The sequence below is a fragment of the Streptomyces sp. B21-105 genome (assembly GCF_036898465.1).
Taxonomy (GTDB): Bacteria; Actinomycetota; Actinomycetes; order Streptomycetales; family Streptomycetaceae; genus Streptomyces.
Window position 1 is genome coordinate 3,209,810 of sequence record NZ_JARUMJ010000001.1, and the last position, 55,764, is coordinate 3,265,573.

At 70.6% G+C, this 55,764-nt stretch carries 50 protein-coding genes and 3 pseudogenes (1 of these 53 running past the window's edge); 24 read left to right on the top strand and 29 right to left on the bottom strand.

Annotated elements, in window-relative coordinates:
* Positions 1-20: 20 nt before the first annotated feature.
* The 6 genes and pseudogenes from QA802_RS14470 to QA802_RS14495 form a co-directional block, all read right to left on the bottom strand.
* Complete coding sequence (locus tag QA802_RS14470; RefSeq protein WP_334535209.1) at positions 21-1,052, bottom strand: ABC transporter permease family protein; 1,032 nt, start codon at positions 1,050-1,052, stop codon at positions 21-23.
* Positions 1,053-1,397: 345 nt separating this feature from the next.
* Positions 1,398-2,315: pseudogene (locus tag QA802_RS14475) on the bottom strand (FtsX-like permease family protein); the annotation flags it as partial.
* The gene (locus tag QA802_RS14480) at positions 2,312-2,980 is read right to left on the bottom strand and encodes an ABC transporter ATP-binding protein (RefSeq protein WP_334522112.1); all 669 of its coding nucleotides are present in this window, start codon (positions 2,978-2,980) and stop codon (positions 2,312-2,314) included. The gene QA802_RS14480 and the pseudogene QA802_RS14475, both read right to left, overlap by 4 nt.
* An 83-nt stretch (positions 2,981-3,063) precedes the next feature.
* Positions 3,064-3,396, bottom strand: coding sequence for a hypothetical protein (locus tag QA802_RS14485; protein ID WP_334522114.1), 333 nt, complete (start codon positions 3,394-3,396; stop codon positions 3,064-3,066).
* Positions 3,397-3,847: 451 nt separating this feature from the next.
* Positions 3,848-6,595, bottom strand: a complete 2,748-nt coding sequence (gene ppdK / locus QA802_RS14490; RefSeq protein WP_443042109.1) for a pyruvate, phosphate dikinase — start codon at positions 6,593-6,595, stop codon at positions 3,848-3,850.
* Positions 6,596-7,027: 432 nt separating this feature from the next.
* Positions 7,028-8,227 (bottom strand): ROK family protein, encoded by a 1,200-nt coding sequence (locus QA802_RS14495; protein ID WP_334534630.1) that lies wholly within the window; start codon positions 8,225-8,227, stop codon positions 7,028-7,030.
* A gap of 150 nt (positions 8,228-8,377) precedes the next feature.
* On the opposite strand from QA802_RS14495, the gene QA802_RS14500 reads away from it, so the two are divergent.
* The 3 genes from QA802_RS14500 (at position 8,378) to QA802_RS14510 (ending at position 14,159) form a co-directional block, all read left to right on the top strand.
* A complete protein-coding gene (locus QA802_RS14500) occupies positions 8,378-9,937 on the top strand; it encodes an MGH1-like glycoside hydrolase domain-containing protein (RefSeq protein WP_334522116.1) in 1,560 nt (519 codons plus the stop codon).
* A 22-nt stretch (positions 9,938-9,959) separates the two neighbouring features.
* On the top strand, positions 9,960-11,912 hold the full coding sequence (locus tag QA802_RS14505; protein WP_334522117.1) for an amylo-alpha-1,6-glucosidase: 1,953 nt from the start codon (positions 9,960-9,962) through the stop codon (positions 11,910-11,912).
* A gap of 558 nt (positions 11,913-12,470) precedes the next feature.
* Positions 12,471-14,159, top strand: a complete 1,689-nt coding sequence (locus QA802_RS14510) for an alkaline phosphatase family protein (RefSeq protein ID WP_334534632.1) — start codon at positions 12,471-12,473, stop codon at positions 14,157-14,159.
* Between the two features lie 66 nt (positions 14,160-14,225).
* On the opposite strand, the gene dusB is transcribed toward QA802_RS14510, so the two are convergent.
* On the bottom strand, positions 14,226-15,368 hold the full coding sequence (gene dusB / locus QA802_RS14515; RefSeq protein WP_334522118.1) for a tRNA dihydrouridine synthase DusB: 1,143 nt from the start codon (positions 15,366-15,368) through the stop codon (positions 14,226-14,228).
* Between the two features lie 109 nt (positions 15,369-15,477).
* On the opposite strand from dusB, the gene QA802_RS14520 reads away from it, so the two are divergent.
* Positions 15,478-16,923 carry an MFS transporter gene (locus QA802_RS14520; RefSeq protein ID WP_334522120.1) on the top strand — a complete coding sequence of 482 codons (1,446 nt, stop codon included), beginning with the start codon at positions 15,478-15,480 and terminating at the stop codon, positions 16,921-16,923.
* On the opposite strand, the gene QA802_RS14525 is transcribed toward QA802_RS14520, so the two are convergent.
* Positions 16,913-17,836, bottom strand: a complete 924-nt coding sequence (locus tag QA802_RS14525) for a helix-turn-helix transcriptional regulator (protein ID WP_334534634.1) — start codon at positions 17,834-17,836, stop codon at positions 16,913-16,915. The two genes, QA802_RS14520 and QA802_RS14525, sit on opposite strands and share 11 nt — an antisense overlap.
* Before the next feature lie 213 nt (positions 17,837-18,049).
* Here QA802_RS14525 and QA802_RS14530 point away from each other — a divergent pair, with 213 nt between their 5' ends.
* From QA802_RS14530 to QA802_RS14545, 4 genes are all read left to right on the top strand, one after another.
* Positions 18,050-19,540, top strand: coding sequence for an MFS transporter (locus QA802_RS14530; protein ID WP_443042110.1), 1,491 nt, complete (start codon positions 18,050-18,052; stop codon positions 19,538-19,540).
* A gap of 147 nt (positions 19,541-19,687) precedes the next feature.
* Positions 19,688-19,909, top strand: a complete 222-nt coding sequence (locus QA802_RS14535) for a hypothetical protein (RefSeq protein WP_306952399.1) — start codon at positions 19,688-19,690, stop codon at positions 19,907-19,909.
* Positions 19,910-20,064: 155 nt separating this feature from the next.
* Positions 20,065-21,078: an AraC-like ligand-binding domain-containing protein gene (locus QA802_RS14540; RefSeq protein ID WP_334522124.1), complete on the top strand. Its 1,014-nt coding sequence runs from the start codon at positions 20,065-20,067 to the stop codon at positions 21,076-21,078.
* A gap of 388 nt (positions 21,079-21,466) precedes the next feature.
* On the top strand, positions 21,467-21,979 hold the full coding sequence (locus QA802_RS14545) for a hypothetical protein (RefSeq protein WP_334522127.1): 513 nt from the start codon (positions 21,467-21,469) through the stop codon (positions 21,977-21,979).
* Between the two features lie 48 nt (positions 21,980-22,027).
* Here the strand turns inward: QA802_RS14545 and QA802_RS14550 are convergent, their stop codons facing one another.
* Both QA802_RS14550 and QA802_RS14555 read right to left on the bottom strand, forming a co-directional pair.
* Positions 22,028-22,624, bottom strand: coding sequence for a TetR/AcrR family transcriptional regulator (locus QA802_RS14550; RefSeq protein WP_334522130.1), 597 nt, complete (start codon positions 22,622-22,624; stop codon positions 22,028-22,030).
* Positions 22,625-22,649: 25 nt separating this feature from the next.
* Complete coding sequence (locus QA802_RS14555) at positions 22,650-23,660, bottom strand: aldo/keto reductase (RefSeq protein WP_334522133.1); 1,011 nt, start codon at positions 23,658-23,660, stop codon at positions 22,650-22,652.
* Between the two features lie 217 nt (positions 23,661-23,877).
* On the opposite strand from QA802_RS14555, the gene QA802_RS14560 reads away from it, so the two are divergent.
* On the top strand, positions 23,878-24,990 hold the full coding sequence (locus tag QA802_RS14560; RefSeq protein WP_334522136.1) for an endonuclease/exonuclease/phosphatase family protein: 1,113 nt from the start codon (positions 23,878-23,880) through the stop codon (positions 24,988-24,990).
* Here QA802_RS14560 and QA802_RS14565 read toward each other — a convergent pair.
* Positions 24,969-25,142 (bottom strand): DUF397 domain-containing protein, encoded by a 174-nt coding sequence (locus tag QA802_RS14565; RefSeq protein WP_334534638.1) that lies wholly within the window; start codon positions 25,140-25,142, stop codon positions 24,969-24,971. The genes QA802_RS14560 and QA802_RS14565 overlap by 22 nt on opposite strands.
* Positions 25,120-25,912, bottom strand: a pseudogene (locus QA802_RS14570) (helix-turn-helix domain-containing protein); the annotation flags it as partial. The gene QA802_RS14565 and the pseudogene QA802_RS14570, both read right to left, overlap by 23 nt.
* 175 nt (positions 25,913-26,087) lie before the next feature.
* Between QA802_RS14570 and QA802_RS14575 the strand changes: the two are divergent.
* Positions 26,088-26,468 carry a hypothetical protein gene (locus QA802_RS14575; protein ID WP_334522139.1) on the top strand — a complete coding sequence of 127 codons (381 nt, stop codon included), beginning with the start codon at positions 26,088-26,090 and terminating at the stop codon, positions 26,466-26,468.
* 70 nt (positions 26,469-26,538) lie between these two features.
* Here the strand turns inward: QA802_RS14575 and QA802_RS14580 are convergent, their stop codons facing one another.
* On the bottom strand, positions 26,539-27,921 hold the full coding sequence (locus QA802_RS14580; RefSeq protein WP_334522142.1) for a glycine--tRNA ligase: 1,383 nt from the start codon (positions 27,919-27,921) through the stop codon (positions 26,539-26,541).
* Positions 27,922-28,140: 219 nt separating this feature from the next.
* Here QA802_RS14580 and QA802_RS14585 point away from each other — a divergent pair, with 219 nt between their 5' ends.
* From QA802_RS14585 to QA802_RS14600, 4 genes are read left to right on the top strand one after another with little or no spacing between them, the layout of a single operon-like run.
* The gene (locus tag QA802_RS14585; protein WP_334522145.1) at positions 28,141-29,097 is read left to right on the top strand and encodes a metal ABC transporter substrate-binding protein; all 957 of its coding nucleotides are present in this window, start codon (positions 28,141-28,143) and stop codon (positions 29,095-29,097) included.
* Positions 29,098-29,114: 17 nt separating this feature from the next.
* Complete coding sequence (locus QA802_RS14590) at positions 29,115-29,891, top strand: metal ABC transporter ATP-binding protein (RefSeq protein ID WP_319168495.1); 777 nt, start codon at positions 29,115-29,117, stop codon at positions 29,889-29,891.
* Positions 29,891-30,793, top strand: coding sequence for a metal ABC transporter permease (locus QA802_RS14595; protein ID WP_334522148.1), 903 nt, complete (start codon positions 29,891-29,893; stop codon positions 30,791-30,793). The genes QA802_RS14590 and QA802_RS14595 overlap by 1 nt, the downstream gene beginning before the upstream one ends.
* A 59-nt stretch (positions 30,794-30,852) precedes the next feature.
* A complete protein-coding gene (locus QA802_RS14600) occupies positions 30,853-31,272 on the top strand; it encodes a Fur family transcriptional regulator (RefSeq protein ID WP_306952387.1) in 420 nt (139 codons plus the stop codon).
* 124 nt (positions 31,273-31,396) lie between these two features.
* On the opposite strand, the gene QA802_RS14605 is transcribed toward QA802_RS14600, so the two are convergent.
* The 3 genes from QA802_RS14605 to recO all read right to left on the bottom strand — a co-directional run bounded on the left by QA802_RS14605 (position 31,397) and on the right by recO (position 33,689).
* Positions 31,397-31,939: a hypothetical protein gene (locus QA802_RS14605; protein ID WP_334522153.1), complete on the bottom strand. Its 543-nt coding sequence runs from the start codon at positions 31,937-31,939 to the stop codon at positions 31,397-31,399.
* A gap of 89 nt (positions 31,940-32,028) precedes the next feature.
* Positions 32,029-32,880: an isoprenyl transferase gene (locus QA802_RS14610; RefSeq protein WP_334522156.1), complete on the bottom strand. Its 852-nt coding sequence runs from the start codon at positions 32,878-32,880 to the stop codon at positions 32,029-32,031.
* Positions 32,881-32,939: 59 nt separating this feature from the next.
* Positions 32,940-33,689: a DNA repair protein RecO gene (gene recO / locus QA802_RS14615; RefSeq protein WP_057574747.1), complete on the bottom strand. Its 750-nt coding sequence runs from the start codon at positions 33,687-33,689 to the stop codon at positions 32,940-32,942.
* 231 nt (positions 33,690-33,920) lie between these two features.
* Here recO and QA802_RS14620 point away from each other — a divergent pair, with 231 nt between their 5' ends.
* Positions 33,921-35,138, top strand: a complete 1,218-nt coding sequence (locus QA802_RS14620) for a GNAT family N-acetyltransferase (RefSeq protein ID WP_334522159.1) — start codon at positions 33,921-33,923, stop codon at positions 35,136-35,138.
* 13 nt (positions 35,139-35,151) lie between these two features.
* On the opposite strand, the gene QA802_RS14625 is transcribed toward QA802_RS14620, so the two are convergent.
* Together QA802_RS14625 and QA802_RS14630 are read right to left on the bottom strand one after the other, a co-directional pair.
* Positions 35,152-36,102, bottom strand: coding sequence for an FAD-dependent oxidoreductase (locus QA802_RS14625; RefSeq protein ID WP_334522162.1), 951 nt, complete (start codon positions 36,100-36,102; stop codon positions 35,152-35,154).
* Between the two features lie 60 nt (positions 36,103-36,162).
* Entirely contained in the window at positions 36,163-36,630 is a 468-nt protein-coding gene (locus QA802_RS14630; RefSeq protein ID WP_334522165.1) for a protein-tyrosine phosphatase family protein, read from the bottom strand.
* 80 nt (positions 36,631-36,710) lie between these two features.
* Here QA802_RS14630 and QA802_RS14635 point away from each other — a divergent pair, with 80 nt between their 5' ends.
* Both QA802_RS14635 and QA802_RS14640 read left to right on the top strand, forming a co-directional pair.
* Entirely contained in the window at positions 36,711-37,313 is a 603-nt protein-coding gene (locus tag QA802_RS14635; protein ID WP_334522168.1) for a SigE family RNA polymerase sigma factor, read from the top strand.
* A complete protein-coding gene (locus QA802_RS14640) occupies positions 37,261-38,202 on the top strand; it encodes a hypothetical protein (protein WP_334522171.1) in 942 nt (313 codons plus the stop codon). The genes QA802_RS14635 and QA802_RS14640 overlap by 53 nt, the downstream gene beginning before the upstream one ends.
* On the opposite strand, the pseudogene QA802_RS14645 reads toward QA802_RS14640, so the two are convergent.
* From QA802_RS14645 to leuA, 3 genes and pseudogenes are all read right to left on the bottom strand, one after another.
* Positions 38,198-38,421 (bottom strand): annotated as a pseudogene (locus QA802_RS14645) (MMPL family transporter); the annotation flags it as partial. The gene QA802_RS14640 and the pseudogene QA802_RS14645 sit on opposite strands and share 5 nt — an antisense overlap.
* Before the next feature lie 46 nt (positions 38,422-38,467).
* A complete protein-coding gene (locus QA802_RS14650; protein WP_319168484.1) occupies positions 38,468-39,163 on the bottom strand; it encodes a TerB family tellurite resistance protein in 696 nt (231 codons plus the stop codon).
* A 184-nt stretch (positions 39,164-39,347) separates the two neighbouring features.
* Complete coding sequence (leuA, locus tag QA802_RS14655; RefSeq protein ID WP_319168483.1) at positions 39,348-41,069, bottom strand: 2-isopropylmalate synthase; 1,722 nt, start codon at positions 41,067-41,069, stop codon at positions 39,348-39,350.
* 345 nt (positions 41,070-41,414) lie between these two features.
* On the opposite strand from leuA, the gene QA802_RS14660 reads away from it, so the two are divergent.
* The 4 genes from QA802_RS14660 to QA802_RS14675 all read left to right on the top strand — a co-directional run bounded on the left by QA802_RS14660 (position 41,415) and on the right by QA802_RS14675 (position 45,464).
* Entirely contained in the window at positions 41,415-42,485 is a 1,071-nt protein-coding gene (locus QA802_RS14660) for a M4 family metallopeptidase (protein WP_334522176.1), read from the top strand.
* A gap of 21 nt (positions 42,486-42,506) precedes the next feature.
* Positions 42,507-42,773, top strand: a complete 267-nt coding sequence (locus tag QA802_RS14665; protein WP_334522179.1) for a protealysin inhibitor emfourin — start codon at positions 42,507-42,509, stop codon at positions 42,771-42,773.
* Positions 42,774-42,876: 103 nt separating this feature from the next.
* A complete protein-coding gene (locus QA802_RS14670; protein WP_334522182.1) occupies positions 42,877-44,199 on the top strand; it encodes a GH1 family beta-glucosidase in 1,323 nt (440 codons plus the stop codon).
* Positions 44,196-45,464: an MFS transporter gene (locus QA802_RS14675; protein ID WP_334522185.1), complete on the top strand. Its 1,269-nt coding sequence runs from the start codon at positions 44,196-44,198 to the stop codon at positions 45,462-45,464. Before QA802_RS14670 ends, QA802_RS14675 begins: the two co-directional genes overlap by 4 nt.
* A gap of 24 nt (positions 45,465-45,488) precedes the next feature.
* Here QA802_RS14675 and QA802_RS14680 read toward each other — a convergent pair whose 3' ends face one another.
* Complete coding sequence (locus tag QA802_RS14680; protein ID WP_334522187.1) at positions 45,489-46,346, bottom strand: NAD-dependent epimerase/dehydratase family protein; 858 nt, start codon at positions 46,344-46,346, stop codon at positions 45,489-45,491.
* A 156-nt stretch (positions 46,347-46,502) separates the two neighbouring features.
* Here QA802_RS14680 and QA802_RS14685 point away from each other — a divergent pair, with 156 nt between their 5' ends.
* A complete protein-coding gene (locus QA802_RS14685; RefSeq protein WP_334522189.1) occupies positions 46,503-47,369 on the top strand; it encodes a helix-turn-helix transcriptional regulator in 867 nt (288 codons plus the stop codon).
* Here QA802_RS14685 and era read toward each other — a convergent pair.
* Entirely contained in the window at positions 47,366-48,319 is a 954-nt protein-coding gene (era, locus tag QA802_RS14690) for a GTPase Era (protein ID WP_334522192.1), read from the bottom strand. The genes QA802_RS14685 and era overlap by 4 nt on opposite strands.
* Before the next feature lie 173 nt (positions 48,320-48,492).
* Between era and QA802_RS14695 the strand changes: the two genes are divergently transcribed.
* A complete protein-coding gene (locus tag QA802_RS14695) occupies positions 48,493-49,803 on the top strand; it encodes an ammonium transporter (protein WP_334522195.1) in 1,311 nt (436 codons plus the stop codon).
* Here QA802_RS14695 and QA802_RS14700 read toward each other — a convergent pair.
* Entirely contained in the window at positions 49,787-51,028 is a 1,242-nt protein-coding gene (locus QA802_RS14700; protein WP_334522198.1) for an RNA-guided endonuclease InsQ/TnpB family protein, read from the bottom strand. The genes QA802_RS14695 and QA802_RS14700 overlap by 17 nt on opposite strands.
* A gap of 187 nt (positions 51,029-51,215) precedes the next feature.
* Between QA802_RS14700 and QA802_RS14705 the strand changes: the two genes are divergently transcribed.
* Positions 51,216-51,554: a P-II family nitrogen regulator gene (locus QA802_RS14705; protein ID WP_057574732.1), complete on the top strand. Its 339-nt coding sequence runs from the start codon at positions 51,216-51,218 to the stop codon at positions 51,552-51,554.
* Here the strand turns inward: QA802_RS14705 and QA802_RS14710 are convergent.
* The 5 genes from QA802_RS14710 to QA802_RS14730 form a co-directional block, all read right to left on the bottom strand.
* Complete coding sequence (locus tag QA802_RS14710; protein WP_334522201.1) at positions 51,551-52,588, bottom strand: WxL protein peptidoglycan domain-containing protein; 1,038 nt, start codon at positions 52,586-52,588, stop codon at positions 51,551-51,553. The two genes, QA802_RS14705 and QA802_RS14710, sit on opposite strands and share 4 nt — an antisense overlap.
* Before the next feature lie 101 nt (positions 52,589-52,689).
* Positions 52,690-54,015: a beta-xylosidase gene (locus tag QA802_RS14715; protein WP_334522204.1), complete on the bottom strand. Its 1,326-nt coding sequence runs from the start codon at positions 54,013-54,015 to the stop codon at positions 52,690-52,692.
* Between the two features lie 172 nt (positions 54,016-54,187).
* A complete protein-coding gene (locus QA802_RS14720; RefSeq protein WP_334522207.1) occupies positions 54,188-54,664 on the bottom strand; it encodes a hypothetical protein in 477 nt (158 codons plus the stop codon).
* Between the two features lie 339 nt (positions 54,665-55,003).
* Positions 55,004-55,357, bottom strand: coding sequence for a cytidine deaminase-like protein (locus QA802_RS14725; RefSeq protein ID WP_334522210.1), 354 nt, complete (start codon positions 55,355-55,357; stop codon positions 55,004-55,006).
* A gap of 100 nt (positions 55,358-55,457) precedes the next feature.
* A protein-coding gene (locus tag QA802_RS14730) for an MmcQ/YjbR family DNA-binding protein (RefSeq protein WP_334522213.1) crosses the window boundary here: on the bottom strand, positions 55,458-55,764 show its 3' portion. The gene runs 53 nt beyond the window's last position; 307 of the gene's 360 nt are visible here — the last part of the coding sequence; its start codon lies beyond the right edge, outside the window; its stop codon occupies positions 55,458-55,460.

Below are 55,764 nucleotides of genomic sequence, written 5' to 3' on the forward strand. Positions count from 1 at the left end.
TACCGCCCCTTTCGCCAGCATCAATCCCGCCGAATCAACTCCGGATCAATCCGCCTCCCCACCAACGGCAAGGACCCGAGAGCAGCCACGACAACGACGCCAAGGGCAGAGACAAGAAGCAACGGCAACCCGTCCCCGTCCCAGAAGGTCTCGCCCCCGCCGGTGACCAGATAGCTGGACTCAGCTGCTTTTCCTGTCACAACCGCCAACATCAGCCCAACTGACAGGGGTAGGACAACCTGGGCGACCTGCACAGTCCGCAATGTATGAGGGCGTGCACCCAACAAGGACAGCGCGGTCACCTGTGGCCGGCGTTCGACCGCGCGATCGGTGGCAGCCACGAGGTAAGCAGCTACGCCGATGATGAGGCCGAGCACCATACCCATGGCGAGGATCGTCTTGACCACAGTGATCTGCTGGAGAGCCGTGACGACCACGCCGGGTGTCATTACATCGGCCGTTGGATCAACCCCACCGATGCCGTCCAGGACTGTCCTGACCGTCTGCGGCGCGGAGCTACTAACCAGTGTGAGGGTGGCTTCGTCAGGTCGGAATCCGTCGGGAACACGTGAGGGCGGGACAACAACGTCGCCGCTGTGCAATGCCGACAGCCCCGGTACATCCCGGAAGATCACCTGCTCCTCGGGCACCTGAATCGTCATTACGCGCCGCTCGCCCCGTTCATTTTTGAGGTGAAAAGGGAAGGTGGCGCCAGGTTTACTATCCTCGTCGTATGTCGCCTCAGGGTTCACAACTCGAAAAGGACGCCCGTCCGCGCACGGTTCGATTTCAGGCACCATTCCTCGAACCTGACCACATGTGGCGATCACTGCATTGATCACGGGTGGAAACTCGGCCATCCGATCCTTCCACGAACTCGCCATTACACCATACCCGCGAACACCTGGAACCGCCTCAAATGCTCGCTTCTGCTGTTCGGACACGCCGTTCAGAGACATCGAATACGACTGCACAGGAGAGGTGTTTTTGGAAACTTGGTCCAGCTCGATGAGGACTCCTTGCGCAAGGGAGGCACCATAGACCAACAGCATTAGGCCCGTCGCTACTCGCAGGGCCCCGCCAGGTTCCATCTCGTTGCGCCTCATGGCCATGCCGAGAGGAAGAGAATGACTGATGCGGGCTAGCGCGCTGGACATGACCCGAGAAAGAATGGGAAGCGAAAGTACAAGCCCGACGCCAACCATAATTACCGCGAGCGGCATGAGGATCGACGAGAGGGAGGTGTCCCGGGGGGCGTGCCCCGTCAACCCTGCCACACAATAGCCCGCGACGATGGCGAGTCCCGGCAGAAGCGATACGAGACCCCATTTTGTGGGCGGCTTCTCGACTGCACTTCGCCTCACAGCCAATGGGTTAGTAGCAGCCTTTTTCGCCCCAAATACTCCCGCGAACCAGGCGAGTGCGGGACAACCCACCAAGCATGCAAGAGTAGTGAACGAGGACAGTGCGCCGTCAGATGGATACCATCGAAAGCCGGGAAGACCGATGTGCGAAATGAGTTGATTAGCTACCTCATAAATCCCCAATCCGAGCGCGGCTCCAAGCACCGCCGCAGTGACAGTCTCAGTCGCATTAACGCGCTGAACTCCTTTTTTGCTCAAACCGACTAGCCGCAGGGCGGCCAGTCGGCGGGCACGCGCGGCAGCCGACAATCTCGCACAGACGGACAAATAGACTGCCAGTGGGAGAAGTACGATCCCGGAGAGCGTGAACCGCACGATGTCCAACGTCGAGGGCTCCACAGTTTCGTCGGATGGATACGGCCACCCGTACGACGTTACGGGATCGCCACCTCTGAGCTGGCCTCGGCTGACGCCGATGTAGGCGTACAGCTCATCTGGGTGGGCTAGGCCTTGGGATCCGATGATCCCCCGCTCCCGCCCTGGCACCAGCTGCGCGAGACCCGGCTCCCTCTGCAACTCCTTGTGCAGTTGGGGCGACACGAATACCTCCCCGGGAGCGGGCAGTTCCGTCAATCCCGGTGGAGGATCAATGCTCGTCGAACCCGGCGCATGAAAAACTCGGAGCATGGGTCGAGAGCCATACGGGTCAGTCAGGCGCAGTTCACGAGGAGCCGCGTCCGCACCCAGACAGAGCTGCCGTTTACCTTCGGAGCAGTCTCCTTCCCGTGCCGCTTTTCGGCCGTCCTGTGCAGCAAGGATGCCGGGAATTGCGAGCACCATGGCCAGACAGCAAACTCCCACAGCGCTACCACCAGCCATGAGGAGGAAGCGGACACGGTTCCCCCGTCCGCTTCCCAATAGCAGACGCAAACCAAGTGAAACCTCCCTCATGTCGCCTCCCGCGCAAGAGCCGAGAGCACGCCGTCGCGCATAGCGAACTGAGTGTCAGCCTGGGACGCCACTTGAGCATCGTGCGTGACAAGAATGACAGTCGTGCCCTGAGAGCGCGCGAGCGACAGGAACTCCTCCAGCACCGCCGTGGCGTTGCCGCTGTCGAGTGACCCCGTCGGCTCGTCGGCGAAAACCACCGTTGGCCGATGAACCAAGGCCCGCGCCACCGCAACGCGCTGGCTCTGACCTCCTGATACCTGCGACGGCCGCCGCTGCCGAAGGTCGGCAAGTCCCAATCGGCCCAAAACCTCCCCAGCGGTGGCCAGCGCCTCTGCCTTACGCTGCCCGGCCAGACGTAGCGGCAGAGCTGTGTTCTCTTCCACGGTCAACTCTGGCAACAGTTCGCCGTACTGAAATACGAATCCGAAGCGCTCACGGCGTAGCGCGCTGAGTTCCTCGTCGTCGAGTTCGCTGAGGGCGCGCCCCTCAAAACAAACTTCACCGCGCGTTACGGGCAGAACCCCGGCAAGGCAGTACAGCAACGACGACTTGCCGGAACCACTCTGTCCTGTGATGGCGGCTACTTCGCCACGCCGAAGGCAGATGTCGGCGTTCCTGACAGCGGGTGTCTCACCGTAGAAGAGGTCGACTCCACGGGCGGACAATACTTCTGACGTCTTGATGATCGCTCCCCATGGCGAGAGGGAGCCCAGATGCAGGCATCTGGGCTCTGACTTACAGAAGGCGCTCAGTGGCCGTTCGAGTACTTCTTGGTGTACGAGCAGTTGTCCGGGTGCAGGCTGCCGCGGTTTCGGCAAGCTCTGATCTCTGCGTTCTCGGTGTAACGCTGAGCCCCGTCCCAGTTGAAGTGATGCATAGAGACGGTTGTCCCCTGCTTGCCGTTGTAGCGCACCCAGCCATGACCCTCGACGCGTACCAGCATGTAGACGTTGTGACCGTCCCCCGGGTCAGCATCCTCCAAGTTGCCTTTCCACTCGAAGGCACCATGGTTCTCGCCGGCCAAATTGAATCGATACTCGCCGTCGCGGAAGCTGACGCCTCCTGAATTCAGCACCGGCATTTTGCGCATCCCGGATGCCCCTACAGCCACCCCCGTACTCACGAGCAGCGCCCCTGCGGCCAACACTCCGGCCAAGACCCTCCGCATACCTCACCTTTCTGGGAACCGGACAGCCCGTACAGCCGTCGACTACAGAAAGTAGCGTGTTGATCACCTGCTGAAACCTTTAGTCGCCAAACTGCCATCACATCAGGCGATCGAAATCTAGACATCTCACTAGAAATCGCAGGCGGCTCGGGCCCAGCACGGTGGGGCACACGGGTGCCCAGCACAGAACCGTCTACCGAAGCCTCGACGGCAGATCGCGCGCATCTCACATCTGCAAGCCAGCCACCAAGCACAAGAAGACGGCACCCCCGCACAGGGTGCCGTCTTTCTTGGGGCCGGGGCCGTCGGCGATCGGTGAGGGTCGGGGACCGGCGGCGGTCCCGGGGGTCGTTGCCCGGCGGGGTCAGCGGTGGTCGCTGCCTGTTGATTGGGTCGCCGCGCGGCCTGCCTCCAGGCGGGCGACCGGGATGCGGAACGGGGAGCAGGAGACGTAGTCCAGGCCGACCTCGTGGAAGAAGTGCACGGATTCCGGGTCGCCGCCGTGTTCGCCGCAGACGCCGAGCTTCAGGTCGGGGCGGGTGGCGCGGCCGGCTTCCGCCGCGGACTTGACGAGTGAGCCGACGCCGTCCCTGTCGATGGTCTCGAAGGGGCTGACGCCGAAGATGCCCTTCTCCAGGTAGGCCGTGAAGAAGGAGGCCTCGACGTCGTCGCGGCTGAAGCCCCACACCGTCTGGGTGAGGTCGTTCGTGCCGAAGGAGAAGAACTCGGCGGCCTCGGCGATCTGGCCGGCGGTGAGGGCCGCCCGCGGGAGTTCGATCATCGTGCCGATCGCCAGTTTCAGTTCGACGCCCGTCGCCGCCTCGACCTCGGCGATGACCTGGTCGGCCTCCTCGCGGACGATCTCCAGCTCCTGGACCGTGCCGACCAGCGGGATCATGATCTCGGCGCGCGGGTCGCCCTTGGCGTTGCGGCGCTCGGCGGCCGCCTCGGCGATGGCGCGGACCTGCATCGTGAACAAGCCGGGGATGACGAGGCCCAGGCGCACGCCGCGCAGGCCCAGCATCGGGTTCTGCTCGTGCAGCCGGTGCACGGCCTGGAGCAGCCGTAGGTCGTTCTCGTGGGATTCCTGGCGGGACTCGGCCAGCGCCACGCGTACGGACAGCTCGGTGATGTCGGGCAGGAACTCGTGCAGCGGCGGGTCCAGGAGACGCACCGTCACGGGGAGGCCGTCCATGGCCTCGAAGAGCTCGACGAAGTCCTTCTTCTGGAGCGGGAGCAGCTGCTTCAGCGACTCCTCGCGCTCCTCCTGCGTGTCCGCAAGGATGAGGCGCTCCACCAGTTCACGGCGGTCGCCGAGGAACATGTGCTCGGTGCGGCACAGGCCGATGCCCTGGGCGCCGAAGCGGCGGGCGCGCAGCGCGTCCTCGGCGTTGTCGGCGTTGGCGCGGACGCGCAGCCGGCGCTTGCGGTCGGCGAAGGCCATGATGCGGTGGACGGCTTCGACGAGCTCGTCGGCGTCGTCGGCGCCCGCGTGCATGCGGCCCTCGAAGTACTCGACGACCGGGGACGGGACGACGGGTACCTCGCCGAGGTAGACCTTGCCGGAGGAGCCGTCGATGGAGATGACGTCGCCCTCCTCCACCACGTGGCCGCCCGGCACGGTCATCCGGCGGCGCTTGGTGTCGACCTCGAGTTCCTCCGCGCCGCAGACGCAGGTCTTGCCCATGCCGCGGGCCACGACCGCCGCGTGGGAGGTCTTGCCGCCGCGGCTGGTCAGGATGCCCTCGGCGGCGATCATGCCGTCGAGGTCGTCGGGGTTGGTCTCGCGGCGGACGAGAATGACCTTCTCGCCGGAGCGCGACCACTTGACGGCCGTGTAGGAGTCGAAGACCGCCTTGCCGACGGCCGCGCCCGGGGAGGCTGCGATGCCCCGGCCGACCTTCTCGACCTTGGCGTCCTCGTCGAAGCGGGGGAACATCAGCTGGGCGAGCTGGGCGCCGGTGACGCGCTGGAGCGCCTCGGTCTCGTCGATGAGGCCCTGGTCGACGAGCTGGGTGGCGATGCGGAACGCGGCGCCGGCGGTGCGCTTGCCCACGCGGGTCTGGAGCATCCACAGGTGGCCGCGCTCGATGGTGAACTCGATGTCGCAGAGGTCCTTGTAGTGGTTCTCCAGCGTTTCCATGATGCCGAGCAGCTGGTCGTAGGACTTCTTGTCGATCTGTTCGAGTTCCGCGAGGGGGACGGTGTTGCGGATGCCGGCGACGACGTCCTCGCCCTGGGCGTTCTGGAGGTAGTCGCCGTAGACGCCCTGGTGGCCGGAGGCGGGGTCGCGGGTGAAGGCGACGCCGGTGCCCGAGTCGGGGCCGAGGTTGCCGAAGACCATGGAGCAGATGTTGACGGCGGTGCCGAGGTCGCCGGGGATGCGCTCCTGGCGGCGGTAGAGCTTGGCGCGGTCGCCGTTCCAGGATTCGAAGACGGCCTTGACGGCGAGGTCCATCTGTTCGCGCGGGTCCTGCGGGAAGTCCCGGCCGGCCTCGGTCTTGACGATCTTCTTGAAGCGGGTGACCAGCTTCTTCAGGTCGGCCGCCTCCAGCTCGGTGTCGACGGCGACCTTCTTCGCCTTCTTCGCCGCCTCCAGCGCGTCCTCGAAGAGCTCGCCGTCGACGCCGAGGACCGTCTTGCCGAACATCTGGATCAGCCGGCGGTAGGAGTCCCAGGCGAAGCGGGCGTCGCCGGACTGCTCGGCCAGGCCCAGGACGGACCTGTCGGAGAGGCCGATGTTCAGGACGGTGTCCATCATTCCCGGCATGGAGAACTTCGCGCCGGAGCGTACGGACACCAGGAGCGGGTCGTCGGCCTGGCCGAGCTTCTTGCCCATCCGGTCCTCGAGTGCGCCGAGGTGTGCACTGACCTCGTCACGCAGCGCCGCCGGCTCTTCGCCGCTGTCGAGGTAGACCTTGCAGGCCTCGGTGGTGATGGTGAAGCCCGGGGGGACGGGAAGGCCCAGGTTGGTCATCTCGGCGAGGTTCGCGCCCTTGCCGCCGAGGAGGTCCTTGAGCTCCTTGTTGCCCTCGGTGAAGTCGTAGACGAACTTCACGCCCTCAACGTTCGCGGCCTGCTCGGCACCATGAAGATCTTTGTTTTCCGACACGGGTCTCGACTCCTCGAGGACGCGGTGGCTGCCCTGACGGGCAGGAACATACCCAGATCAAAGGCTTCTGGGTACGTCCACTTGCGCGTCATGCGCGCGCAACCAGCCGTCTGCCAGCGGATCGAAAGTCAAGGCTTGGCAAGCGCAGAGCAGTCGATGTTTTCACCTCTTGAACGCAAGCACCTCCCATCCGTCGTTCATTGTGCTCAGATGAGCGTCGAGTGGCGCGATTGTTTTCGATCGATGAACGATCAAGGGATGGCACTCAGTGCCACCCCTTGGAGAAGTGCAGTCGCTCCGGATTCGCTCATCTGAGCACTGCTCCCCTCAGGGGTGGCGAGAATCACGCTGCCTCGGACCTCCCGATGTCACCATGCGGACGCCTCCGCGGATGGAGCCGGGCGAAGGAAACGCCCGTCACACGAGCGTCCCTCACACCCCCAGGGCCAGCAACCGCGCCTCGGCCCGCTCGGGTGCGTACAGGTGTTCCACGACCAGCGCGCCCGCCCCGACCAGGCCCGCCCGCTCCCCCAACCGCGAGGTCACGACGTCCAGCCGGGCCGTGGAGCGGGGCAGCGCGCGCTGGTAGAGCAGCTCGCGTACGCCGGTGAGGAAGGCGGTTCCGGCCAGATCCCCGGCGATCATCAGCACCCCGGGGTTGAGCAGCGTCACGACCGTCGCGAGGACGTCCCCGAGCCTGCGGCCCGCCTCGCGGGCCAGCGCGGCAGCCTCGGGGTGCCCGGCGGCGAGCAGGTCGCGCACATCCGAGCCGGACGCGGCCGGCACCCCCGCATCCGCCAGTCGGCGGGCCACGGCGCCGCCGCTGGCGACGGCCGCGAGGCAGCCGTGCGAACCGCACCGGCACAGCGCGTCCGCGTCCACCCGGATGTGTCCGATGTCGCCGGCCCCGCCGTCCACGCCACGGAAGATCGCGCCGTCGACCACCACTCCGGCGCCGATGCCCGTGGACACCTTGACCAGCACGAACGCCGTGCAGTCGGGGTGACCGGTGCGCTGTTCGCCGTACGCCATGAGGTTCGCGTCGTTGTCGACGAGGACCGGGACACCGGCGGGCGCGCCGGTCCGTTCCGTGAAGGCGCGGGACAGTCGGCCCCGTATGTCGTAGCCGTCCCAGCCCGGCATGATCGGCGGCTGGACGACCCGGCCGGTCCCGGAGTCCACGGGGCCGGGGACGCCGAGTCCGATGCCGCAGATCTCCTCCGGCCGCCGGCCCGCCTTCTCCAGCAGGTCGGCGAACCAGCCGCCGAGCGTGCCCAGCACGGCGTCCGGGCCGTCCTCGACGACCAGCGTGCCGCCGCACTCGGCCAGGATCTCCCCGGTCAGCGTCAGCACGGCGGCGCGCGCGTGCCTGGTGTCCAGGTCCGCCGCGAGGACGACCGCGTGGGCGTCGTCGAACTCGAGGGTGATCGAGGGGCGGCCGCCCTGTGGGGAGTCCACCGGGCCGCCGGCGCCCTCGCGCAGCCAGCCCGCGCGGAACAGACGGTCCAGGCGCTGGCCCACGGTGGCACGGGAGAGTCCGGTGGCCTGCTGGAGGGCTCCGCGGGTCGTCGCGCGGCCCGTGCGCACCAGTTCGAGCAGATCGCCGGCGCTGCCCTGGCCCCGCCCCGCCATGCGCACCCCTCGTCCCGTCATGCGCACCCCCTTGTGTTCATCAAGCCCGCATTACATATTGAGTTCTGCGTGTTAAATAGACGTAACCCTACGGTAGCCACTTCCGAGCCCTGCCGCGCGCGGTGGTCTCGTCGTCTTCGGGGAGCCTGCGTGGATCGCACCGTCCAGCTCGTCGGCAGCGCGGCCGAGCCTGCCGACGCAAGCGACCCGAGTGACGTGAGGGACGCAGGCGGCGCAGGCGGCGCAGGCGGAACAGGCCTCACTACCGGCGCGAGCCTCCCCGACGTCTCGGGCGCGGTCGGCGGCGGCTCCGCCGCCCTCCGTGCGCTGCGCAGCGGAGCGGTGGCGGTGCTGGACGCCAACTGGACGGGCACGTCGACGGTTCCCTCGCGCCGCCTGTATCCGCACCAGTGGTCCTGGGACTCGGCGTTCGTCGCCATCGGGCTGCGGCACGTGTCGCCGCGCCGGGCGCAGACCGAGCTGGAGACGCTGCTGAACGCCCAGTGGGGCGACGGGCGCATCCCGCACATCGTCTTCAACTCCTCCGTGCCGCTCGACGCGTACTTCCCGAGCCCCGACTTCTGGCGCTCCTCGACCGCGGGGCGCGCTGCGGGCGCCCCGCGCACCGTACAGACCTCCGGCATCGTGCAGCCACCGGTGCACGCGCTCGCGGCCTGGCTGGTGCACCGCGCCGATCCGGGGCTCTCGCGGGCCCGCGGCTTCCTCGCCCGGGTGTACCCGCGGCTCGCCGCCTGGCACCGCTATCTGGTGCACCGGCGTGATCTGGGGGGCGGCGGGCTGGCGTCGGTCGTCCACCCGTGGGAGCAGGGCATGGACAACTCCCCGAGCTGGGACGCCCCGCTCGCCCGGATCACCCCCGCCCCCGCCCGCTCCTTCCGCCGCGCCGACCTCGACCACGGGGCGGCCGAGGACCGTCCGACGGACCTGGACTACGGACGGTACGTCCGGCTGGCGACGGAGTACCGGGACGCGGGTTACCGGGACGCGGGCTACCGGGACGCGGGCTACCGGGACGCGGGCTACCGGGACGCGGGTTACGCCGACAGGGGCCGCATCGGCGCAGGCCATGGCGACGGTTTCGCCGTCGAGGATCCCGCGTTCAACGCGCTGCTCATCGCCTCCGAGCACGCCCTCGCGCACATCGCGGACGAGCTGGGGGCGACGGGCGCGGCCCGCCGCGCGCGCGCGGAGCGGCTGACGGCGGCGCTCGTCGAGCGGCTGTGGGATCCGGCGCAAGGCATGTTCTTCTGCCGGGACCTGAACGGCGGGGGCCTCGTGCCGGAGCGCGGCGTCTCCGGCCTCGTCCCGCTGCTGCTGCCCGGCCTGCCGTACGAGGTCACCGCCGCCCTCGTACGGACCCTGTACGGCCCGCACTTCGGGCTGGGCTCCACCACCCGCCTCGTGCCCAGCTACGACCTGCTCGGCGAGGCCTTCGACCCACACCGCTACTGGCGCGGCCCGGCCTGGTTCAACACGAGCTGGCTGCTGGAACGGGGTCTGTCGGCGCACGGCGAACACGCCGGGGCGGCGGCGCTGCGCCGGGCGGTGCTCGACCTCGCGGGCTCCTCGGACTTCGCCGAGTACGTGCACCCGTACACCGGCGAGGCCTGCGGCACGACCGGCTTCAGCTGGACGGCCGCGCTCACGCTCGACCTCGTCCACCGGGACGGGCCGGGCTCGGATCAGTAACACCCAGGGGAGGGGAGTCGGCATGACGGACCGGCGTCATCTGCTCGTGTACGGCGGGACGTTCGCCGCCGTGGACGACCGCGGGGACATCAGCGGAGTGAGGGGGACCGGCGCCTCCGCCGGGTCCCCGGAGGGACTGTTCGTCCGGGACGCCCGGCACCTCAGCCGGTGGCAGCTGACCGTCGACGGCACCGTGCCGGAGACGCTCTCACCGGTGACGGACGGGGAGGCGGCCACGCGGTGCGTGCTGGTCCCGCGCGGCGGGCGGGACGAACCGCCGTCCTGCACGGTCTTTCGTGAACAGGCCGTCGGGGACAGCTCGTTCGTGGAGTCGCTGCGGGTGGTCAGCAACCGTCCGGAGGCGACGACGGTATGTCTCGCGGTGACCGCCGACGCCGACTTCGCCGACCAGTTCGAGCTACGCGCCGACCACCGCACATATGCGAAGACCGGTGCCGTCCGCCGCCGCCGGATCCTCGACGACGGTGTGGAGTTCGGCTACCGGCGCGGCGCGTGGGCGTCCTGCACGACGGTGACGGCCGAGCCCGCGCCGGACGGTGTGGAGGAGACGGGCACCGGGGCGCGCCGGCTGGTGTGGCGGCTGGAGCTGGAACCGCACGGCACTGCCGAACTGGTCCTGCGGGTGATGGCCCGGCCGCACGGCGAGCGGCGGGCCTTGCGCGTGCCTCGCTCGCCCGCCTCGGTGGCCGGGCGACTCCAGGCGCTGGGGAACGAGTTCACGGAAGGGGTGGCGTTCCCCACGGGCCGGCCCGACCTGGCCGCCGCCTGCGCCCGCGGTCTCGCGGACCTTGCCGCGCTCCAGGTCCGCGCGAGCGGTCCGGACGGCGAGGAGTTGCGCGTGCCGGCGGCGGGCGCTCCCTGGTTCCTGACCCTGCTGGGCCGCGACGCGCTCCTCACCTCCCTCTTCACGCTCCCCTACCGCCCCCGCACGGCCGCCGCCACGCTGCTGGCGCTGGCCGCGGCGCAGGCCACCGAGGCGTCGCCGCGGACGGTGTCCCAGCCCGGCAAGATCGTGCACGAGGTACGGCACGGCGAGCTCGCGCACTTCGGGCAGGTGCCGTTCGGCCGGTACTACGGCTCGGTCGACGCCACCCCGCTGTTCCTCGTCCTGCTCGGCGCGTACGTCGAACGGACCGCGGACACCGCGCTGGCCCGGCGGCTGGAGCCGCACGCCCGGGCGGCGGTCGGCTGGATGCTGGACCACGGCGGGCTCACCACCCGCGGCTACCTGGTCTACCGGGCCGATCAGGGCGGTCTGGCCAACCAGAACTGGAAGGACTCCCCCGGCTCCATCTGCTCCGCCGACGGCGTCCGCGCGACGGGGGCCGTGACGGCGGCCGGGGCCCAGGGTTACGCCTACGACGCGCTGCGCCGCACGGCGTGGACGGCGCGCACGGTGTGGGGCGACGCGTCGTACGCGGCCCTGCTGGAACAGGCGGCCGCCCACCTCCGCGACCGTTTCCAGCGGGACTTCTGGATGCCGGACCGGTCCTTCCCGGCGCTCGCCCTGGACGGCGCGGGCCGCCAGGTGGACGCGCTCGCCTCGGACGCCGGGCATCTGCTGTGGTCCGGGCTGCTGGACAAGGAGTACGGGGAAGTGGTCGGCCGGCGCCTGCTCGAGCCGGACTTCTTCTCCGGCTGGGGCGTGCGCACGCTGGCCGCCGGGCAGCCGGCGTACCACCCGCTCTCCTACCACCGTGGTTCGGTCTGGCCGCACGACAACGCGCTGATCGCGCTGGGCCTCGCCCGCTACGGCCTGCACGACGAGGCCCGCGCGGTCGCGCACGCGCTGGTCGACGCGGCGGCCGCGACGGGGCACCGGCTCCCCGAGGTCCTCGCGGGCTACGGCCGCGACACTCACGCGGAGCCGGTGCCGTACCCGCACGCGTGCGCGCGGGAGTCCCGCTCGGCCGCCGCGCCCCTGGCCCTGCTGACGGCGGTGGGCGGCGCGTAGCCGAGTGGCGGTGGAGGTCTGAGTGGCGGTGGAGGTCTTTGGCGTGGCGTTTGCTCGGTGTTTGCCGAGCGCTGGCCGAGGGGGCTGAACGCGGGCCGGGGGCAGGACGTACGAAACTGTGGCGGAACCGGCCCGCCTCGGATCCGCCGATCGCCAGGCTTCGTACGGAAGGACCCTCGGGTGCCTGTCTCCACCTCCACCCCCTCATCCCCGCTGCCCGACTCGACAGACCCCGAGGAGGCCCCGGCGGACGCGACCGCCCAGGCGGAACCCGCGGAGGAGGCGGCGAGGACCGCGGAGACGGCCGACCCCGGCCAGGCGGAGGCCGCGGGGGCCGCAGGGGTAGCGACGAAGGCCGCGGGGGAAGCCGCGGAAGCCCCGCCGAAAGCGGCGGAGGTCCCGGAGGACGCCTCACGAATCGCCACGCAGCCCGCGCGGGAAGCCACGGAGACCCCGGAGGACGCCACGGAAGTCCATGTCGACCCCTCGGAAGCCGTTGGCGAAGCCGCGGAAGCCGACGCCGGACCCTCGGAAGCCGATGGCGGAGCCGCGAACGAGGTGGTGGACGGAGTCGCGGAGGCTCACTGGTGGCGCTGGCGGAGCCGGCACCCCCGGGCCGCCCGGGTGGTGTGGTGGACGGTGACCGTCCTCGCGTTCGGGCTCGTGCTCGGGGCGCTGCTGCTGCCCAACCGGATCGCCGGGCTCGAGGTCGACCGGTTCATGCGGCTGCCCGTGGAGGCGATCATCGGCGCGGCCCTGCTGCTGGCGCTGCCCCGCCGGTCTCGGACGGTGCTCGCGGCGCTGGGCGGGGTGCTTCTCGGCGCACTGACCGTGGTGAACGTGCTCGACATGGAGTTCACGGAGTACCTGGGCCGTGACTTCGACCTCGTCCTGGACTGGGGCCTGCTGGACGACGCCCAGTCCTACGTGGCGGACTCGATGGGCCGGGCGACGGCGGTGGGCGCCGCGGTCGGCCTCGTCGTGCTCCTCGTGCTGCTGTTCGCGCTCACGGCCCTGGCGGCGGTCCGGATCAGCAACCTGATGGCGCGCGACAGGCGGCGGGCGACGCAAGCGACGCTGATCGCCGCCACGGCATGGGTCACCTGCTCCGTCGTGGGCCTGCAGAACACGGGGGTGCCTGTCGCCTCGTACCGCACCGCGGACACCCTGGTGAAGAAGGCCCAGCAGGTGCGGCAGACCATCAGGGACGAGGCCACGTTCGGCAAGGAGGTCCGGTACGACACGTTCGGAGCCACCCCGCCCGAGCAGCTCGTGCCGGACCTGCGCGGCAAGGACATGATCTTCACGTTCATCGAGAGCTACGGCCGCAGCGCCATCGAGGACCCGGTCATGGCGCCGGGCGTCGACAAGACGCTGGGCGCGAGCACGCAGGCCCTGGCGAAGGCCGGCTTCCACGCCAAGAGCGGCTGGCTGACGTCGGCGACGTACGGCGGCGGCAGCTGGCTCGGCCACTCCACCACGATGTCCGGCCTGTGGGTCGACAACCAGCAGCGCTACCGCCTGACGATGGCCAGCGACCACCTGTCGTTGACGAAGGCGTTCAAGAAGACCGGCGCCTGGGACACCGTCGGCGTGATGCCGGGTGTGCAGAAGGGCTGGCCGGAGGCCAAGTACTACGGGCTGGACAACGTCTACAACGCCTTCGAAATGGGTTACCAGGGACCGAAGTTCAGCTGGTCGACGATGCCCGACCAGTACGCGCTGGAGGCGTTCCAGCGGCTGGAGCACGGCCGCACCGACCGCGACAAGCCCCTGATGTCGGAGATCATCCTGACTTCCAGCCACCAGCCCTGGGCCCCGATCCCGGAGATGGTGGACTGGGACACCATGGGAGACGGCTCGGTGTTCGAGGGGATCGAGAAGGCCGGCAGGAAGGCGTCGGACGTCATCGCCGACAGCGCAGCGTCCAAGGAGGAGTACGGCAAGTCCATCCAGTACTCGGTGACCGCGCTCACCCAGTGGCTGGAGCGCTACGGCACCGACGACACGGTCCTGGTCGTCCTCGGCGACCACCAGCCGATAGCCAGGGTCAGCGGCGACAACGCCAGCCGGGACGTGCCGATCTCCCTCGTCGCCAGGGACCCGAAGGTCCTCGACAAGATCGCCGGCTGGAACTGGACGGACGGCCTCAAACCGGCCCACAACGCCCCGGTCTGGAAGATGAGCGCGTTCCGCGACAAGTTCCTCACCGCCTACGGGTCGACCCCCCACCCGTCGAACGGCTGACCGGCGCGAACGGGCCCGGGGGCGGCCCGCCTCTTCAGCCGAAGGACGTGTCAGCCGAAGGACGTGTCAGCCGCCCGAGGTGTCGAGTTCCGCGTCCTCGCTGATGCCCGCGCAGTCGTACGGGTCCTTCAGCCAGCCGTCCGGGAGGACGACCCTGTTGTTGCCGGAGGTGCGGCCGCGGGGTCCGTCGGCGCCGGCGGGCCAGGGCTGGTCGAGGTCCAGTTCGTCGAGTCCGGCCCGCAGTTCGGCGAGGGAGGACGTGATCGCGAGGCGTTTGCGCATCTCGCTGCCCACCGCGAAGCCCTTGAGGTACCAGGCGACGTGCTTGCGGAAGTCGACGACGCCCTTGGACTCGTCGCCGGCCCACTCGCCGAGGAGCGTCGCGTGGCGGACCATGACGTCGGCGACCTCGCGCAGCGGCGGCTCGGCGATGTCGTCCGGGCGGCCCTCGAAGGCGGCCACGAGGTCGGCGAACAGCCACGGCCGGCCCAGGCAGCCGCGTCCGACGACGACCCCGTCGCAGCCGGTCTCGCGCACCATCCGCAGCGCGTCCTGCGCCGACCAGATGTCACCGTTGCCGAGGACGGGGATCTCCGGGACGTGTTCCTTCAGACGCGCGATCGCCTCCCAGTCGGCCGTGCCGCCGTAGTGCTGGGCGGCCGTGCGGCCGTGCAGGGCGATGGCGGTCACGCCCTCCTCGACGGCGATGCGGCCCGCGTCGAGGTAGGTGATGTGGTCGTCGTCGATGCCCTTGCGCATCTTCATGGTGACGGGCAGGTCGCCGGCGCCGCTGACGGCCTCGCGCAGGATCGCGCGCAGCAGGTTCCGCTTGTAGGGCAGGGCCGAGCCGCCGCCTTTGCGGGTCACCTTGGGGACCGGGCAGCCGAAGTTGAGGTCGATGTGGTCGGCGAGGTCCTCCTCCGCGATCATGCGGACGGCCTTGCCGACGGTGGCCGGGTCGACGCCGTACAGCTGGATCGAACGCGGCTTCTCGGTCGCGTCGAAGCGGATCAGCTGCATGGTCTTCTCGTTGCGTTCGACCAGCGCCCGGGTTGTGATCATCTCGCTGACGAACAGACCCTTGCCGCCACTGAACTCCCTGCACAGGGTGCGGAAGGGCGCGTTCGTGATCCCGGCCATGGGGGCCAGGACGACGGGCGGCCGGACGGTGTGCGGGCCGATCTGCAGGGGGGACACGGGCGTGGACATTGCTCCATTGTCGCGTATGCGAAGGGGTACCCGGCTTTTTGTTTCCCCACGAGAGCTTGGACCACTAATTAGTTAGACGCACTATCGATATCGGCGTACGATAGAACGCATGCCCGAGCTCAGCCCTCGCCGACGTCTGCTGGTCCTCGCGATCTGCTGTATGAGCCTGCTGATCGTGAGCCTGGACGTCACCGTCCTGAACGTCGCCCTGCCCGCGATGCAGCGCGACCTTCACGCGACCACCGCCGGCCTCCAGTGGACGATCGACGCCTACACCCTGGTCCTGGCCGCGCTGCTGATGCTGGCCGGGTCCACCGCCGACCGGATCGGCCGCAAGAAGGTGTTCATGGCCGGCCTGGTCGTGTTCGCCGCCGGCTCCCTGCTGTGCTCGCTCGCCCCGAACCTCGAACTGCTGGTCGCGGCGCGGATGGTGCAGGCGGTGGGCGGCTCGATGCTGAACCCGGTCGCCATGTCGATCATCACCAACACCTTCACCGACCCGCGCGAGCGCGCCCGCGCGATCGGCGTGTGGGGTGCGGTGGTGGGCATCTCGATGGCCGCGGGCCCGCTGCTGGGCGGACTGCTGGTGGAGTCGGTGGGCTGGCGCTCCATCTTCTGGATCAACCTGCCGGTCGGTCTGGCGGCCCTGCTGGCGACGCTGCGGTACGTCCCCGAGTCGCGTGCGCCGAAGGCCCGCCGCCCCGATCCGGTCGGCCAGCTGCTGATCATCGTCCTCTTCGGCAGTCTGACGTACGCGATCATCGAGGCTCCGGGGGCGGGCTCGAGAACCAGCGGTCCCTTCGCCGCCGTCGCGGTCGCCGCGCTGCTGGGCCTGCTGTGGTACGAGCCGCGCCGCACCGAACCCCTCATCGACCTGCGGTTCTTCCGCTCGGCTCCGTTCAGCGGGGCGACCGTCGTCGCGATCAGCGCGTTCGCAGCGCTGGGCGGGTTCCTGTTCCTGTCGACGCTGTACCTGCAGAACGTGCGGGGCCTCGACGCCCTGCACGCGGGACTGTGGATGCTCCCGATGGCGGTGCCGACGTTCCTGTGCGCCCCGCTGTCGGGCCGGCTGGTGGGCACCCGCGGCCCGCGGCTGCCGCTGGTGATCGCGGGTACGGCGATGACGCTCAGCGGGCTGCTCTTCGCCCTGTTCGACGCGGAGACGTCCGACGCGACGCTGCTCCTCGGATACGTGCTGTTCGGGGTGGGCTTCGGGTTCGTGAACGCGCCCATCACCAACACGGCGGTGTCGGGCATGCCGCGCAGTCAGGCGGGGGTTGCGGCGGCGGTCGCCTCCACCAGCCGCCAGCTGGGCCAGACCCTCGGCGTCGCGGTGATCGGCGCGGTCCTGGCGGCGGGCGTGAGCGCGTCGTCGTACCGCACGAGCTTCACCGAGGCCGCCGTCCCCGGCTGGTGGATCCTCACCGGCTGCGGCGCGGCCGTCCTGGTCCTGGGCGCGCTGACCACCGGGCCGTGGGCCCGGCGCACGGCCGAGCGCACCGCGGAACAACTGGAGGCCCCGGACGTCCGCGAGGCGGCGGGCGTCAGCGCCTGACCTGGCCGACCGCGCCCTGACCGACCGCGCCCTGGCCGACCGCGGCCTGGGCGTGGGCGTGGGCGTACAGCTTCTCCAGGCGTTCCCGGCTCTCCTCGTCCACCGGGGTGTACGTCACCATGCGCGCCCCGTGTTCCGGGCTCAGCCAGAAGTCGGAGTGGGTGAGGGTGAGGAGGCCGACGTGCGGGTTGCGGAACTCCTTGGTCTTGCTGCGGCCCACCACGACCTCGTAACGCTCCCAGTTCTCGCGGAACTCCGGTGACTCCGCCTGCAGTCGCTCGACCAGCATCTTCCAGGCGGGCTCGGAGAGGTGACCGGCCATCGACGCGCGGAGTTTCGCGGCCATCAGACGCATGGACGCCTCGAGGTGGACGACCGACTCGCGCCACTGCGGATGGGTGTGGATGAGGACCATGCAGTTGCGGTCCTCCGGAGGGATCGCGTCGAGGTCGCACAGCAGATGGGCGTAGGTGCGGTTGTAGGCCAGGATGTCGTAGCGGCTGTTCTGGACGCAGGCGGGGAGCGGGTCGAGCTGGTCGAGCAGCAGACGCATCGCGTCGGTGACGCCGGCGCAGGAGGAGGCGGGCGTCGGGTCGGTCGCGCCGGCCAGCTGGAAGAGGTGGGCCCGTTCGCTCGGGTCGAGCAGCAGGGTGCGGGCGAGGGCGTCCAGCACCTGGACCGAGACATGGATGTCACGGGACTGCTCGAGCCAGGTGTACCAGGTGACGCCGACGGCCGAGAGATGGGCGACCTCCTCGCGGCGCAGCCCGGGCGTCCGACGGCGCGCGCCGCGCGGCAGGCCGACCTGCTCGGGCGTGATGCGCTCGCGGCGGCTGCGCAGGAAGGCGGCCAGCTCGTGACGCCGGATCTCCGAACCACCCTCCGCTTCACCCGTCCCGGCCGTCCCAGTCATCCCGGTTGTCCCGGTTGTCCCGGCCGTCCCCGCCGGACCATTGGTCCCCGCCGTCCCGGCCGTGCCGGTGGTCGTGGGGTTCGTCGTCGTCTCCTGGGCCATGGTCGTCATGTCTCCCAGCCTGCCGCCGCGCGGATCCTGTTGCCAGGTACTCCTTGTACCAGGATAAGGAGACTCTGGTACCCGTTTGACGTGCCGCGCAGGCTCGGCAGCGTGACCCAGACAACCTCGACCTCAACCCCAACTTCGACCTCGACCTCCGTCCCCGCCTCCGCCTCCGCCTCCGCTTCCAGGGCCCGGGGCGCCGGCGCCCCGGCGCCGGACCACGCCCTCGGCCCGCTCGGGCTGTTCACGGTACTGCTCGGCGCGGCGCTCCCCCTCATCGACTTCTTCATCGTCAACGTCGCCCTGCCCACCATGGGCCGGGACCTCGCCGCGAGCGAGTCCGTCCTCGAACTCGTCGTCGCCGGGTACGGACTCGCGTACGCGGTGCTGCTCGTGCTCGGCGGACGCCTCGGCGACCTGTTCGGCCGGCGACGGCTCTTCCTGGGCGGCATGGCCGCCTTCGGCCTGACCTCGCTGGCCTGCGGGCTCGCTCCCGACGCGTGGTCGCTGGTCGCGGCCCGGGTCGTCCAGGGCGCGTCGGCCGCCGCGATGGTGCCGCAGGTGCTCGCCACCATCCAGTCCGCGACCGAGGGCCCGCGCCGCGCCAAGGCGATGAGCCTGTACGGCGCGACCGCCGGGCTGTCGATGGTGGCGGGCCAGATCCTGGGCGGTGTGCTGGTCGCCGCGGACATCGCCGGCAGCGGCTGGCGGTCCGTGTTCCTGGTCAACGTCCCCTTCGTGATCGTCGGGCTGCTGCTTGCCGTCCGTACGGTCCCGGAGACCCGCTCGCAGCGCCCGGAGCCCGTGGACGGAGCCGGCACCGTGCTCCTCGCCGCCGCGCTCCTCACTCTGCTCGCCCCGCTCACCGAGGGCAGGGCGGCAGGCTGGCCGCTGTGGACCTGGCTGTCGCTGGCCGCGTTCCCGCTGGTCACCGGCGCGTTCTATGCCGTGGAACGGCGAGCCGACCGGCAGGGCCGCACGCCGCTGGTCCCGCCGAGCCTGTTCGCCCTGACCACCCTGCGGCGCGGCCTGACGATCATGGCGCCGCTCGCGGTCGGCTTCAGCGGGTTCATGTTCGTGATCGCGGTGGCGTTGCAGAGCGGGGCGGGGCTGGGTCCGGTGCGGGCCGGTCTCGCGCTCGCACCGATGGCGCTGACGTTCTTCCTCGCCTCGTTGGCCGGACCGCGCCTGGTGGCACGGTTCGGGGCGCGGGTGGTGACCGCGGGTGCGGTGCTGCAGGGCGTGGGCGTCGTGCTGATCGTGCTGGCGGTGCGCGCCGACTGGCCGGACGTCGGTTTCGTCGAACTGCTGCCGGGCGCGGCGGTCGCCGGCGCCGGGCAGGCGCTCCAACTGCCCGTCGTGATGCGGATCGTGATGTCCGAGGTGCCGCCGGCCCGGGCGGGCGTCGGCAGCGGCGTGATGGTGACCACCCAACAGGCCTCGCTGGCCCTGGGTGTGGCCACCCTAGGCACCCTGTTCCTCTCCCTGGTCCCGGCGATGGGCATGCGGGACGCCCTGCTGACCACGCTGGCCGTGCAGTTGGCCGGGGTCGCCGTTACGGGGCTGCTGAGTCTGCGGCTGCCCCGTAAGGTGGGCTGAGGCCGGCCGGGCGTGGACGCCGTGGAGAGGTCGGAGAACGGCTTGGTCAAGTCGTCACCCCGGAATCCCTGTTGATGTTGGTCGTGCTGCACACTCCGAGAGGCCCTCGCAGGGGCAGCGCACTGTCCTCGGACGCTGGGAGACGTCATGCCGGAGAGCAACACGAGCAAGGTGAGCCGCTTCGACCAGCACGGCCGGCGGCACGTCGTCCGGGTGCGGCGCGCGGGCGTGCAGCGCACCATCAGCTGCGAGACGTGCGGCTGGCGCACGGGGGCGCAGTTCCTGCCCTGGCTGAAGGCGGAGGAGCATCTCGCCACGGAGCACCAGGCGACCGTGGATCCCTCGGGAGGCGGCGGCGAGCCGCGATGACTTCCGGGCGTTCCGACGGTCATGCGGGACTTCTGGCGCTGTGCGGCGGCGAGTTGACGTCGTCCGGGGTCCCCGGAACCGCGGCCTGAAAGCTGAAGTACCCTCCGCTGGGGCCGGGAAGGGCCCCCGGAAATCGGGTGGAGAGCAGGGGCGCAATGATCGGGACGGCGTTCCGCACCGCGGACGTGCCGGTGGCGGACAGGTTCGAGTACTGGCGTCAGCTGATGGACCGCACGATCGCGCCCAGCGACATCAGCAGTGACTACGCCGCGGACTTCCGGGCGGAGCAGCGGCTGCTCGAACTGGGGGCAGTGCGGGTGTGGCCCATCCGGATGGCGCCGACGCGGTACCGGCGCACCGCGCGGTTGGTGCGCCAGTCCGATCCCGAGGAGTACCACCTGTCGCTGGTGCTGGGCGGTGGGCTCGGCTTCGACCACGTGGGGCGGTCCGACACGTACGGCCCGCAGGATCTGTGGCTGTCCGACAGCTCACGCCCGTACGTCGTCGAGCCCTACGGCATGCAGCCGTCGTCCGGACAGGACGTCCCCCTGCTCACCGGGGTGGGCGTGGAGGTCCCCAGGGCGCTGCTGCCGCTGCCGCCGGCCCGGGTCCGGGAGCTGCTGGGCAGGCGGCTGTCGGGGCGGCAGGGAACGGGCGCCCTGCTGACGGGCTTCCTCACCGGCCTCGACCAGCAGGTCGCCTTCCTCCAGCCGTCGGACGCGCCGCGCCTGGGCATGGTCCTGGTCGACCTGCTGTCGGCGTGGCTCGCCCAGGAGCTGGAGGCCGAGGCCGCGCTGTCGCCGGAGGCCCACCGCCGGATGACGGTCACCCGGATACGGGCGTTCATCCGGCAGCACCTGCACGACCCGGAGCTGCGGCCGCCCGTCGTCGCCGCCGCGCACCACATCTCCCTCAGCTATCTGCACCGGCTCTTCCAGGAAGAGGGGACGGGCGAGACGGTCGCGGCCTGGATCCGGGGTCAACGGCTGGCGGGCGCCCGCCGCGATCTGGCGAACCCCACGCTGCACACCACGCCGGTGCACATCATCGGCACCCGCTGGGGCATCCCCCGTGCCTCCGACTTCACCCGCGCCTTCCGCGCCCGGTACGGGATGTCTCCCACGGAGTACCGGTTGCTGGCGCTGACGACTTTGCCGGAGGAGGAGTAGACGCACCCCAACCAACTGTCCACTCCCTGTTGATGACAGCCTCCGGACCGCCCCGCATGCTGAAGTCGTGGTGAACACGCGGGTTTCACCCGAGTCGAGAGAAGTCCTCCACGGGTAGGGCCTTCCGGATGCCCTCGCCCTGGCGGCCGCCGCACTGCTGACCGCGCCCCTGCTCACCGCCTCCTCGCTCACCGGCACGACTTCACCGTCAACCTGCCGCTGAACCCGACCGCCGACAAGACCGCCCCCGGCAAGCAGAACCTCGCCCTCGCCGGACGCCCCGTCCAGATGGCCAACAACCTCTATGTCATGCCGTACTGGTCGTCGGGCAGGGAGAACGGAGTGCTGTACTCCTGGAACCTCAAAGGACTGGACGGCCGGCCCCGCCGTGGCCAACCCGAACGCCAACATGCCCGGCGAACCGCAACTCGTCGTCTCGAAGGAGGACCCGAACCAGCTGCTCCTGGTCGCCCGCAGCACTCCCTCCGTGCCGGGAACAGCGACGTTCGCGTTGACCGCCACCGGCACCGTCGCCATCACCGGCACGAACGTCAGCATGACCTGGAGCCCGTTCGCCACGGACACCAACGTGCCCAGCAACGACTCCAAGAGCTACTTCACCAAGGACAGCGCCGGCCGGTATCTGACGATCTACAACACCAACACCGACCCGGTGCGGCAGATTCTGAACTACCGGGTCAGGAGCGCCGACGGCGTCTGGGGAAGCAGCAAGCAGTTCGCCGACCCCGCCGGCCCCAACGACCCGACTCCGGCCGACGACGGCGCGGGCTGGGACGCCTACCCGATGGCCGACGAGTACGCGCCCGGCAAGTTCTTCGTCGTCTGGGAGCACGACACCTCGGCCATCCTGGTGAGCACGCTCGACATCTCCGACATGTGACCGAATCTCCGACGTGTGACCGAGCGGCGGCGGGGACGGTCGCGAGCCTCAGGAGGAGGCCCGCAGCCCCCGCAGCAGCAGGTCGACCACGGCCGTGAAGTCGTCCTCGACGCCCGGCCGCTCCCACACCCGGTGGTAGCCGGGGTCGTGGAAGCGGCCGGTGGCGTGGAAGACGGCCCGGGCGGCGGCCCGCGGGTCGGGGGCGGTGAACGCGCCGGACGCGACTCCCGCCTCGATGATCCGGGTCAGCTGGCCGGTCAGGTCGGCGAGGTGTTCGTCGACCACGTCACCGGTCTCCCCGGTCAGCACCATGTACGTGGCGAACAGTTCGGGGTCGTCACCTGCCTTGCGGCGCTTGGCCTCGAACAGTGCCGCGAGCCAGTCGCGCACCCGGGTCTCCGGGGCCCGTGACGTGTCGGCGGTGATGGCCGACAGGGTCTCCGACGTACGGTCCAGCCACCGCTTCGTGACCGCCGCCCGCAGCGCGGCCTTCGTGCGGAAGTGCCGGTAGACACTGCCGTGGCTGACGCCGAGCGCGCGGGCCACGTCGACCACGGTGGCCTTGGCCGGGCCGTGTCGGCGCAGCACCTCCTCGGTCGCCTCGAGGATGCGCTCGGCGGTCAGGGTCTCGGTGGTCGGTGGCATGCTCAGACCGTACCCGGAGGGCGGGTCAGCGCTCGCTGTCGAGGTGGGCCATCGCGGCGGCCGCGTAGCGCTCGCCGGCGGCCGCGTCGGCCGGGACGGCCTCCTCGATCGCGGCGAGGTCGCCGGCGTCCAGGACGACGTCCAGCGCGCCCAGCGACTCCGCGAGCCGCTCCCTGGTCCGCGCGCCGATCAGCGGCACGATGTCCTCGCCCTGGGCCAGCACCCAGGCAATCGCGATCTGGGCGACGGAGACGCCCTTCTGCCCGGCGATCTTCCGCAGGGCCTCCACCAGGTTCAGGTTGTGCTTGAGGTTGTCGCCCTGGAAGCGGGGCGAGTAGAGCCGGAAGTCGTTCGCGGCGAGCTTGCGGTCGGCGGTGAAGTGCCCGGAGATCAGCCCGCGTGACAGCACGCCGTACGCGGTGATCGAGATTCCCAGTTCACGGGTGGCCGGCAGGATCGACTTCTCGATGCCGCGGGAGATCAGCCCGTACTCGATCTGCAGGTCGGCGATCGGGGCGGTGGCGGCGGCCCTGCGGATGGTCTCGGCACCGACCTCGCTGAGGCCGATGTGCCGGACGTACCCCTTCTCGACGAGTTCGGCGATCGCGCCGACCGTCTCCTCGATCGGCACGTCGGGGTCGAGCCGGGCGAGGCGGTAGACGTCGATGTGGTCGACCCCCAGGCGCTGGAGGGAGTAGGCGGCGAAGTTCTTCACGGCTGCGGGCCGGCCGTCGTAGCCGGACCAGGAGCCGTCCGGCCCGCGCAGGGCGCCGAACTTCACACTGGTCAGAGCCTGTTGGCGACGGGCGGCGGGTGCGGTGCGCAGCGCTTCGCCGATCAGCAGCTCGTTGTGGCCCATGCCGTAGAAGTCGCCGGTGTCCAGCAGGGTCACGCCGGCCTCGAGGGCGGCGTGGATGGTCGCGATCCCCTCGGCCCGGTCCCCGCCGCTGTACAGCGCGGACATGCCCATGCAGCCGAGGCCGAGAGCGGAGACCTGGGGACCGGTGAGGCCGAGGGAGCGGGTTCGCATCGTCATGCGCATCAGCTTTGCATGATGGATGACAGATTTCAATATCTGTCATCTGTCATCTGCTATCCGTCACTTGTCGCGATGCCGCCGGCCTCGGCCCCGCCGTAGTCCGTCCGGTCGACGGGGCGCGAGACGCGAGGACAATGGGATATGTCGGTGCGCAGTCACCTCGGCGGCGCCTGCCGCCGACCGAGCGGCCCTTCGCGCCGCCATGGAGGCTGCCATGAGCATCCGGATCGCCACCTTCAACATGGAGAACCTCTTCCGCCGGCCCACGGCCTTCCGCCTCGAGAACCCGGCGGAGCGCAAAGAGATCCTCGACGACTTCGCGACGCTGGCCGCCCTCCTCGACCTGCCGGTGTACACGGACGACGACAAGAAGAAGATCGCCGGGCTCATCGAGAAGCACCGGGCGTACGGCATCGACCCGAAGAACCCGCCGCCGATCTACGTGAACCAGTCACGGCCGGGCAAGGACTCCGGGCTCTTCAAGACGACGGGCTCGGGAACGAACACCCACGTCGTGGTCACCGCCAAGGGCCGTTCCGCATGGGCGGGCTGGGCCGAACTGTCGCAGGACGACTTCGAGCTGAGCGTGGTGCGCAACACCGGCCGGGTGGTCTCGGAGGTGGACGCCGACATCCTGCTCACCGTGGAGGTCGAGGACCGGCTCACCCTGGAGCGCTTCAACACGCAGGTGCTGGCCGGGGCGCTCGGCCGGCGGCCGTACCCCTACGTCCTGCTGATCGACGGCAACGATCCCCGGGGCATCGACATCGGCATCCTCAGCCGGCACCCGATCACGTCCGTGCGAACCCATATCTTCGACAGCGGCCCCGAGCGTCCCGACCTGCGGCTCTTCAGCCGCGACTGCCCCGAGTACGAGATCCAGCTCAACGGGACGCCCCTGGTGGTCCTCGGCAACCACCTGAAGAGCAAGTTCCAGGACAACCCCGATCTGCGCCTGGCCCAGGCGAAGCGGGTCGCCGAGATCTACCGGGCCGCGCTGGAGCGCACCCCGCACGTCGTCGTCGCCGGGGACCTCAACGACGACCCCGACAGCGCCCCGGCCACCGTCCTGCGCGACACCGGCCTGCGCGACGTGATGACGCACCGCGCCTATCGCGGACTGCCCGGCACCCACGGGACCTGCAAGAGCGAGGAGAGCAAGCTCGATTACCTCCTGCTCTCGCCCGAGCTGTGGCCGGAGGTCCAGCACGTCGGTCTGGAGACCCGCGGCATCTTCGCGAAGGACATCAAGTCCTTCGACACGGTGAACTCGAAGGGCACGGCGGCCTCCGACCACGCGGCGCTCTACGTGGACGTCGACCTGTAGGCGCGCACGAAGCAGCCCCAGGCGTCCGCGCCGAACACCAGCACACCCCGCCCGGGATCCTTGCTGTCCCGGACGGGGACGAGGGAGGGGACGCCTGCGGCGACCTCGACACACTCGCCGCCGTCCGAAGATGAAGGTCCGCGACTCGGCAGGGTTCAGCGCCAGGTGACGAAACCCCGTCATATGTGCGGTGCAGACGCTCAACTCTGCTGGCTTCTTCCACCAGTTCACCGCGTACGTCGATTTCGGCATAGGCCACCGTTCGGCCTTCCGCGAGACGCAGGAACATCATGGAAGTGCTGTCCATGGAGTGCAGCCCCGCGCCGAACGGCAACACATGGAGGGTGCTGTTCGGGCAATCCGAAGCCTCCACCAGAAACCCCAACTGCCCCTGCCACTCAGCAGGGTTGCGCAGCGAATTGCGCAGTACCGCTTCGGAGAGGATTGCGCGGAACGGTGGCGCATCGGCCCCCTCCAGCACCTTCCGCCGCCCGACACGCGCCTCGACCTGTTACTCCAGTGCCTCCCCCGTGAGGCCGCCCGCCTCGAGCGCTTCCCGCGCGTATCCGGCCGCCTGCGACAACCTGGGCGGCCTGCTCACCCCGTAGCGCCACAGCCCGACCGCCTCCGCCCTCCGCCCTCCGCCCTCCGCCCTCCGCCTACAGCGTCATGTACCTGCGGTACTGCTCCTTGAACTGCGAAGCGTCCGCGACCGCCAGCTCCCGTCCAGCACCTCGACGACCTCCGGGCTGCCGAGACTCCGGCCGCCCTCCGTCTTGCCGAAGGTCGACGCCGTCCAGCCCAGCACCTCCTCCAGCTGCCGCAGGCTGTCACCCTTGCCCGCGCGCAGCAGGCGCAGCTCCTCCGCGAACCGTCGCCGGGGTTCCTGACTGCGCCCCATGACCACCCTCCTCGCCGGCACCGCCCGCCCCTTCCGCATTTGTGGAATTTGCGCGGCTGAACGCCCACGAAGCCCTCGTCGACGGCATGTCGGCCCCGCCCGGAGGTCATCCTGACGACGCCCCCACCACCCAGAGTGCCCCAACCCTCACATTCCGCATGGAAGTTGGGTATGTTGGCCATAAGGAGCGGACGACATGCAGCACGAACCCGGCACCCTCCTCTACGACCCGGCCACCGACAGGTTCGGCGAGTACCAGGACCGTTCCGGCCCCTACGCGATGCTGCGACCGGTCGGCGGCGGCCGGGAGTGGCAGGCGGACCCGGCGGCGGTGCGGCCGGCGACCGAGCGTGAGCGGCTGCACGCGGGCGTGCGCGCGGCGAACGAACGGGCGCGTACGGACGGCCCGTTCATGCTGGGCCTGCGTCGTCCGCCCGAGCCGGTGCCGGACTGCCCGGAGTGCGTCGAGCTCGCGACGCGCCGCGCCGAGGCCCGTGCCGCGTACGACTACAGCGCGGAGACCGACGCCGACGTCCTGCTCCGCGGCCACCAGCGTGAGCGGAACTGCCCGGCATGACACGACACGAGGCCGGTCCCGACGGGAGTCCCGTCGGGGCCGGCCTCGTGGCGCTGAGCGCCGGGGGCGGTTACGCGCCGATCAGGCGGGCGGCGAGGTAGCCCTCGATCTGGTCGAGGGAGACGCGCTCCTGCTTCATCGAGTCACGCTCGCGAACGGTGACCGCGTTGTCCTCGAGGGTGTCGAAGTCGACCGTCACGCAGAACGGGGTGCCGATCTCGTCCTGGCGGCGGTAGCGGCGTCCGATCGCGCCGGCGTCGTCGAACTCGATGTTCCAGTTCTGGCGCAGGGCGGCCGCGAGGCCCTTGGCCTTCGGGGACAGCTCGGGGTTGCGGGACAGCGGAAGGACCGCGACCTTCACCGGGGCGAGGCGGTGGTCGAGGCGCAGGACCGTGCGCTTCTCCAGCTTGCCCTTGGCGTTGGGGGCCTCGTCCTCGACGTAGGCGTCAAGCAGGAACGCCAGCATCGCGCGGCCGACGCCGGCCGCGGGCTCGATGACGTACGGCGTCCAGCGCTCGCCGGCTTCCTGGTCGAAGAAGGAGAGGTCCTGGCCGGAGGCCTTGGAGTGGGCGTTGAGGTCGTAGTCGGTACGGTTCGCGACGCCCTCCAGCTCACCCCACTCGTTGCCGCCGAACTGGAAGCGGTACTCGATGTCGGCGGTGCGCTTGGAGTAGTGGGAGAGCTTCTCCTTCGGGTGCTCGTACCACCGCATGTTCTCTTCCCGCATGCCCAGGCCGGTGTACCAGTTCCAGCGCTGCTCCATCCAGTACTCCTGCCACTTCTCGTCCTCGCCCGGCTTGACGAAGAACTCCATCTCCATCTGCTCGAACTCGCGGGTGCGGAAGATGAAGTTGCCGGGCGTGATCTCGTTGCGGAAGGACTTGCCCATCTGCGCGATGCCGAACGGCGGCTTGCGGCGCGAAGTGGTCTGCACCTGGGCGAAGTTGGTGAAGATGCCCTGCGCGGTCTCGGGGCGCAGGTAGGCGATGGAGCCGGTGTCCTGGGTGGGGCCGAGGTGGGTGGAGAGCAGACCCGAGAACTGCTTGGGCTCGGTGAACTGGCCCTTGTTGCCGCAGTTGGGGCAGTTCACGTCCGCCAGGCCGTTGGCCGGGGGGCGGTTGTGCTTGGCCTCGTAGGCCTCTTCCAGGTGGTCCGCGCGGAACCGCTTGTGACAGGAGGTGCACTCGGTGAGCGGGTCCGAGAAGGTGGCGACGTGACCGGAGGCCACCCAGACCTCGGAGGCCAGGATGACGGACGAGTCGATGCCGACCACGTCCTCGCGCGACGTCACCATGTAGCGCCACCACTGACGCTTCAGGTTCTCCTTGAGCTCGACACCCAGCGGTCCGTAGTCCCAGGCGGCACGCTGACCGCCGTAGATCTCACTGCAGGGGAATACGAAGCCACGGCGCTTGCTCAGGCTGACGATGGTGTCGATCTTGTCGGCGGCCACGGTGCTCTCTTCATAACGACGACGGGCGACGAAGCGAGGTGCTTCCAGCGAAGACTTCAGGGTACCGGCGGGGACTCCCCCTCGACCAAATCGGGACCCCGCCGGGACCCTGCCAGGACCCGGCCACCGGCGGCCATACCGCAGCTCTTCGGGGCTTACCGGCCCCATCACCCGAGAGCTTGTTGACAACGGTTTCCATATTTGTTGAAAATGACTGTCATGAACGTACGACGACTCATATCCGGCACGGCCGTCGCGGCGGCCACCGCCCTCGGCCTCGGCACCCTCTCCGCGTGCTCCTCCGACAGCGCGGCCGCGGCCAACACGGACAAGTTCGACGTCGTCGCGTCGTTCTATCCGATGGCCTTCCTCGCCGAGCAGATAGGCGGGGACCACGTGCATGTCACCAGCCTCACCGAGCCCGGCCAGGAACCGCACGACCTGGAGATCAGCGCCAAGCAGACGGCCGCGCTCCAGGAGTCCGACGCGGTGCTCTACCTGAAGAACCTCCAGCCCTCCGTCGACGACGCGGTGGCCCAGTCCGAGATCAAGACCAAGATCGACGCCGCCTCCCTCACCACGATGGAGAAGCACGGCAACGAGGTCGGCGGCCACGCGGCCGAGCACGACGACCACGAGAACGAGGAGCTGGCCGGCCTCGACCCGCACATCTGGCTCGACCCGGTGCGCTACGCCCAGGTCGCCGAGGGCGTCGGCGAGGCCTTCGAGAAGGCCGACCCCGACCACGCTGCCGACTACAAGACCAACACCGCGACCCTGGTGAAGAAGCTCGGCGACCTCAACACCCAGTTCAAGGACGGGCTGGCGAACACGAAGACCAAGGTCTTCATCACCACCCACGCCGCCTTCGGATACCTCGCCGAGCGCTACGGCCTGACCGAGGAGGCCATCAACGGCCTCGACCCCGAGTCGGAGCCCAGCGCCGCGCGCGTGAAGGAGCTTGAGAAGATGGCCAAGGCCGACGGCGTCACCACCGTGTTCTACGAGACGCTCGTCAGCGACAAGACCGCGAAGACCATCGCCGGCGACGCCGGACTGAAGACGGACGTCCTCGACCCGATCGAGGGCATCACGGACCAGTCCCGCGGCCAGAACTACTTCTCGGTCCAGCAGGCGAACCTCAAGGCGCTTCAGACGGCCCTGGGAACCAAGTGATCTCTACGGAGGGCGTCATGGACGCGAAGGCCGAGCCCGTGATCGCGATGCGCGCAGTCAGCGCACAACTGGGCTCGCGCCCAGTGCTGCGGGGCGTCGACCTCACCGTGCGGCGCGGTGAGGTCGTCGCCCTGCTCGGCGCGAACGGCTCCGGGAAGTCGACGGCTGTGCGCAGCGTCATCGGCCAGGTGGCGATCGACGCGGGCGAGATCGAACTGTTCGGCACCGCGCACCGCCGGTTCCGGGACTGGTCGCGGGTCGGATACGTGCCGCAGCGCACCACGGCAGCGGGCGGCGTCCCGGCCACGGTGACGGAGATCGTCTCCTCGGGCCGGCTCTCCCGCACCCGCTTCGGCGTCTTCCGCAAGGCCGACCACACGGCCGTCCGCCGGGCCCTGGATCTGGTCGGCATGTCCGACCGCGCCAAGGACAACGTGGACGCCCTCTCCGGCGGCCAGCACCAGCGCGTGCTCATCGCCCGCGCGCTCGTCGCCGAACCCGAACTGCTGATCATGGACGAGCCGATGGCCGGCGTCGACCTCGCCAGCCAGGAGGTCCTGGCCCGCACCCTGAAGGACCAGGTCGCGGCGGGCACGACCGTCCTGCTCGTCCTGCACGAACTGGGCCCGCTGGAGCCCCTCATCGACCGGGCGGTCGTCCTGCGCGACGGCTGCGTCCTGCACGACGGCCCGCCCACCCCGGCCGTGGGGCAGCACGCCCTCCCCGGCCACGACCACGTACACCCGCACGCACCCGCGGGCGTCGAACCGATCCGCACGGGACTGCTGAGCTGATGGACATCCTCGACTACGCCTTCATGCAGCGGGCCCTGCTCGCCGCCGTCCTCGTCGGCATCACCGCGCCCGCGGTCGGCGTCTACCTCGTCCAGCGCCGCCAGGCCCTCATGGGCGACGGCATCGGCCACGTCGCGATGACCGGCGTCGGCCTCGGCTTCCTCCTCAACGCCTCGCCCGTGTGGATGGCGACCGCCGTGTCCGTGCTCGGCGCGGTGGCGATGGAACTGATCCGCTGGTACGGCAGGACCCGCGGCGACATCGCCCTCGCGATGCTCTTCTACGGCGGCATGGCCGGCGGCGTGATGTTCATCAACCTCGCGCCCGGCGGCTCCAACGCCAACCTGACGTCGTACCTCTTCGGATCGCTGTCGACCGTCTCCGAGTCGGACGTCACCGCCATCTGCCTGCTCGCGGGCTTCGTCGTCGCCGTCACCCTGGGCCTGCGCCGCCAGCTCTTCGCGGTCAGCCAGGACGAGGAGTTCGCCCGCGTGACGGGCCTGCCGGTGCGGGCGCTGAACCTGCTGACCGCCGTCACCGCCGCGGTGACCGTGACGGTCGCCATGCGGGTGGTGGGCCTGCTGCTGGTCAGCGCGCTGATGGTGGTCCCGGTGGCCGCCGCGCAGCAGCTCAGCCGCAGCTTCGCCGCCACCTTCGCGATCGCCGTCGCGATCGGCGTGACGGTGACCCTCGGCGGCACGGTCACCTCCTACTACCAGGACGTGCCGCCCGGTGCGACGATCGTCCTGCTGACCATCGCCGCGTTCATCGCGCTGAGCGTGCTGGCCGCCCCGCTGGCCCGCCGCCGCGCCCGCGCCCTGGCCGCGCAGGGACCCGCCGGAGACCCCGCCGAGTGCACGATTCCGGCCACCCGGGACGCGGGGGACGAGGTCGGCGTCTGACTGCGCACAGCCGCGGCTGGCACAATGGCCCGGCAACCCGCAGATGTGAGGAGACGACGGTGACGACCGCTGGACCGCCTGTGAGGGGCCGCTCCACCCGGCAGCGTGCCGCGGTGGCGGCCGCGCTCGACGAGGTCGAGGAGTTCCGCAGCGCTCAGGACCTGCACGACATGCTCAAGCACAAGGGCGACTCGGTGGGCCTGACCACGGTCTACCGCACGCTCCAGTCCCTCGCCGACGCCGGCGAGGTCGACGTCCTGCGCACCTCGGACGGCGAGTCGGTGTACCGCCGCTGCTCCACCGGCGAGCACCACCACCACCTCGTCTGCCGCGTCTGCGGCAAGGCCGTGGAGGTGGAGGGCCCGGCGGTCGAGAAGTGGGCCGAGGCGATCGCCGCCGAGCACGGCTACGTCAGCGTGGCCCACACCGTGGAGATCTTCGGCACGTGCGCGGAGTGCGCGGGCGCCTCCGGCGGCTGACCCGTCGCGCGGTCCCGGTCCGCCGGGACGGCCGTCCAGTGCCGTTCTGACCGTCCGATGCCGTCCAGTGCCGGCTTGACCGTCAGGACGACACGGGCCGGTGCCCGCGATCAGGCGCGCGGGGTCAGGCGCGCGGCAGCCGGCTGTCCAGCAGGGCCCGCAGCCGGTCGACGTCCTCCGGGGCGCGGGCGCCCCGCTTGACGAGGACGATCGCACAGCGACCGGCCTTGTCGGGACTGCGCAGGGCGAAGATCCGGCTCGACTCCGCGTAGCTGCCGAAGTTGGCCCAGCCCATGCGCAGATCGCCGTGCGCATGCACGGTGCGTACGCCCTCGGGGCCGACGGACACCTGGAGCCGGCCGTGGTGCCGGTTCGCCTCCACCGACTTCGCGGCCGACATCCGCGGCGCGAAGTACAGCAGCACCGACCACAGCACGAACATCACACCGAACGGGATGTCGCCTCCGTCGCCGTCCCGCACGCCCTGCGCGAGCAGCCACACACCGGCCAGCGCGACGCACGCCAGAAAGACCGGCCGGTGGATCAGACCGACCTTGCCCTGCTTGCGGGACACCAGCCGGACGGCGTCCTCCATGTCCGCGCGGTGATGCTCGTACTCGAGCACCACGGTGTCCTCCCGCACTCCCACAACCTGCTCTTCGGCCACGGCCCCTCCCCGGTTCTTCGATGACGACCGTGATCGTAACGGCCGGGTGCGACAGCAGGCCGGGCCGCCCGGGGGCACGCGAGGACGGACTACGAGGTGACATCCCGGTCCGGGGTCCGTCCCTCCAGGGACAGCAGGACCTCGTTCGGGGTGGCGCCGCCGAAACGGCGGTCGCGGGAGGCGAACTCGACGCAGGCCCGCCACAGGTCGCGGCGGTCGAAGTCGGGCCACAGGACGTCCTGGAAGACCATCTCCGCGTACGCGCTCTGCCAGATCAGGTAGTTGGAGGTGCGCTGCTCGCCACTCGGCCGCAGGAACAGGTCGACGTCCGGCATGTCCGGGTAGTACAGGTACTTCGCGAGGGTCTTCTCGGTGACCTTGGACGGGTCGAGACGCCCCGCCTTCACATCCTCCGCGAGCGCCTGCGCGGCGTCCGCGATCTCGGCCCGGCCGCCGTAGTTCATGCAGAAGTACAGGGTGAGCCGGTCGTTGTCCTTGGTCTGCTCCTGGGCGACCTGGAGCTCCTTGGCGACCGACTTCCACAGTTTGGGCATCCGGCCCACCCAGCGCACCCGGATACCGAGCTCGTCAAGGGTGTCGCGGGTCTTGCGGATGAAGTCGCGGTTGAAGTTCATCAGGAAGCGGACCTCGTCGGGCGAACGCTTCCAGTTCTCGGTGGAGAAGGCGTACAGCGAGATGTTGCGCACCCCCATCTCGACGGCGCCCTGCAGCACGTCGAGGACCTGCTCGGCGCCGACCTTGTGCCCCTCGGTGCGCGGCAGCCCGCGCTCCTTGGCCCAGCGGCCGTTGCCGTCCATGACGATCGCCACATGCTCGGGGACCAGCTCACCGGGGAGCTTCGGCGGCCGAGCGCCGGACGGGTGCGGCTCCGGAGTCCTGTACTCCTTGCGTTGCCGCCCCAGGAACCCGCGTACGACCATGTGCCTCTCGTCTCCTTAGTCTTTCAGGCTCTCGCTTGCTTACTTCTGCTTACTTCTGCTTACTTCTCGACGTACCGAAGGGAGCGCAGTCCGCGCTCCAGGTGCCAGTGCAGATAGGCGGACACCAGCCCGCTGCCCTCCCGGACGTGCCGCGGCTCGCACGCGTCGGCCGTCTCCCAGTCTCCCGTGAGCAGCGCGCCCAGGAGGACCAGGGTCTGCGGCGAGGGTACGACGCTGCCGGCCACCCGGCAGTCCGCGCAGACGGAGCCGCCGGCGGCGACCGAGAAGAACCGGTTGGGCCCCGGCATCCCGCACCTCGCGCAGTCCCCGAAGCTGGGGGCGTACCCGTTCACGGCCAGCGACCGCAGCAGGAACGCGTCCAGCACCAGGTGCGGGGCGTGCTCGCCGCGGGCCAGGGTCCGCAGCGCGCCCACGAGCAGCAGGTACTGCTGCACGGCCGGCTCGCCCTCGTGGTCGGTGAACCGCTCGGCGGTCTCCAGCATGGCCGTGCCGGCGGTGTAGCGGGCGTAGTCGGTCACGATGCCGCCGCCGTAGGGGGCGATGATCTCGCTCTGCGTGCACAACGGCAGCCCGCGTCCGACCAGCTCGCTGCTGCCCCGCGCGAAGAACTGCACGTCGACGTGGGAGAACGGCTCGAGCCGCGCCCCGAACTTCGACTTCGTCCGCCGCACCCCCCGCGCCACCGCCCGCACCCGCCCGTGCCCGCGCGTGAGCAGCGTGATGATGCGATCCGCCTCACCCAGCTTCTGGGTGCGCAGCACGATCCCGTCATCGCGGAACAGACTCATACCCCCATTCTCACCTACGCCCGAACACCCATGTGCCGGGACGGCGGGGGTGGGCCGAAGCGACGAGGACCAGCCGGAGCTGTGGGGACCGGCCGGGATCGGGCGCTCTTTGACCGGAGACGGCCCGGCAACCGATCTGTACGATCATCCGATTGGGGAGCAGGCCGACGGATGCGCTGGGGGCCTTGGGCCCGCGTGCGTCGGCGGACGCAGCCGAGGGGGCTCGACGACATGAGCGCATGGTCCACCCGAGAAGCACGCGCGGACGATCTGCCGGTACTCAGCCGGTTACTGGCGGAGACGTGCGACCCGGCCGAGGTCCCGTCGTCGGCCCTGCTGGCCGAGTCGATCGCCAACGGGCTGGTCCGGGTCGCCGAATCCGACGGCGAGGTGGTCGGATGCGTCGCCGCAGAAAGGCCTTCCCCGGAACATGTGCGTCTGTCGGCGGCTGGCGTCCGTGAGGGTCTGCGCCGGCGGGGGATCGCTCTCCGTCTCCTGGACGAGCTGTCGCTGCGCGTCTCGGAACGCATCGGTCCGGCCCCTTTGGTCTCGGCCGTCATCGAGATCACGGACATCCCCGTCTCGGGGCTCCTGCTGAAGAGCGGCTTCATCGGCACTCGCGTCATGCGCACCAGCCGGCATCCCGACGGAGTCTGCCTTCACTACCAGCACAAGAGACGCGTCGAGTACATAGACCCCGACACACGCTATCTCGTCCCCCTGAGCGCGCAGACGCAACTGATCGAATCCCTCGCGTCGCAGGATCAGGCCGTGACCGCGCTGGTGTCCCTGCACGGTGAGCCCGCGCTGGAGATCACGCGTTTCGAGCAGGACGACCCCGCGACCCTTCAGTCCGGTGAGGCCGCGGCGGGCATTGCGTTCTCCGGAGCGATACTCGCGGCCATCACGTTCCTCCTGGGCTTCGCCTTCACCTCGACGCGATTCCCGGACGACGTCCGCCTTCTCCTGATCGGCGCCACCTTCAGCACCGTGCTGTCCCTGATCGTCTACGCCAGCGCCTCAGGAGAACTCGCCCGTATCCACTCGAACACGTTCGCCAGGATCATGAAATACGGCAACGTGCTCTCCGAGTTCGGTGGTGTGCTGCCGTTCCTCATCTCCCTCCCCGTCACCTACGCACAGGCGAGCGGCGATCCGAGGACGACCATGGTTCTGGCCGCACTGCTGAGCGTGAGCATCGCGTGGTACGAGCGGTCCGAGTTCTCCATCGCCCACCGGTTCCGCAAGAGCATCGTGGAGATCGTCCTCATGGCGTTCACTGCGGCCTCACCCCTCATCGGCGCGGCGGTCGTCTCGACGGGTACCACCAGCTGGCCTTGGACCACCGCACTGGCCTGCGTCCTCTCTGCCCGGACCTGGCTGTATCTCTACCGGCGAGGTCCCGAGGCGGGGACGGCTGGGCGCCGTCAGTGGCAGGTCAGGGACTGAGCGACGGGGATGGCTACTCGGCGGCGCGCAACAGGTCGGCGACCTCGCGGGCGCACCCCCAGGACAGGGTCAGGCCAGCGCCGCCATGGCCGTAGTTGTGCAGGATCAGCGTGCCGTCACGATTCTCGGTGTCCAGCCGGACCAGGGGTCTTACCGGCCTGAGACCCACGCGGTGACCCACCACCCGGGCGTCGGCGAGGGAGGGTTCGACCGCCGCACACCGCCGCACGATCTCTGCGGCGGCAGCGGCATCGGGACGGAGATCCCAGCTCCCCCGGTCCGAGGTACCGCCCAGGACCACCACGTCGGACTGCGGGTAGAGATAGGTGAGTTCATCGGCTTCCGGGGTGTCGTCGCAGAAGAACGTCGTGACGCCGGGATTCTCGACCACGACGAGCTGGCCGCGCACCGCCTCCACGGACGAGTCCCCTACCAGGGCTCGCGCGCCGGTTCCCGTGCAGTTCACGATGACGGACGCCTCGGACGCCGCCTCTTCGAGCGAGGCGTAGCGGTGCTGTCGCAGCCGCCCGCCGGCGTGCGCCAACCGGTCGGCGAGATAGCCCAGATACCTGGGCATGTCGACGACGGGCGCGCGGTAGCGCCACCCCTCGACGTAACCCGGGCGCAGATCCTTCGGTTCGCACGGTCCGGCACCGACCCAGGGAGCCCACGCCGGCACGTCCCGCGGTACACGGGACTCGTGCGTGCCTTCGACGAGACGGACCCCTGTACTGTCGTCGGCTCCGAGCTCCAGCAGGACGCGCAGGGTCTCCTTGCTCCAGCGCTCCACCAGGTCGGCGGGTTCGGCCAGGAACGGGTCCCACGAAGCGCCCGCGGCGGCCGAGGTCGTGTCGCCGGGAAGCAGTTCGGCGTCCACGCGCACGTCCCGGCCCGCCTCCGCGAGGCTGACCGCCGTGGTGAGGCCGACCACTCCGGCGCCGATCACTACCGCGGGTGCCGGCATCCTCGCCTCCTCGACAGGCCCCCCGGCGGATCGTCTGCCCCGTCCCGAGGAGCCGTCAGTCTAGCCGCGGCCCTGCGCTTCGCCGGAAACGCCGAACCGCCGTACATACCGTCGCTGCCAAGGCGTCTCCACCGCTCGGGGGTCGTAGTGGTGGCGGACGAAGGCGACTGCTTCGGTCGGGGGGACGCCGTCCAGGACCGCCAGGCAGGCCAGGGCTGTGCCGGTGCGGCCGCGGCCGCCGGCGCAGGCGATCTCCACGCGTTCGTCGGCCGCCCGGCGCCACGCCTCGGTGAGGGCCGCGCGGGCGTCATCGTGGTCGGCGGGGAGGCGGAAGTCGGGCCAGTGGACCCAGCGGGACTCCCAGGACGACGCCGGAGGGCGTCGGCCCAGGAGGTAGAGGGCGTAGGCGGGGGTGGGCGCCGCCGGGTCGAGGGGGCGGCGCAGGCCGCGGCCGCGGATCAGCCGGCCGGAGGGCAGGGTGAGCACTCCGAGGTCGTTCTCACTCCAGGCCCGTGTGTCCTTCTCCATCACTCCATTCCAACGCGTTCGCCGGGGCCGGGCAACCGATTCGGGACCGCCGGTGGTCTGGAGGGCGAGGAGGGTGCTTGATGCAGGCCGAACAAGAGGACCGGTTCCACGAGTTCGTCAGAGCGCGGTGGTCCCGGCTGGTGCGAACCGCGTATCTGCTCACGGGGGACGTCCACCACGCGGAGGACCTGACGCAGACGGCGCTGGCCAAGGCATACCGGTCGTGGCGGCGGATATCGCGCAGCGACAGCCCGGAGGCGTACGTGCGGCGGATGCTGGTCACGTGCAACAGCGACCGGTTCCGCAAGCGGCGGGTCACCGAGGCGCTGACCGCGGCGCCGCCGGACCGGGCGGGGCGCGACGAGGGCGCGGGGCAGGTGGAGGAGCGTGGCTCGCTGCTCGCCGGGCTCGCCCAACTGCCGCCCAGACAGCGGGCGGTGGTGGTGCTCCGGTACTGGGAGGACCTTTCCGAGGCGGAGGTGGCCGAGGTGCTCGGCTGCTCGACCGGCACGGTGAAGAGCCAGGCGTCGAAGGGCCTGGCGAAGTTGCGCACGTATCCGGGACTGTCCGCGGGCCGCGCGCCGGCGGACGGTCGGGGGCAGACAGAGCAGGGAGAGCGGGGAGACAGCGGTGAACGAGACAGGCGGGCACGAGGACTTCGGGTTCGAGGCGCGGATGCGTGAGCTGCTCGCGGAGGACGCGTACACCATCAGCCCGTCCCCGGCGCCGTATCCGGCGATCCGACGGCGGGGGCTGACCGAGCGGCGGCGGCGCGTGGCGCTGACCGGCGCGGTGCTGGCGACGCTGGCCGCCGTGCCGGTGGGGGCGTACGCCGTGGCCGGCGGGAGCGGGGGGCGGGGCTCCGACACGGCGGCGCCGCCGCAGCCGTCGGCGAGCGTCCCGGGCGGCACGGCCGCGAACCCGGGCAGGACGGCCGGCACGACGGCGGGCGGGGGCGTCTTTGGGCCCGCGCGGCCGGCGACGGACGGTCAACTGATGGACGGGATCACCTTCGCGCAGGCCGCGGACGGGCTGGCGGCGTGTCTGAAGGCGGAGGGCGGGACGAAGGCCCGGCTGGGCAAGGCCCAGGACTACCGGATCGTCCTGGCCGCGAAGAGCACCGGCGACTCCAACGCCCCCGGGGACGGCTTCCACGTCGTCGGCGTGAAGGAGCAGCCGGCCGGCTTCCGGGTGGTGTGCGACATCGAGGACGGCGTGGGCTCCGGCATCAGCGTCAGTTCGAGCGACGCGAACCCGCCGGACGCGGGCGTGGTCGTGCCCGATGTCAACGGCGCGGCCCTGTACCAGCAGGCGTTCATCGACAAGGGGCACTGGAAGCTGCCGTTCCGCTGGGCGGCCATCGGCACCGTGGAACCGTCGGTGGCCAAGGTGACCGTCTCCTACGGCGACGCCGGTCCGGTCGCCGCCGTCCTCGACCACGGCTGGTTCGTGGCCGCCGGGATGCTGGAGCGGCAGGTCACCCTGGCCCCGCACGTGAAGGGTTACGACGGCGCGGGCAAGCTCGTCTACGACTCCGACACGGACCGCACCTACCACCGCACCCTGCCGTAGCGGCCAGCGGCCAGCGGCCTGCGGCGGCGGTCACGTCCTGCCCGGGGTCACCGGTCCCGACTCGCAGGGCCGCCGCGTCGGGTTCGGCGCCGCGCAGCGACTCCTCCCGCATCCGGTGCATCAGGAAGATGCCGTAGTCGACGCCGAGAGCGACGAGAAAGACGAAGGACAGCAGCCGAGCCCGGGATCCGTGCCCTCGAAGCCGAACACCGGCCCGAACCCTGTGGAGTACCCGGGGCGGGTCAGGACGGCGTGGGCGGGCGGGTCAGGACGGTGTGCGGGCCGCGGCCAGGAGGCGGGTCACGTCGTCCGCGCAGATGGTCAGGGCCGCGCCGACGGTCGCGAGGACCTCGCGTTCGGCCGGGGTGTAGGGGCCGTCCGCGAGGGCGATCCGTGCGCCCTGCAGCAGGATCGACTCGCGGCCGACCGGTGCGAGGTGGGGGGCGAGCGGGTCGAGGGCCTCGTGGAGCTCTATGGCGAGCCCGGGGCCGTACGACTCGCCGTAGTTGTGGCCGGTGTCGGCGGCGAGCGCCTCGACGAGGGCGGCGAGCTGTTCCTCCGTGCAGTCGGCGAAGCCGGCCGCACGGACCGCTCCGGCCGCCGTCCCGAGGGCGGTGCGGGCGCAGCTGCCGTCCGCGGAGAGCACCGCGAGGGCGACGGTGTGGACGGCGTCGCGGAGCATCGCCGAGAAGCGGACGGTGGTGGGGTGGTCGAGGGCGTCGGCGCCGAAGTGCCCCCGGCAGGCCGCGCACTCGACGACCGGGCCGGTCTCGCCGCGCGGCAGGACGGGCACGCCGAGCACGGTGAAGCGGCGCTGGCCGGTGAGCCGCTGGTAGTTGCGGTCTCCGCCGCAGCCCGGGCAGAAGAACTCGCCGTCGCCGACGGGCGTCCACGCGGTGCGGGTGCCCAGGATGCGGGCACGCCTGGTGACACGGCCGTCTCGTCCCCGTTCTGGCAGCACGTCGCACCTCCATCAGCCGCGGCAACATCGCCGCATGCCCCCGTGATGTTAGCCACATCCATGAGGTGTAGTCAGTACCCAGGACGAGACCTCTCCGTGACCTTCACGGTCGGATGGCCGATATACGACGGGGCCCCGGCCGCCGCGTACGGCGTCCGGGGCCCCAAACCACCGGTCAGGATGGTCAGCGGCTCGCGCGGTTGACGGCCGAGACGACCGCCTTCAGCGAGGCACGCGTCGTGTTCGCGTCGATGCCGATGCCCCACAGGACCTTGTCGCCGATCGCGCACTCGATGTAGGAGGCGGCCTGCGCGGAGGCGCCCTCGCTCATCGTGTGCTCCTGGTAGTCCAGCAGGCGCACGTCGACGCCGACGGACTGCAGGGCGTCGAAGAAGGCCGAGATCGGACCGTTGCCGGTACCGGTCAGGACGGTGTCCTGGCCGTCGACCGTGGCCTCGACGGTCAGGGTGTCCACGCCGTCGGTGTCGGTGGTCGACTGACCGGTGCGGACCTGGATGCGGCCCCAGGGGTTCTCGGGGTTCGGCAGGTACTCGTCCTGGAAGACGGACCAGATGGCGCTGCCGGTGACCTCGCCGCCCTCGGCGTCCGTCTTGGCCTGGATGAGCCTGGAGAACTCGATCTGCATCCGGCGGGGCAGGTCCAGCTTGTGGTCGTTCTTCAGGACGTACGCGATACCGCCCTTGCCGGACTGCGAGTTGACGCGGATGACCGCCTCGTAGGAACGGCCGACGTCCTTCGGGTCGATCGGCAGGTAGGGGACAGCCCACTCGATGTCGTCGACGGTGACGCCCTTGGCGGCGGCGTCGGCCTCCATGGCGTCGAAGCCCTTCTTGATGGCGTCCTGGTGGGAGCCGGAGAAGGACGTGTAGACCAGGTCGCCCACGTACGGGTGGCGCGGGTGGACCTCCATCTGGTTGCAGTACTCCCACGTGCGACGGATCTCGTCGATGTCGGAGAAGTCGATCTGCGGGTCGACGCCCTGGGAGAAGAGGTTCATGCCCAGGGTGACCAGGTCGACGTTGCCGGTGCGCTCGCCCTGCCCGAACAGGCAGCCCTCGACGCGGTCGGCGCCGGCCATCAGCGCCAGTTCGGCGGCGGCGACGGCGGTGCCGCGGTCGTTGTGCGGGTGGACGGAGATGACGACGTGCTCACGGCGGGAGATGTTGCGGCTCATCCACTCGAAGCGGTCGGCGTGGGTGGAGGGCGTGGAACGCTCGACGGTGGCCGGCAGGTTCAGGATGATCTCGCGGCCCGGGCCGGGCTGGTAGACGTCCATGACCGCCTCGCAGACCTCGAGGGCGAAGTCCAGCTCGGTGTCGGTGAAGATCTCGGGGCTGTACTGGTAGCCGAACTCGGTCTCGGGGCCCAGCAGCTTCTCCGCGTACTCCATGACCAGGCGGGTGCCGTCGACGGCGATCTGCTTGATGTCGTCCTTGGAGCCGCGGAAGACGACCCGGCGGAAGACCGGCGCGGTGGCGTTGTACAGGTGGACGGTGGCGCGGTGGGCGCCCTTCAGGGACTCCACGGTCCGCTCGATCAGGTCCTCGCGGGCCTGGGTCAGTACGGAGATGGTGACGTCGTCCGGGATCGCGCCCTCTTCCTCGATGATCGAGCGCACGAAGTCGAAGTCGGTCTGTCCGGAGGCCGGGAAGCCGACCTCGATCTCCTTGTAGCCCATCTTGACCAGCTGGTCGAACATCCGGCGCTTGCGCTCGGGCGACATGGGGTCGATCAGGGCCTGGTTGCCGTCGCGCAGGTCGGTGGAGAGCCAGCGGGGGGCGGCGGTGATCCGGTTGTCCGGCCAGGTGCGGTCGGGGATGTCGACCTGGTCGTACTGGCCGTACTTGTGGATCGGCATCTGGCTGGGCTGCTGGCGGTTCGCCATGGGGCGTTGGCTCCTCGGGGTGACCGGAGAAATGTCCGGACGGAAGGACGGCCGACACGCAACACCAAGCTCCGCGGGGAGGGGGTCGGCCTCGACTACAGGCCCTCGCCGCGGCAGCTAAGGAGAAGCAGCCCGAAACGCATAGTGCTCCGCAGCCTAGCCGAGCCGCACCTGTCGCGGTGGTGCGTATCAGTATGCGGGACCACCGAGAGCAACTGAAGAGAAAAGGGACGAAACGTGTGCCATACCACTTGAAGCCATGAATCCGCCGCGTTTGTCACTGTTTTTCACCGATCATGGTTGCCTGTAGTGACAGTTGGGTCACACAGTGCAAAGGTGCCGGGCATGACGACCCACGGGGGCTTCGAGCCCGTCTTCTGCACCGTCGTACCGCCGCACCTGCTCCACCGGCTGGCGCGCAACGACGATCCCGCGCTCTCCGGGCCCGCCCGGCGCACCTTGCTGCGCGACAGCGAGCTGCGCGGCCTGCGCCAGGTGACCACCGAGTTCCGCCTGGCCGCCGCCCCGGCCGTGAAGGCCCCCTCGGACTCGCCGCTGCGCACGATCTACGACTGCGGGCACGGCACCGACCTGCCCGGCGACAAGGTCCGCGCCGAGGGCCAGGACCCCGGCCGGGACGCGACCGTCAACCGCGCGTACTCCGGGCTCGGCGCCACCTTCGACCTCTATCTGAAGGCCTACCGGCGCCACTCCATCGACGACGACGGCCTTCCGCTCGACGCCAGCGTCCACTACGACGAGGGCTACAACAACGCCTTCTGGAACGGCGAGCAGATGGTGTTCGGCGACGGCGACGGCGAGATCTTCCTCGACTTCACCAACGCCATCGACGTCATCGGGCACGAGCTCACCCACGGCGTCACCCAGTACACCGCGAACCTGACCTACTACGGGCAGCCCGGCGCCCTCAACGAGTCGATGTCCGACGTCTTCGGCTCGCTCATCAAGCAGTACTCGCTCGGCCAGACCGCCGCCGAGGCCGACTGGCTGATCGGCGCGGGCCTGCTCGCCCCGGACGTCACCGGCTCCGCGCTGCGCTCGATGAAGGCCCCGGGCACCGCGTACGACGACGACGTCCTCGGCAAGGACCCGCAGCCCGCGACCATGGACGAATACGTCCGCACCGGTCGCGACAACGGCGGCGTGCACATCAACTCGGGCATCCCCAACCACGCGTTCTACCTGGCCGCCGCCGCTCTCGGCGGGTACGCCTGGGAGAAGGCGGGGCAGATCTGGTACGACGTGCTGACCGGCGGCGAGCTCGGGGACCGGGCCTTCTTCACCGACTTCGCCGCGCTGACGGTGAAGGCGGCGCGCGAGCGGTTCGGCGACGGCGGCGACGAGTTCCAGGCCGTACAGAAGGCGTGGGAGCAGGTCGGGGTGCGGATCCTGTAGTTCCGTACTACACAGGGACCCATGCGTATTCAGGTGAGGCGCACGGGCGGGTTCGCGGGCATCGAGCGGCAGGCCGAGGTGGACACGGCGGGGCGGCCCGACGCCGGCGAGTGGCACGCCCTGGCCGAGCAGGCGGTCGCCGCCGGCCGGGGCACGCCCCCGCAGGGCGTGCCGGACGGCTTCCGCTACGAGATCACGGTGGACGGCAGGACCGTCCACGCGGCCGACCCGCGACTGACGTCGCAGCAGCGCGAGCTGATCACGAGAGTGCTGAAGGAAGGAGCCTGATCGCCAGTTCCCGCTGGGGCAGTTCCCGCTGGGGCAGTTCCCGTAAGGGCAGTTCCCGTAGGGGCGTTGACTTCCTTACCCATCGGTAAGGATGATCCCGACCATGGCGAACGATCAGCGCGCGGCGGCGCATCCCATCCCCCGGTTCCCGGCGGACTTCCTGTGGGGCGTGTCCACGTCCGCACATCAGATCGAAGGCGCGGTGGACGAGCGCGAACCGTCCGTGTGGGACGTCTTCACGGCCGAGCCGGGACGGGTGAAGGACGGCTCCACGGCCGCCGTGGCCTGCGACCACGTCCGCCGCCACGGCGAGGACGTGACCCTCCTCGCGGGCCTCGGCGTCAACGCCTACCGCTTCTCCGTCTCCTGGCCGCGGGTCAACGCCCCCGGCGGCCTCGACTTCTACGACCGTCTCGTGGACGAGCTGCTGGCGGCGGGCGTCCGCCCGGTCCCCACCCTCTTCCACTGGGACCTGCCGGCGGACCTGGACTGGATGGAGCGGGACACCGCCTCCCGGTTCGCCCAGTACGCGTCCGCGGTGGTGGACCGGCTCGGGGACCGCGTCACGAAGTGGATCACCCTCAACGAGCCCGCCGAGCACACCCTGCTGGGCCACGCGCTCGGCACCCACGCCCCCGGCAAGCAGCTCCTCTTCGACGCGCTGCCCGCCGCCCACCACCAGCTGCTCGGCCACGGCCTCGCCGCCCAGGCGCTGCGCGCGGCCGGCGCCTCGGACATCGGCGTCGCCAACTCGCACGGCCCGACCTGGCCGGCCTCGCAGGAGCCCGCCGACCTCGAGGCGGCGGCGTTCTACGACGTCCTGCTCAACCGCCTGTTCGCCGAGCCGCTGCTGCTGGGCGCGTACCCGGAGGGCCTCGGCGAGCTGATGCCGGGCGACGTCGCGGCCGACCTGAAGATCATCGGCGAGTCGCTCGACTGGTACGGCGTCAACTACTACGCCCCGACCCGGGTGGGCGCCCCGCAGGGCACCGAGATCGAGTTCGGCGGGATCACCATGCCGGCCGAACTCCCCTTCTCCGTCCGGGAGATCGAGGGCGTCCCGGTGACCGACTTCGGCTGGCCGGTCGTCCCCGAGGGCCTGACCGAGCTTCTGACGACCTTCAAGGACCGCTACGGCGACCGCCTCCCGCCGGTCGTCATCACCGAGAACGGCTGCTCCTACGAAGGCCTCGACGACCAGGCCCGGATCGCCTACCTGGACGGCCACCTCCGCGCCCTGCACCGGGCCCTGGAGGCGGGCGTCGACGTGCGTGGCTACTTCGTCTGGTCGCTGCTGGACAACTTCGAGTGGGCGGAGGGCTACGCACGGCGCTTCGGCCTCGTCCACGTCGACTTCGCGACGCAGGTCCGCACCCCGAAGGCCTCCTACGCCTGGCTGCGGGACGTTCTGCGGGCGCAGGGATGACGACGGCGGACAGGGCCGCGACGGCGAAGGCGGCCGCGCTGGCCGAGCCCGTCGAACGGGTGGGCCGCGGCTGGACGTCGGCCCTGTCCCTCGCCAACGGGGCGATCTGGGTGGGCTGGTACGGCCCCCTGCAGATCCTGCTGGCCTCCCAGGCCGAGGACTTCGCGCCCGGCTCCGGCATGTCGAAGGAGGCGATGCTGGCCTGGGTGACGGGCGTCGGCGCGGTCGTCTCACTGGCGGCGAACCCGCTCTTCGGCGCGCTGTCGGACCGCACGACGTCCCGCCGGGGCCGCCGCACCCCCTGGATCGTGGCCGGCACGGCGGGCGGCGCCCTGTCGCTGTTGCTGCTCGCGGGAGCCGGCGGCGTGTGGACGATGGCGCTGGGCTGGTGCCTGGTGCAGCTGACGCTGAACGCGGCCTTCGCCGCGGTGACGGCGGCCGTACCCGACCGGGTTCCCCGGCTCCAGCGGGGCTCGGTGGGCGGCTGGCTGGGCGTCGCGCAGATCCTCGGCGTGGTCGGCGGCACCGGCCTCGCGACGGCCGCCGGGGGCGTCGGAGCGGGATATGTGGCGTGCGCGGTCTTCACGGCGCTGGGCGTGCTGCCGTACGTGCTGCGCTACGAGGATCTGCGGCTCGCGGAGGAGGACCGGCCGGCCTGGTCCTGGCGGGACTTCGCGGCCGGCTTCTGGCTGAGCCCGCGCCGCTACCCCGACCTCGGGTGGGCGTGGCTGACCCGCTTCCTGATGAACCTGAGCAACGCGCTGGTGCTGCTCTACCTCCTGTACTACCTGCGCGACCGCCTGCACCACGCCGACCCCGAGGGCGGCGTGCTGATACTGACGGCGGTGAACGGGCTGACGCTGCTCGCCACGGTCGTCGTCGGCGGCGTCTGGTCGGACCGGATCGGCCGGCGCAAGCCGTTCGTGATCTGGTCGGGCGTGCTGATGGCGGTGGCGACGGCGATGCTGGCGGCCTGGCAGACCTGGCCGGGGGCGATCGTGGCGGCGGCGCTGCTGGGCGTCGGCTTCGGCGTGTTCACCTCGGTCGACTTCGCGCTGATGACGGACGTGCTGCCGAAGGCCGGGGACCGGGGCAAGGACCTCGGCGTCATCAACGTGGCCAACGCCCTGCCCCAGGTCGCCGCCCCCGCCCTCGCCGCGCCGATCGTGACGTACCTGGGCGGCTACCGGGTGCTGTACGTGGCGTCCGCCGTGATCTGCCTGGCGGGCGCGGTGCTGGTGCGACGCATCAGGGGGGTGGACTGACCGCTCCGTCGTGTTCCGGCGGGGCTACAGCGCTCCGGCGTCCCGGGCCGCGTAGACGCTGGGGTACAGCGGGCGGTAGCCGAGTTCGCGGCGGATGCGTTCGGTGGAGGTCAGCTGGAAGAACGGGTCGGGGTCGGTGCGCTCGTAGAGCTCGGCGGGCACGTCGACCCCGTTGAGCTGGTGCAGTTCGACCGCCGTGACGGGGGCGTCGTCGGCGATGTTGTAGGCCCGGCCGGCGGCTCCCGGCGCGTGCAGGAGACGCAGCAGGCCCTGGGCGACGTCCACGTGATGGACCATGTGCAGCCGCTGGGCCGCCGCCCAGTCGCCGGCCCACATCAGCGACTGCGCGAGGTGCGGGTCGCCCTCGCCGTAGACGAAGGCGAGGCGGCCGACGCGCACGTCCAGGCCGTCCAGCGCGAACAGCTCCCGCTCGGCCACCCCCTTGGCCTCGGGGTAGGCGCCCCACATCGCGCCGCCGCCGGGCCGCACCTCGTCGTCCTCGGTCAGCGGGCGGCCCCGCCCGAGGCCGTACACCAGACCCGTACTGACCTGCACGAAGCGCCGTACGCCGGAGGCCAGCGCGGCGCGGCCCAGTTCCACCGCCGCGTCCCGGTTGACGGCCCACGCCTCCTCGTCCGGGACCCCGCGGAAGGCTGCCGCGACGTTCACGACCGCGCCCACCCCGGCCACCGCCTTGCCGAGCGCCTCCGCGTCCCGCAGGTCCCCGACCACGACCTCGGCGCCCAGCTCGGCGAACCGCTCCCCCCGCGCGGCCTCCCGCACCAGGACCCGTACCCGTTCCCCCGGCCGGGTCTGCGCCAGCAGCCTCGGCACGAAGCGCCGCCCGACCTGTCCCGTCGTACCCGTCACCAGTGTCAACATGGTCTGTTCTCCCCACTCCGGCCGATCGACCGGTCCAGTAGCGGACCGGTCCGGTGACTCCAGCCTCGGACTCCACGGGAGGGACCGGGAGAGACCCGTCGATCAGGGGACCGGCAGTCCCTGGATACGACGGCCGGGATGCCGCAGCCTGGAGAGGTGAACCGAGCCGAACTCGCCGACTTCCTGCGCCGCGGCCGCGCCCGCCTCAGTCCACCGGACGTGGGACTCGCGCCGGGCGCCCGCCGCCGTACGCCCGGGCTGCGCCGCGAGGAGGTGGCGCAGCTGGCGGATATGTCGGTCGACTACTACACGCGCCTGGAGCAGTGCCGGGGCCCGCGTCCGTCCCGCCAGATGCTGACGGCGCTGGCCCGCGCCCTGCGCCTCACCGGCGACGAGCGCGACCACCTGTTCCACCTGGCCGGCGAGGAGCCCCCGCGCCGTGAGACGGCGTCGGCGCACGTCCCGCCCGGCCTGATGCTGATCCTGGACCGCCTGCACGACACGCCGGCGCAGGTGGTGACCGACTGCGGCGAGGTCCTGGCCCAGAACGCGATGGGCAGGGCCCTGACCCGCGATGTGATGTCGCGCCCCCGGCGCGAGCGCAACCTGCTCCGTCTCTACTTCCTGGATCCGCGGGCCCGCGACCTGTTCCCGGAGGAGGACCGGCCGGACCACGCCCGCGCCCAGGTGGCCAACCTGCGCGCGGTGGCCGCCGCCCGTCCCGACGACCCGGAACCCGCCGGGCTGGTCGCCGAACTCCGGTCGTCGAGCGAGGAGTTCGCCCGTCTGTGGGACGAGCACGAGGTGTCCCTGCGCCACAAGGCGACGAAACGCTTCCTGCACCCGCTGGTCGGTCTGCTGGAGCTGGACTGCGAGGTCCTGCTCAGCCACGAGCACCACCAGCTCCTGGTCATCCACACGGCCCGTCCGGGCACGGAGGCCTGGGAGCGGCTCCAACTGCTGCGCGTGGTGGGCCTCCAGGACATGTCCCCGCAGGGACCGCCCACACGACGGACGTTCTAGAACCCCAGCTTGCGCAGCTGCTTCGGATCCCGCTGCCAGTCCTTCGCGACCTTCACGTGCAGGTCCAGGAAGACGGGCGTGCCGAGCAGCGCCTCGATCTGCTTGCGGGACTTGATGCCGACGTCCTTCAGGCGCTTGCCCTTGGGGCCGATGATGATGCCCTTCTGGCTGGGGCGCTCGATGTAGATGTTGGCGTGGATGTCGAGCAGCGGCTTCTCGGCGGGGCGGTCCTCACGGGGCAGCATCTCCTCGACGACGACCGCGATGGAGTGCGGCAGCTCGTCACGGACGCCCTCCAGCGCCGCCTCGCGGATCAGCTCGGCAACCATCACCTGCTCGGGCTCGTCGGTCAGGTCGCCCTCGGGGTAGAGCGGCGGGCTCTCCGGGAGCATCGGCACGAGAAGGTCGGCCAGCAGCTCGACCTGCTGGCCGCCCACCGCCGAGACCGGCACGATCTCCGCCCACTCGAACCCCAGCTCCTTGCCGAGCTGATCGATAGCGATGAGCTGTTCGGCGAGCGCCTTGGAGTCCACCAGGTCGGTCTTGGTGACGACCGCGACCTTCGGGGTGCGTTTGATGCCGGCGAGCTCCTTGGCGATGAACCGGTCGCCGGGGCCCAGCTTCTCGTTGGCCGGCAGGCAGAAGCCGATGACGTCGACCTCGGCCCAGGTGGCGCGCACGACGTCGTTCAGCCGCTCGCCGAGCAGGGTGCGCGGCTTGTGCAGCCCCGGCGTGTCCACCAGGATCAGCTGGGCCTCCGGGCGGTGCACGATGCCCCGCACGGTGTGCCGCGTGGTCTGCGGACGGTTCGAGGTGATCGCCACCTTCTTCCCGACCAGAGCGTTCGTGAGGGTGGACTTGCCGGCGTTGGGTCGGCCCACGAAGCAGGCGAAGCCGGCACGGTGTACGGACTCGGCCGACTGCTCGGATGACTGGTTGCGAACGCTCATGGCCCCCATTCTCCCTGATCCGCGAAGCACCGCCGTACACACGATCGGCCGGGCCCCGGGCGGTGAGCTCCCGGAAACCTCCATGCAACGAAACGTCACGGAAACACGCGTGTGCACTGGAGGAAACGCAATGCGGTGACCCTCTGACGAGCCCCCGCATCGTTGGAGACATCGTGACTCTGGCCGCCGCCCACGTGAACACCGGCGACACAGCCTGGCTGCTCGCCGCCACCGCCCTCGTCCTGCTGATGACCCCGGGACTGGCCCTCTTCTACGGCGGCATGGTCCGCACGAAGAGCGTCCTCAACATGCTCATGATGAGCTTCGTGTCGATCGCCCTGGTCACGGTGGTGTGGCTGGCGGCCGGCTACTCCCTCGCCTTCGGGAAGGACGCCGGCGGCGGCCTCATCGGCGGGCTCCAGCACGCCGGGATGGCCGGCCTCGGCCCGGACAGCGTCCAGGGCACGGTCCCGACCCTCCTCTTCGCCACCTTCCAGCTCACCTTCGCGATCATCACCGCCGCGCTGATCAGCGGCGCCATCGCGGACCGGGCGAAGTTCGCGGCCTGGCTGGTCTTCGTGCCGCTCTGGGCGCTGCTCGTATACGTTCCCGTCGCACACTGGGTCTGGGGCCCGGGCGGTTGGATCCTCGACCGGCTCGGCGCGCTGGACTTCGCGGGCGGCCTGCCCGTCGAGATCACGTCCGGGGCCTCCGGTCTTGCGTTGTGCCTGGTCCTGGGCCCGCGGCTGGGCTTCAAGAAGGACGCGATGCGGCCGCACAACCTGCCCATGGTGATGCTGGGCGCGGGCCTGCTGTGGTTCGGCTGGTTCGGCTTCAACGCCGGTTCCGCGCTGGGCGCGAACGGGCTGGCGGCGGCGGCCTTCCTCAACACGCTCGCGGCCGGCTGCACCGGCCTGCTGGGCTGGCTCTTCGTCGAGCAGCAGCGCGACGGCCACCCGACGACCCTGGGCGCGGCCTCCGGCGCGGTCGCGGGCCTGGTGGCGATCACGCCGTCCTGCGGCTCGGTCTCCCTGCTCGGCGCCCTGGCCGTGGGCCTCGCCGCCGGCGTCGTCTGCTCCTACGCGGTGGGCTGGAAGTTCAAGCTGAACTACGACGACTCCCTCGACGTCGTGGGCGTGCACCTCGTCGGCGGCGTCATCGGCACGCTCCTGATCGGCGTCTTCGCCGTGGACACCATGACCGGCGGCCCCGAGGGCCTGCTGTACGGCGGCGGGTTCGGGCAGCTCGGCAGGCAGCTGGTCGCGGTGATCGCGGTCGCCGCCTACGCCTTCACCGTGACCTACGGCATCGGCAAGCTGCTCGACCGCACGATGGGCCTGCGCGCGGACGAGGACCACGAGCACACCGGCCTGGACCTTACGGTGCACGCCGAGACGGCATACGATCACGGCGTCCTGGGCCACGGCGCCCCGGTCTCCGCGCACTCCGTCCCCTCCGCCCAGAAGGTCAAGCCACACGCTTGACTTCCTCCCCCGCCTGAAGGCGGGGGAGTCCAGCGGTCGCCCGCTGGGGTTCCTGCTTCACCGACGACCGCCCCCTTCGGGAGGACTCCCGTTGAGGTCTTACACCGTCTCCACAGGCAGACGCCGCCAGCCCGGCGGCCAGAATGTTGCGTGCCGCGTTCACGTCGCGGTCGTGCACGGCACCGCAGTGCTCGCACGTCCACTCGCGCACGTTCAACGCCATCTTCGCCGCGAGCGTGCCGCAGGCCCCGCACAGCTTCGAGCTGGGGAACCACCGGTCGACCACGACGAGCTCACGCCCGTACCAGGCGCACTTGTACTCCAGCATGGAGCGCAGGTCCGTCCAGGCCGCATCGGAGACGGCGCGCGCGAGCCTGCCGTTCTTGAGCAGGTTGCGGACGGTGAGGTCCTCGATCACGACCGTTTGGTTCTCGCGGACGAGTCGAGTCGACAGCTTGTGCAGGAAGTCGCGGCGCCGGTCGGCGATCCGCGCGTGAACTTTGGCGACCCTGCGCCGGGCCTTCTCCCGGTTCGCCGACCCCTTCGCCTTGCGCGACAGCTCCCGCTGCGCCTTGGCGAGGCGGGCGCGGTCGCGGCGCTCGTGCCGGGGGTTGGTCACCTTCTCCCCGGTGGACAGGGTCACCAGGGAGGTGATCCCTGCATCGACGCCGACCGCGTTCGTCGTGGCCGCAGCCGCAGCGATGCGGTCGTCGCACAGCATCGAGACGAACCAGCGTCCCGCGGCGTCGCGGGACACCGTCACCGTGGTCGGCACCGCACCCTCGGGGAGCGGACGCGACCAGCGGATGTCCAACGGCTCGGCCATCTTGGCCAGAGTCAGTCGCCCCTCGCGCCACGTGAAGGCGCTGCGGGTGTACTCGGCCGACGCCCGGGACTTCTTCCGGCTCTTGAAGCGGGGGTACTTCGCCCGCTTGGCGAAGAAGTGGGTGAACGCCGTCTGCAGATGGCGCAGCGCCTGCTGGAGCGGAACGGAGGACACCTCGGCCAGGAACGCCAGTTCCTCGGTCTTCTTCCACTGCGTGAGCGCGGCGGAGGACTGCACGTAGGAGACACGGCGCTGCTCGCCGTACCAGGCCCGCGTCCGCTCCTCCAGCGCCTTGTTGTAGACGAGGCGGGCGCAGCCGAACGTGCGCGACAGCTCGGCTGCCTGCGCGTCCGTGGGGTAGAAGCGGTACGTGAACGCCCGCTTGACCTGCTGCGCCATGCCTCACACGATATCAACTTCCCTGTGAGCAGCGGCTGTTGGCCGGTGGCACCGGTGAAGCGCCGGTCCGCCCTGCCGCCGAACCGGCGTCCACTGGCATGCTCCGCAGGAGCCTCGTTTCCCCCCGCAAGCGGGAGGTACCCCCGCCCCTGCCTGAAGGCAGGGGCACCCATGAAGGAGAGACCCGATGAAGCTCATCACCGCGATCGTCAAGCCCTACCGCCTCGACGAGGTCAAGACGGCCCTGCAGGAGCTCGGCGTGCACGGGCTGACCGTGACCGAGGCCAGCGGCTACGGCCGGCAGCGCGGCCACACCGAGGTGTACCGGGGCGCCGAGTACCAGGTCGACCTGGTGCCCAAGGTCCGCATCGAGGTCGTCGTCGAGGACGCGGAGTCCGAGGCCGTCATCGACGCGATCGTGCGGGCCGCGCACACCGGCAAGATCGGCGACGGCAAGGTGTGGGCGCTGCCGGTGGAGACGGTCGTCCGGGTCCGCACGGGCGAGCGCGGTCCGGACGCGCTCTAGCCTCCGGCGGTCTGGCCGATTCTCGTCGGCGGGTGAGCGGGGGCCTGTCGCGCCCCGCGGCGGAGCCGTATGACGCCGGCGCCCCGCACCCCGTCGGGGCGGCTTCGCCGGCGGCGTCGGATCAGGAGCCACACCCCTGCGGCGATGCCGGCCGCCGCGACCGCCAGGACCAGCCACGGCGCCGCCACGAACGACGCGGTCGCCGATTCCTGCGTCCTCGTGGCCGTCGCCGTCAGCTTCACGTCCGCCCGGTCGAGGTGGGGGGCGTCGGTCCAGCGTTCGGTGAGGCGGACGCGCTGGCCGGGCAGCAGCTGGGAGGGGACCTTCGTCAGACGGCGGTCGAGGAGCGTGCGGCCGAACAGGCCCCGCGCCGTCAGCCGCACCTTCGGATCGAGGGTCACGTTGCCCGTGTTGTGCAGGGTGTAGGAGATCGTCGCGGTGCTGTCGCCGAAGCCCGGGACCAGCGGCTGGTGGTGGCTGATGTGGACGTCCTCGACGGCGAGCGCGGGCACGGTGGGGCCGCCGACCTGGAGGTAGACGCGGGCGGCGACCGCCCGCTGCACGCCGAGCGCGACCGAGCCGTCGCCCCGCTCGACGCGTTCGTCGAGGGCGACGACGGCCCCCGGATGGTCGCCCGGCTCGGCGCCCTCGGGCACCCGGACGGTGAACGGCACGGTGACGGTCTTGCGGCCGGGCACGGTGATCCGGTCCCGCGACAGCTCGGCCCACGCGCCCACGCCCCGCATCCGCTCCCCGAGCGACCTGACGGCGAACCCGCCGTCGCGTGCGGTGTTGTAGGCGTCGGCCGCGTACAGCCGGAAGGTGAGGGGCGCATCGGTCTTGTTGGCGACGACGACCTTGTCCTCGATCGTCTGGCCGGGATCCGCGGAGACGTAGAAATAGGGCCGCGCGGCGACGGCCGAGGCGACGGGGTACACGGACCAGCTGCCGTTGTCGGCGGCCCGTGCGGGCGAGGGCGCGGCGAACAGCAGGCCCAGCAGGAACGGCAGGAGGAGGACGTACGGCTTGCGCATGGGTGCGGACCCCCCACGTACGGGCTGCGGCGGCTGGGTGGACGGGCGGGTGCGGACCTGTGGGGCGGGCGCCCGGCCACCGGTGGACATGGTGCGTGGGATCAGCTGAGCGTGAGGGTCAGGACGCCGGCGTAGGCGCCCGGAGGCGTGAACGACGGTACGTCGAGGGACAGTTGGGCATTGGCGGTGAACTCGCCGCCGGTGGCCGTGCCGTCGGGCGTGGACGCCAGGGTCGCCCCGGATGCGCCGACGGTGCCCGCCGAACCGGCCTGACAGGTGCTCGGGCTGCCCGCCTTGGTGGTGCACGCGGGCGTCCAGCTCAGCCTGCCGGCGTCGATCTTGGCTCCGGAGCCGCTGAAGTCGGTGACCTTGCCGGTCAGGGACCAGCCGGCGGGTCCGCCGCGGAAGTCCTTGACGGTCACCGTCTGCAGGGCGCCGGTCGAGGCGCCGCCCTGGCCGAACTCGACCCCGGACAGCTGGACGGCGTCCCCGGCCTGGGACATCGACAGCGTGCCTGCGCGGACCGTGGTGGTCACCTTCTGGCTGCCGTCCGGCACGGGCTGGTCGTCGATGACGACGTACGCGACCGGTCCGGCGCCGAGGTCGGCGCTCCAGGCGCTCCCCTCGTACGCCACCACGCCGTTCGTGGTGAGGTCGCTGACGACGAGAGAGCCGGAGATGTTCCCCTGCCCGTTCGCGGTCACGGTCGCGGTGTCCGCGGTCTGGGCGGATCCGGACCGGCCGGCCAGGGTGACCGACGCGCCCGGCGTGAAGCCGCTGCCGGTGACCGCGACGCTCGCCCCCGGGCTTCCGGAGGCCGAACCCAGCTGGATGGCACGGGTGTTGGCCGGCGGGTTGTCCGCCGCGGTGACCGTCTCCGACACCGGGGCGGGCGGGTCGGTCACCGTGCAGGGGGTGTCCAGCTCGAGGATGTAGCTGGTGTGAATGTTGTAGTCGCCGGGCGAGAGGGTGATCGCGCCGGGGCTGGTGACGGTGAAGGTGCCGGTCATGGAGAACGACGGGAAGGCGCCCTTGCCGGGCACCGGGTCGTTCTTCTTCGGGCCCGTCACGGTGATGCTGCCGGTCTGCGCGCCGCCGAGGGTGACACTGCCCGTCGGCGTCATGATGTCGGCCGGCAGGGCCAGGTCGGTGGGGTTGCTCGCGGCGGGCGAGACCACCGTGTACGTCACGGTGACGGTGTCGCCGACCTCGGGCGCGGTGTCGTCCACCGTGATCCGGGCGGTGGTGGTGCCGTCGATCGGCGGGATGCCGGCGATGGGCGGCGGGACGCAGTGCGTGGGGTAGCTGACGTCGGTCGCGGCGCCGGCCGGACACGCCAGCGCCCCGCCCGCGGTGACCGCGAGCGCGGTCGCCCCGAGCAGTGACGCCCAGTGCCGTCTTCGGGAACTGCGGGGTGTCGAACCCATTGGTGCCCCCTCCTCCAGGGTGCGGGCGCAGCGGCTCTTCTGCGCCGACAGGGGGCATTGAGGTGCGGATCGCGCGAGAAGTCAATGGAAACGAGCCAATGAACTGATGGACCGTCAGCTTCCCGCTGCAGCAGAAGAACTGACGGCCCGCCCGTGCGGTTTCCGACCGCTATCAGTCGTAGAGGAACGGACCCGGCGCCTGCGGCCCGGTCGCCTTGCAGGTGACGGTGATCCCGAAGATGATCATCTTCAGCGAGCCGCCGTTGATGTCGAGACCGTCTCCGGAGGCCACGGTCCCGTTGAGCGGTCCGACCGTGATCGGCGCGCCGGTCGCCATGGCGGGGTTCACCGCGCCGCTGAAGACCCGCGCGGGTCCGGTCGAATTCGCCATCGTGAGCGTGGAATTGATGCTGTTGGCGCTGATCGGGATCGGCGCGGTGATCGCGCTGGAGGTGAGGGTGAGGGTGGCGGAGGTACCGCTCTGGGTGGCCGTGAGGGTGGCCGCCCCGCCGCCGAAGAGACCGCAGGTCGCGGTGAACGTGGCCGTCGCCGGGGTGACGGCGGCGGCAGAGGGCGCGAACGCCAGCCCGGTGACCGCGAGGGCCCCGGCCAGCATTGCCGCACCTGATCCGATTCGCTTGCCTCTCATGGGGTTTCCGGCTCCTTCCCGGATGTGGGGAGACGGACGGCCGGAACGGAACGGTGGGTGCGGACACCGGTGCCGGTGGGGGTGAATCTGACGGTCCGTCGGAACTTACGGTCTCATTGACCCGGGAGGAACGGGGGACGGCAAGGCCGAATTCCGGCCGAGTTGGGCGCGGTGACTTCGCCGCCCCGGCCGGGACGGGTGGGTCGGGTGGGTCGGGTGGGTCGGGAGGAACGGTGGGCCACCGGAGGTCATCAGGGTCCTCAAGGTCCTCAAGGTCCTCAAGGTCCTCAGGGTCCTCAGGGTCCTCAGGACGGGACACGGGGCCGCCCCCGGGGTGCCTCAGCCGGCGGAGACGGTGAGCCGGACCGTTCCGTCCGGTGAGGCCAGCAGCACCGGGGTCCCCGGCCCGCCGAGATCGCGCACGGCGGCGAGGTCGTCCCCGGCCGCCTCCTCCGCCGACGTCACCACCGCCGCCGCCTCCAGCGACCGCGCGCCGGACGCCACGGCCATCGCCACCGCCGTCCGCAGCGCGCTCAGCCGCAGCGACGGCAGATCCACCGTCCCGGCGACATACGTGCGTCCGGTGTCGTCGCGGACGGCGGCTCCCTCGGGCACGTCGTTGCGGGCCCGCGCGGAACGGGCCAGGGTGACGATCTTGCGGTCCTCGGGGTCGAGCGCGCTGCTGTCGGTCATGCCCCGAGCATACGAAGAACCGGCGTGCCGACGGCGGCGGCCCCCGACGAGACGGCGACCACGCAGCCGCGGGGAGGCCTCAGGAACGGTCGAGACGGCCTCAGGAGCGGTCGAGGCGCAGCCGCTCGGCGCGTGGCAGACCGGCGACGACCAGGTCGTACGAGTCCTCGACCAGCTCCCGGACCAGGCCGGCGGAGAGATCACCGTCCACCGTCACGGTGTTCCAGTGCCGCTTGTTCATGTGGTATCCGGGCGCGATCAGGCCCGGATGCTCGCCGCGCAGCCGCACCGCGTCCTCGGGGTCGCACTTGAGGTTGACCTTCAGCGGCCGGTCGGCCGTCCAGCTCAGCGCGAACATCTTGCCCAGCACCTTGAAGACCGAGATCTCCGGCCGGAACGGGAAGTCC

What these genes read in the sequence shown, in the direction of transcription:
- QA802_RS14720 (WP_334522207.1), bottom strand. Translation starts at nt 54,664, where the DNA reads ATGAGAGGCAAGCGAATCGGATCAGGTGCGGCAATGCTGGCCGGGGCC.
- QA802_RS14705 (WP_057574732.1), top strand. Translation starts at nt 51,216, where the DNA reads ATGAAGCTCATCACCGCGATCGTCAAGCCCTACCGCCTCGACGAGGTC.
- QA802_RS14725 (WP_334522210.1), bottom strand. Translation starts at nt 55,357, where the DNA reads ATGACCGACAGCAGCGCGCTCGACCCCGAGGACCGCAAGATCGTCACC.
- QA802_RS14700 (WP_334522198.1), bottom strand. Translation starts at nt 51,028, where the DNA reads ATGGCGCAGCAGGTCAAGCGGGCGTTCACGTACCGCTTCTACCCCACG.
- QA802_RS14635 (WP_334522168.1), top strand. Translation starts at nt 36,711, where the DNA reads ATGCAGGCCGAACAAGAGGACCGGTTCCACGAGTTCGTCAGAGCGCGG.
- QA802_RS14485 (WP_334522114.1), bottom strand. Translation starts at nt 3,396, where the DNA reads ATGCCGGTGCTGAATTCAGGAGGCGTCAGCTTCCGCGACGGCGAGTAT.
- QA802_RS14670 (WP_334522182.1), top strand. Translation starts at nt 42,877, where the DNA reads ATGGCGAACGATCAGCGCGCGGCGGCGCATCCCATCCCCCGGTTCCCG.
- QA802_RS14620 (WP_334522159.1), top strand. Translation starts at nt 33,921, where the DNA reads ATGAGCGCATGGTCCACCCGAGAAGCACGCGCGGACGATCTGCCGGTA.
- QA802_RS14585 (WP_334522145.1), top strand. Translation starts at nt 28,141, where the DNA reads ATGAACGTACGACGACTCATATCCGGCACGGCCGTCGCGGCGGCCACC.
- QA802_RS14525 (WP_334534634.1), bottom strand. Translation starts at nt 17,836, where the DNA reads ATGACTGGGACGGCCGGGACGGGTGAAGCGGAGGGTGGTTCGGAGATC.
- leuA (WP_319168483.1), bottom strand. Translation starts at nt 41,069, where the DNA reads ATGGCGAACCGCCAGCAGCCCAGCCAGATGCCGATCCACAAGTACGGC.
- QA802_RS14560 (WP_334522136.1), top strand. Translation starts at nt 23,878, where the DNA reads ATGAGCATCCGGATCGCCACCTTCAACATGGAGAACCTCTTCCGCCGG.
- QA802_RS14505 (WP_334522117.1), top strand. Translation starts at nt 9,960, where the DNA reads ATGACGGACCGGCGTCATCTGCTCGTGTACGGCGGGACGTTCGCCGCC.
- QA802_RS14495 (WP_334534630.1), bottom strand. Translation starts at nt 8,227, where the DNA reads ATGGCGGGGCGGGGCCAGGGCAGCGCCGGCGATCTGCTCGAACTGGTG.
- QA802_RS14535 (WP_306952399.1), top strand. Translation starts at nt 19,688, where the DNA reads ATGCCGGAGAGCAACACGAGCAAGGTGAGCCGCTTCGACCAGCACGGC.
- dusB (WP_334522118.1), bottom strand. Translation starts at nt 15,368, where the DNA reads ATGTCCACGCCCGTGTCCCCCCTGCAGATCGGCCCGCACACCGTCCGG.
- QA802_RS14630 (WP_334522165.1), bottom strand. Translation starts at nt 36,630, where the DNA reads ATGGAGAAGGACACACGGGCCTGGAGTGAGAACGACCTCGGAGTGCTC.
- QA802_RS14675 (WP_334522185.1), top strand. Translation starts at nt 44,196, where the DNA reads ATGACGACGGCGGACAGGGCCGCGACGGCGAAGGCGGCCGCGCTGGCC.
- era (WP_334522192.1), bottom strand. Translation starts at nt 48,319, where the DNA reads ATGAGCGTTCGCAACCAGTCATCCGAGCAGTCGGCCGAGTCCGTACAC.
- QA802_RS14665 (WP_334522179.1), top strand. Translation starts at nt 42,507, where the DNA reads ATGCGTATTCAGGTGAGGCGCACGGGCGGGTTCGCGGGCATCGAGCGG.
- QA802_RS14595 (WP_334522148.1), top strand. Translation starts at nt 29,891, where the DNA reads ATGGACATCCTCGACTACGCCTTCATGCAGCGGGCCCTGCTCGCCGCC.
- QA802_RS14610 (WP_334522156.1), bottom strand. Translation starts at nt 32,880, where the DNA reads ATGGTCGTACGCGGGTTCCTGGGGCGGCAACGCAAGGAGTACAGGACT.
- QA802_RS14470 (WP_334535209.1), bottom strand. Translation starts at nt 1,052, where the DNA reads ATGCTGTTGGTCTATGGTGCCTCCCTTGCGCAAGGAGTCCTCATCGAG.
- QA802_RS14625 (WP_334522162.1), bottom strand. Translation starts at nt 36,102, where the DNA reads ATGCCGGCACCCGCGGTAGTGATCGGCGCCGGAGTGGTCGGCCTCACC.
- QA802_RS14520 (WP_334522120.1), top strand. Translation starts at nt 15,478, where the DNA reads ATGCCCGAGCTCAGCCCTCGCCGACGTCTGCTGGTCCTCGCGATCTGC.
- QA802_RS14710 (WP_334522201.1), bottom strand. Translation starts at nt 52,588, where the DNA reads ATGCGCAAGCCGTACGTCCTCCTCCTGCCGTTCCTGCTGGGCCTGCTG.
- QA802_RS14550 (WP_334522130.1), bottom strand. Translation starts at nt 22,624, where the DNA reads ATGCCACCGACCACCGAGACCCTGACCGCCGAGCGCATCCTCGAGGCG.
- QA802_RS14715 (WP_334522204.1), bottom strand. Translation starts at nt 54,015, where the DNA reads ATGGGTTCGACACCCCGCAGTTCCCGAAGACGGCACTGGGCGTCACTG.
- QA802_RS14555 (WP_334522133.1), bottom strand. Translation starts at nt 23,660, where the DNA reads ATGACGATGCGAACCCGCTCCCTCGGCCTCACCGGTCCCCAGGTCTCC.
- QA802_RS14540 (WP_334522124.1), top strand. Translation starts at nt 20,065, where the DNA reads ATGATCGGGACGGCGTTCCGCACCGCGGACGTGCCGGTGGCGGACAGG.
- QA802_RS14680 (WP_334522187.1), bottom strand. Translation starts at nt 46,346, where the DNA reads ATGTTGACACTGGTGACGGGTACGACGGGACAGGTCGGGCGGCGCTTC.
- QA802_RS14590 (WP_319168495.1), top strand. Translation starts at nt 29,115, where the DNA reads ATGGACGCGAAGGCCGAGCCCGTGATCGCGATGCGCGCAGTCAGCGCA.
- QA802_RS14575 (WP_334522139.1), top strand. Translation starts at nt 26,088, where the DNA reads ATGCAGCACGAACCCGGCACCCTCCTCTACGACCCGGCCACCGACAGG.
- recO (WP_057574747.1), bottom strand. Translation starts at nt 33,689, where the DNA reads ATGAGTCTGTTCCGCGATGACGGGATCGTGCTGCGCACCCAGAAGCTG.
- QA802_RS14660 (WP_334522176.1), top strand. Translation starts at nt 41,415, where the DNA reads ATGACGACCCACGGGGGCTTCGAGCCCGTCTTCTGCACCGTCGTACCG.